This is a genomic window from Nocardioides pinisoli, from assembly GCF_024199985.1.
Classification (GTDB): Bacteria; Actinomycetota; Actinomycetes; order Propionibacteriales; family Nocardioidaceae; genus Nocardioides; species Nocardioides pinisoli.
This window is the reverse complement of sequence record NZ_JANARS010000002.1, coordinates 1-56,446: the sequence shown is the minus strand read 5'-3', so window position 1 is coordinate 56,446 and position 56,446 is coordinate 1. Positions and strand designations below refer to the sequence as shown.

The window sequence follows — 56,446 nt, the reverse complement described above, 5'->3', positions numbered from 1 at the left end:
GTGCTCTTGGTCGCCGTGGACTTGCTGGCGGTGGACTTGCTGGCCGCCTTGGTGGCGGTCTTCTTCGCGGGCGCCTTCTTGGCGGTGCTCGCCGTGCTCGACTTCTTGGCCGTCGACTTCTTGGCCGTGGACGTGCCGGTCGACTTCGCCGCGGTCTTCTTCGCCGGCGCGGCCGACTTCGAGGCCGTGGACTTGGCCGGAGCCGACTTCTTCGCGGTTGCTCCCGTCACTGCTGCTGCAGCGGCCCGGACACCGGGCGGCTTGGGCATCGTGGCGGCGGTCAGCTTGGGCAGCTTCTTCGCACCCGAGATGACGTCCTTGAGCTCCTTGCCGGCGGAGAACTTCGGCACGGCCTTCTTCTTCGACTTCATCCGCTCGCCGGTCTGCGGGTTGCGGACCCAGCGGGCGTTGCGGACGGCCTTCTCGAACGAGCCGAAGCCGGTGATCGCGACCTTCTCGCCCTTGGCCACCTCACGGGTGATGGTGTCGAGCACGGACTCAAGTGCGTGAGCCGCCTGCTTGCGGTTCCCCTCGTAACGCGCGGCGAGCGCGTCGATGAGCTCTGACTTGTTCACTAGCTTCCCTTCCCAATGAACTCGGACGCCGAGCTCGTGCTCGACCCTCTGCAAGGCACGCTAAGCACATGGAAGGGTGAGAACAATCACCAAAGCCCCTGTTTGTAGGGGTTTTTCAGGCAGTGACAGGCTTCCAGGCCGGTCGTCCCGCCTCGAAGGCGGTGATCTCGTCGTCGTGGGACAGCGTGATGCCGATGTCGTCCAGCCCCTCGAGGAGGCGCCAGCGGGTGTAGTCGTCGATGTCGAAGGAGTCCTCGACGGCGTCCTCCCCTGCACCTGCGCGGACCGTCCGGCTCTCCAGGTGGACGGTGATCTCGCCGCCCGGGTGGTCCTCGAGCCAGTCCCACAGGCGCTGCACGACCTTCTCGTCGACCTGCGCCGCGAGCAGCCCCGCCTTGCCGGAGTTGCCGCGGAAGATGTCGGCGAAGCGCGAGGAGATGACGACCTTGAAGCCGTAGTTCTGCAGGGCCCACACGGCGTGCTCGCGCGAGCTGCCGGTGCCGAAGTCCGGACCCGCGACGAGCACGGAGCCACTGGCGTAGGTGGGGTCGTTGAGCACGAAGTCCGGGTCGTTGCGCCAGGCGGCGAACAGGCCGTCCTCGAAGCCGGTGCGGGTCACCCGCTTGAGGTAGACCGCCGGGATGATCTGGTCGGTGTCGACGTTGCTGCGCTTCAGCGGGACGCCGATGCCGGTGTGGGTGGTGAACTTGTCCATGGTCAGACCTCCTGCAGGTCGGCGATCGGCGTGAGGTCGGACGGGGACGAGAGCGTGCCCCGCACGGCCGTGGCGGCGGCGACCGGCACGGACACCAGGTGCGTACGACCGCCCTTGCCCTGCCGGCCCTCGAAGTTGCGGTTGGAGGTGGACGCGCTGCGCTCACCGGGTGCGAGCTGGTCGGGGTTCATGCCCAGGCACATCGAGCAGCCGGCGCCGCGCCACTCCGCACCGGAGGCGATGAAGATCTTGTCGAGGCCCTCGGCCTCGGCCTGCAGGCGTACGCGCACCGACCCGGGCACCACCAGCAGGCGGGTGTCGGGGGCGACGGTCCGACCCTCGAGGATCGACGCCGCCAGGCGCAGGTCCTCGATGCGACCGTTGGTGCAGGAGCCGACGAACACCGTGTCGACCTTGACGTCGCGCAGGGGCGTCCCGGCCTCGAGACCCATGTACTGCAGGGCCTTCTCGGTCGCCACCTTGTCGTTGGGCTCGTCGAAGTCGTCGGGGCTCGGGATCGTCGCGCCGAGCGGCGCGCCCTGTCCGGGGTTGGTGCCCCACGTGACGAACGGCGTCATGGTGGACGCGTCGAGCTCGATCTCCTTGTCGAAGACGGCGTCGTCGTCGGTGCGCAGTGTCTTCCAGTGCGCGACCGCGGCGTCCCAGTCGGCGCCCTTCGGGGCCTCCGGCTTGCCCTCGATGTAGTCGAAGGTGGTCTGGTCGGGCGCGATGAGCCCGGCCTTGGCGCCCCACTCGATCGACATGTTGCAGACCGTCATGCGGCCCTCCATCGAGAGCTCCTCGATGGCCTGCCCGCGGTACTCCACGATGTAGCCCTGGCCACCGCCGGTGCCGGTGTGCGTGATGAGGGTCAGGACCAGGTCCTTGGCGGTGACGCCGTCGGGCAGGCTGCCGTTGACGGTCACCGCCATCGTCTTCGGACGGGCCTGCGTCAGGGTCTGGGTGGCCAGCACGTGCTCGACCTCGGAGGTGCCGATGCCGAAGGCGATCGCGCCGAACGCGCCGTGCGTGGAGGTGTGCGAGTCGCCGCACACGATCGTCATGCCCGGCTGCGTCAGCCCCAGCTGCGGGCCGACGACGTGGACGATGCCCTGCTCGACGTCGCCGAGCGGGTGGAGGCGTACGCCGAAGTCGGCCGCGTTCTTGCGCAGGGTCTCGACCTGCAGGCGGCTCACCGGGTCGGCGATCGGCTTGTCCCAGTCGAGCGTGGGGACGTTGTGATCCTCGGTGGCCAGGGTGAGGTCGGGGCGGCGGACCGGGCGGTTGGCCAGGCGGAGGCCGTCGAAGGCCTGCGGGGAGGTCACCTCGTGGAGCAGGTGGAGGTCGATGAAGAGGAGGTCGGGCTCTCCGGGGGCGCTCCGGACGACGTGCTCGTCCCAGACCTTCTCGGACAGGGTCTTGCCCATGACACAACTCCTTTGACTTTGCCGCGTGCGGTGGGACGACGCTACATCTTGCATCCCACTCCCTGAGATGACAATATCGGTATATGGACAACGGATCTGGCGTCGGCGTACTCGACAAGGCCGCGCTCGTGCTCGCAGCACTGGAGGCCGGACCGGCCACCCTGGCCGGGCTCGTGGCCGGCACCGGACTGGCCCGCCCCACCGCGCACCGCCTCGCGGTCGCCCTCGAGCACCACCGCCTCGTCGCACGTGACATGCAGGGTCGCTTCGTGCTCGGGCCGCGCCTGGCCGAGCTGTCCGCCGCTGCCGGCGAGGACCGTCTGCTCGCGGCAGCCGGTCCCGTCCTGGCCCGCCTGCGTGACATCACCGGCGAGTCCGCGCAGCTGTGGCGCCGCCAGGGCGAGCACCGTGTCTGCGTCGCAGCGGCCGAGCGCCCGTCGGGCCTGCGCGACACGATCCCGGTCGGCTCGCAGCTCACCATGAACGCCGGCTCCGCGGCCCAGATCCTGCTCGCGTGGGAGGACCCCGAGCGGATGCACCGCGGCCTGCAGAACGCCGCCTTCTCCGCCACCGCGCTGTCCGGCATCCGCCGCCGTGGCTGGGCGCAGTCGGTCGGCGAGCGCGAGCAGGGCGTCGCCTCGGTGTCCGCCCCGGTCCGCTCCCCCGGCGGCAAGGTCATCGCCGCGGTGTCCGTCTCCGGACCGCTCGAGCGACTCTCCCGCCAGCCCGGCCGGATGCACGCGCCCGCCGTGCTCGCCGCCGCCGACCGGCTGTCGGAGTCGCTGCGCCGCGCGGCGTCGGAGTAGGCGCTCCACTGCCTCCGAGGGGTGGCGGCACACGACACCCCCGCAGCCCGATCGCATGTCGTACGCCGCCACCCTGGGCGCCGCCGCCGCGAAGGTGGCGGCACGTCGCACGTACCCGCGCTCTGATCTCGCCATCTGCCGCCACCCTGGGCGCCGCCATCGCGAAGGTGGCGGCACATCGCACGTACCCGCGCTCTGATCTCGCCATCTGCCGCCACCCTGGGCGCCGCCGCCGCGAAGGTGGCGGCACACGACACCCCCGCAGCCCGATCGGATGTCGTACGCCGCCACCTTCCCCGCTGTCGGTGGTCTCGGGCAGGCTGGGCGCATGGCAGACCTCGTGGACCTCGGCCCGGCCGGCGAGCGACTCGTCGCCGTCGCCGCCAACGTCACCGACGACCAGCTCGACGGTCCGACCCCGTGCGAGGGGCGCACGGTGGGGCAGCTCGTCCAGCACCTCGTGGGACTGACGCTCGCCTTCCGTGCCGCGGCCGACAAGGACTTCGGCCCCCTCACCGACACCAACCCCGACGACGCCGGGTGGCCCGAGGCGGAGCCCGGATGGCGGGAAGCGCTGGCCGTCCAGGTCCCGGCGCTGGCCGCGGCGTGGCGCGACCCCGAGGCGTGGGAGGGCATGACCCGCGCCGGCGGGGTCGACCTGCCCGCGCAGGTCGGCGGGCTGGTCGCGCTCGACGAGATCGTGCTGCACGGGTGGGACCTGGCGCGGGCGACCGGCCAGGACTACGACTGCGACGACGCGACGGCCGAGGCGTGCATGGCCTTCGTGGGCGGCTTCGACGAGGGCGGGACGCCCGGGCTGTTCGGCCCGGCCGTCGAGGTCGGTCCCGGAGCGTCGGCGTTCGAGCAGGTGCTGGCCCGGTCGGGTCGCGACCCGCAGTGGTCGGCCTGAGCCGGCGAGACCCTTGATCTCGACGCGACCGTCACGGCTTCGTTCCTCAGCCGCGGGCGTGCTCGACCTGGCCACGCCCACGTGACGAGCTCGAGCAGCCACCGCGTGTCTCAGAAGAGCGCGTCCTGCTCGAGCTCGAGCAGCTGCTGCTTGCGCTCGAGCCCGCCGGCGTAGCCGGTCAGCGTGCCGTTGGCGCCGATGACGCGGTGGCACGGCACCACGATGGGGATCGGGTTGCGGCCGTTGGCCAGCCCGACCGCGCGCGAGGCGGCGTTGGTCATGCCGAGCCGGCCGGCGATCTCGCCGTAGGACGCGGTCTCGCCGTAGCCGATGAGCCCGAGCTGGGCCCACACGCGGCGCTGGAAGTCGGTGCCGACGGGCGCGAGCGGCAGGTCGAAGGCGGTCAGGTCCCGGTCGAAGTACGCCGTCAGCTGCCGCACGGCCTCGGCGAGGACGGGGTGGTCGTCGGAGCGCGCCCCGAGCGGGCGACCGTCGGCCGGCTGCCGGAACGGCGAGAACTCGATCGCCACGATCGAGCCGTCGCGCTCGACGATGCGCAGGTCCCCGACGGGCGAGGGCATCACGGTCCACATGTCAGTTCTCCTCATCGCGCGATGGCGCAGGGGTGTCGGGCATCAGGGTGTTCCACAGGTGCATTAGGGCGTACGAGCGCCACGGCCTCCAGTGCTCCGGGTCGGGGTCGCCGTCGCCGGACGCGGCGAGCCCGGCGAGCAGCCGGCGCACCGCGAGGTCGGTGGGCAGGAAGACGTCGGGGTGGCCGAGCGCCCGCATCGCCACGTAGTCGGCGGTCCACGGGCCGATGCCGGGCAGCTCGAGCAGCGCGCGTCGTACGTCGTCGCGGTCGGGGCCGCGGTCGAGCAGCACTCGCCCCTCGGCGAGCGCCGCGGCGAGCCCGACGAGCGCCCGGCCTCGCGCGCGGGGCATCGGCAGGGTCGCGGGGTCGGCGGCCGCCAGCGCCGCGGCGTCGGGGAAGAGGTGGGTGAGCCCCGGCACGTCCGACTCGACGGGTCGCCCGTGCGCGGCCACGAGGCGGCCGGCGACCGTGCGGGCGCCGGTCACGCTGACCTGCTGGCCGATGACCGTGCGGATCGCCGTCTCGTCGCCGTCGACCTGGCCGGGCACCCGGAGGCCGGGGGTCGCGCGGACGAGGTGGGCCAGGACCGGGTCGGCACCGAGGTGCGCGTCCACCGCGCGCGGGTCGCAGTCGGCGTCGAGCAGGCGTCGTACGCGCTCGCTCGCGGCCGCGGTGTCGCGCAGGTCCTCGAGCCGGAACTCCGCGGTGACGAAGCCGGTGCCGCCTGCGGCGAGGTCGGACGTGCCGGGGAGGTCGGCGAGCTCGAGGCGGACGGTGCCGCTGCCGTGGGGGAGGTCGAGGGTGCGGGCGTACCACCCGGGTCCGGCGACCTCGACGCCCGGCACGAGGTGGTAGGCGAGGAAGGCGAGCATCCGGCTCCCGGCGAACGGGGTGCGGACCGGGAGCCGCATCGTGATCACCCCGGCGCTGCGGGGGTTGCTCCGACGACCGCGCAGCTCGCTCGGCGAGGACGCGTAGATCTCGCGCAGCGTCTCGTTGAACTGCCGGACGCTGGCGAAGCCGGCGGCGAAGGCGACGTCGGTCAGCGGCAGGTCGGTGGTCTCGATGAGCACCCGCGCGCTCTGCGCCCGCCGAGCCCGGGCCAGGGCCAGCGGTCCCGCGCCGAGCTCCTGGGTCAGCAGCCGGCCGAGGTGGCGCGGGGTGTAGCCGACCCGACGGGCGAGGCCGTCGACGCCTTCCCGGTCGACGAGGCCGTCGGCGATCAGCCGCATCGCCCGCCCGGCGACGTCGGCGGCGACGTCCCACTCAGGGCTGCCGGGCGTCGCGTCGGGCAGGCAGCGCTTGCAGGCGCGGTAGCCCGCGGCGTGCGCGCTCGCCGCGGTCGGGTGGAAGGTCACGTTGCCGGGCGCGGGCGTCCGCGCCGGGCAGGAGGGTCGGCAGTAGATGCCGGTCGTCCGGACCGCGGTGTAGAACACCCCGTCGAAGCGGCGGTCCCTGCTGCGGACGGCGCGGTAGCAGGCCTCGGTGTCGAGGTGCCCGGTCGGTGTCATGCCCCGAGCCTGTCACCCCCACGGGGCCTGCACCAGCGGAAATCGGACACCGCCGCGGACGAGCCCGCCGCAGCCGAGGACGACGCGTCAGCCCGCGATGCGGTAGCGGCGCTCGGGGCGTCCCGCCCCGCCGTACTGCAGGCGCACGACGGCGGCACCGCGGGCGACGAAGTGCTCGAGGTAGCGGCGCGCAGAGACCCGGGAGATGCCGACGAGGTCGGCGCACTCCCCCGCGGACAGCTCCCCGGCGTCGCGCAGCGCGCCCTGCACGGCCTCGGCGGTCTCCGGGCTGAGTCCCTTCGGCAGGCTCACGGGCACCGACGGCGCGGCGCCGGCCGCCCCGAAGACCGCGTCGATGTCGTCCTGGCCGGGCGCGCCCGATCCGGACAGGGCCAGGTGCGCGGCCCGGAACGACTCGAGGCGCACCTGCAGGTCCTCGTAGTCGAAGGGCTTCACGAGGTAGTGCACCGCGCCGCCGGCCGCCGCCGCGCGGACCGTGTCGGCCTCGCGCGCCGCGGTGACCATCAGCACGCCGACGTCGTCGCCGGCGGCGCGCAACCGGCGGAGCACGTCGATGCCGGTCATGTCGGGCAGGTGGACGTCGAGCAGCAGGAGGTCGGGGCGCAGCCGGGCAGTGTCGTCGAGCGCGGCCTGTCCAGTGCTGGCGACCCCGACCACCTCGAACCCCTCGGTCCGCTCGACGAACTGGGTGTGGATGCGCGCGACCATGAAGTCGTCGTCGACGACGAGCACGCCCAGCGCACCGGCCGCTCCGGTCATGCCTCCACCCCCACTCCCGCACCCGGCAGCCGCGCCTCGAACACCGCGCCCGAGCCGTCCGGGCCGGGGCGGACGGTGACGGCGCCGCCCCGACGCTCGCAGACCACCTGGACCAGCGCCAACCCGACACCCCGGCCCTCCACGGTCGATGCCTTGGTGCTCCACCCCCGACGGAAGATCTCCCCCACCATCTCCGGCCGCACGCCGGGCCCGGTGTCCGCGACGGAGAGGCGTACGACGTCCCCGTCGAGGCGCACGTCGACCTCGACCGTCGCGCCACCGACCGACACGGAGGCGTCGACGGCGTTGTCGACGAGGTTGCCCAGCACCGTGCCGACGTCGGTCGACGCCTCCGGGTCGAGGCGGGGCAGGTCGCTCTCGGCGGCCATGCGCAGGTCGACCCCGCGCTCCGCGGCGAGGCTGGTCTTGGCGATGAGGAGCGCGGCCACGGCGGGGTCCTCGACGTGCGCCGTCACGGCGTCGGAGATGTCCCGGCGGCGCCGGCTCAGGGTGCCGACGAGCCGCGACACCTCGTCGTACTCCCCCAGCTGGACGAGCCCGGAGATCGTGTGCAGCTGGTTGTGGAACTCGTGGGTCTGGGCGCGCAGGGTGTTGGTGATCGACTCGCGCGCGCTGAGCTCGCTCTGGAGCGCGAGCAGCTCGGTGCGGTCGCGCAGCGTGGTCACGGACGCGACCCGCCGACCTCCCTCGACCACCGGGTTGCGGTTGACGACGAGCACGCGCTCGCCCAGGACGACGACGTGGTCACGGATCTCGGCGTCGTCGGCGAGCAGGTCGCGCACGGCCGGGTCGAGCTCGAGGTCGTCGACGCGTCGCCCCTCGACGTCGCCGTCGAGGCCGATGAGCTCGCGGGCACTGTCGCTCACGACGGTGATCGTGCCGTCCACCGAGACCGCGACGACCCCTTCGCGGATCGAGTGGAGGAGCGCCTCGCGCTGGTCGGCCAGCGCGGCGATGGCCGCCGGCTCCAGTCCGCGCGTACGCCGTCGGATCAGGCGCGACAGCAGGAACGAGCCGGCCACCCCGAGCGCCAGGCCCAGCCCCGCGAACGTGAGCAGGTCCGGCAGCACGCTGCGCGCTCGCTCGGACCACGTGGGGTACTCCTCAGCCACCATCGCGATGCCGACGAGCTCGAGCTTGCGGTTGATGATCGGCACCTGCGCCGCGATCGACGGTGTGCCGAAGTCGTCGACGTCACCGGTCCAGGGACGCAGGCGCTCCCCCGGGCTCCCGAGCAGGTCGAGCCGCTCGCCGCGGCCCGCGAAGTCGCTGCTGACCAGGACCGTCCCGTCCGGGGCGGCGAGGTAGACCCCGCTCGCCCGGTCGCTGTCGCGCACCTGCTGGGTGATCGTGGCGAGGGCCCCGCGGTTGTCGGCGACGGTGCCCGTCCGGAAGGACAACCGCACGAACTTGTGGTTGGCGAGGCGCTCCGCCGCGTCGCGCATCTCGGAACCCCGCGTGTCCCGGAAGTCCGCGTCGCTCTGCTGCACCGACACGATGCTCGCCACGGCGACGACCACGAGCAGCACCGTCAGCTGCAGCACCAGGAACTGGCCGGCGAGGGTCGCCGGCCACCACCGCGAGCGTGACCACAAGTTCCACAACCTCCATTGCTTTCCCAAGCGTGACGGGCACCACACGCAGTCTCCACCATCGTCGTGGCGGACCTCGCGGGCCGCTCCAGACAGACGAGAGATCGGAGTGCACATGAGGCGCCGAAGGACGACGCGGGCCATCGCCACGGTGGTGGCCCTCGGCAGCACGCTGGTGCTGGCGACCGGCTGCGGGGTGACCCGCGGCGACGAGAGCCGTGACCTCACCATGCTGATCCCCAACAGCCCCGGCGGCGGCTACGACCAGACCGGGCGCGCCGCAGTGGCGGTGATGGAGAACGGCGACATCACCGGCGGCTCGTTCGAGGTCACCAACGTGATCGGGGCCGGCGGGTCGGTCGCGATGACGCGGCTGATGAACGCCGAGGGCGACGAGCGCACCCTGATGACCGCCGGCCTCGGCGTCGTCGGGTCGCTCTACTCCTTCGGTGCGCCCTACGCGATGGACGACGCGACCCCGCTTGCCCAGCTGATCGAGGACCAGGAGGGCGTCCTCGTCCCCGCCGACTCGCCGTACGAGACGATCGACGACCTCGTGCAGGCGTGGCAGGACGACCCGTCAGCCATCGTCGTCGGCGGGGGGTCCTCCCCGGGCGGCCCCGACCACCTGTTCCCGATGCAGCTCGCCAGCGCCGTGGACATCGACCCGCGCGAGGTGCGCTACGTGCCGTACGACGGCGGCGGTCCGCTGACCAGCGCACTGCTCGGCGACAAGATCGACGTCGGCTTCTCTGGCGTCGGCGAGTTCGCGGGTCAGCTCTCCTCCGGCGAGCTGCGGCTGCTGGCCGTGTCCGGCGAGGAGCGGCTCGAGGGCGAGGGCATCAGCGACGCGCCCACCCTCACGGAGGCGGGCATCGACCTGGTCTTCACCAACTGGCGCGGCGTCTGGGCGCCCCCCGGCATCAGCGAGGAGCGGCGCGACGAGCTCATCGCGATGCTCGAGGAGATGCACGAGACCCCCGAGTGGCAGCAGGCCCTCGAGGACAACGGCTGGATCGACGAGTTCAAGACCGGCGACGACTTCACCCAGTTCCTGCAGGAACAGGACGAGCGCGTCGCCACCACCCTCGAGGAGCTGGAGCTGCTGTGAGCACACCACTCGACACCCACCCGGGCACCCCGGGCGCCCCCGCGGGCCCGGCGGCGCCCCGGCGCGACATGGCGCAGCTCGGCCTGGCGGCCGCGCTCGTCGTGGTCGGCGCCTACACCGTCTACGACGCCACCACGCTGCGCATCGGGTTCGGCGACCCGGTCGGGCCGCGCGTCTTCCCCTACGTCATCGGCGCCGTGACGGTCCTGCTCGGCGGTCTGCTGGTGCTCGCCACCCTGCGCGGCGACGTCCCGGAGGCCGAGGGCGGCGAGGACGTCGACCTGCGCCAGCCGGCCGACTGGATCACCGTCCTCAAGCTCGTCGGCGTCCTGATGTTCACGGTCCTGACGGTCTCGTTCCTCGGCTGGGCCATCAGCGGCGCGGTCCTCTTCGTCGGGTCGGCCTGGTCGCTCGGCAGCCGCACCCTGGTCCGCGACGTCATCGTCGGCCTGGTGCTGTCGGTGACCAGCTGGTACGCCTTCCACGAGGGCCTCGGCGTCATCCTGCCGGCCGGGATCCTGGACGGGGTGCTCTGATGGACAACCTCTCCCTGCTCATGGACGGCTTCGGATCCGTCCTCACCCCGCAGAACCTGCTCTTCGCCTGCATCGGCGTGCTGCTGGGCACCTTCGTCGGTGTGCTGCCCGGCATCGGGCCGGCCATGGCCGTGGCGCTGCTGCTCCCTGTCACCTACGGCCTCGACCCGATCGGCGCCTTCATCATGTTCGCCGGCATCTACTACGGCGGCATGTACGGCGGCTCGACGACGTCGATCCTGCTCAACACCCCGGGCGAGTCCGCCTCGGTGATGACCGCGCTCGAGGGCAACCTGATGGCACGGGCGGGACGGGCGTCGCAGGCACTCGCCACCGCGGCGATCGGCTCCTTCATCGCCGGCACCATCGGCACCCTGCTCGTCGTCTTCTTCGCCCCTGCGCTGGCCTCGGTCGCGGTCGAGATCGGGGCGCCGTCCTACTTCGCCCTCATGGTGCTCGCGATGATCATGGTGACCAGCGTGCTCGGCGGGTCGCCGCTGCGCGGCTTCATCGCGCTCTTCATCGGGCTGACCATCGGCCTCGTCGGCCTCGACCTCAACACCGGCCAGCCGCGGCTCAGCTTCGACCAGCCGCTGCTGGCGGACCGGATCGACGTGGTCGTGGTGGCGGTCGGCATCTTCGCCCTCGGCGAGGCGCTGTGGGTGGCCGCCCACCTGCGCCGCAGTCCCCTGCACGTGATCCCCGTCGGCCGTCCGTGGATGGGCCGGGAGGACCTGCGGCGCTCGTGGGGCCCGTGGCTGCGCGGCACGGCGTACGGCTTCCCGTTCGGTGCGCTGCCCGCCGGCGGTGCGGAGATCCCGACGTTCCTGTCCTACCTGACCGAGAAGCGCATCGCGAAGCGCAAGGGCGTCGACGAGTTCGGCAAGGGCGCCATCGAGGGAGTCGCCGGGCCCGAGGCCGCCAACAACGCCTCGGCCGCCGGCACCTTCGTCCCGCTCCTGGCGCTCGGCCTGCCGGTCACCGCGACCTCCGCGGTCATGCTCGCGGCCCTCCAGGGCTACGGCATCGAGCCCGGCCCGGGCCTGATGACCGACCAGCCCGAGCTGGTGTGGGCGCTGCTGGCCAGCCTGCTGATCGGCAACGCGCTGCTGCTGGTGCTCAACCTGCCGCTCGCCCCCGTGTGGGCCAAGCTGCTGCGGATCCCCCGGCCCCAGCTCTACGCCGGCATCCTCTTCTTCGCCGCCCTCGGGGCCTACGCCGCCAACCTCCAGGCCTTCGACCTGTTCCTGCTGGTGCTGCTCGGCCTGCTCGGCCTGGCCATGCGCCGCTTCGGCCTCCCGGTGCTGCCGCTGATCCTCGGCGTCATCCTCGGTCCGCTGATGGAGTACCGACTCCGCGAGGCGATGGCGATCTCCGGTGGCGAGGTCTCCGGGCTCTGGAGCGAGCCCCTCGCCGTGGTCATCTACGTGGTCGTCGCGATCGCCGTCGTCGTCCCGCTGGCGGTCCGCCGGATCCGCCCGACCCCGGCCGCCGTGGCCGATGGGCTCGACAGCCCCGCCGACGAAGAGGAGAAGGTGCGATGAGCCAGCCGGCAGCAGTGACGATCGTGGTGGGCTGGACGCCCGACGAGTTCGGCGAGGTCGCGCTGCACCGCGGCGTCGAGGAGGCGAGGCTGCGGGGCGGACGCGTCGTGGTGGTCAACGCCACCCGTGGCGACGCGCTGGTCGACGACCGCTACGCAGACGAGGACCAGCTCACCGCGCTCGCGGCCGAGCTGGGCGCGGCGGGCCTCGAGGTCGACGTACGCCGCTCGATGGGCGCCGACGTCGGCGACCAGGTGCTCGCGGTCGCCGACGACGTCTCCGCCGACCTGGTCGTGATCGGCCTGCGGCGCCGCTCGCCGGTGGGCAAGCTGCTCATGGGCAGCGTCGCCCAGCGCATCCTGCTCGGCGCGGACTGCGCCGTGCTGGCGGTGAAGCCGGCCGGCTGACCGACGCGGGCGCATCGAGAACGACGTTCGGCCGGGGTGGTCGCCCACCCCGGCCGAACGATGCTGCTGCGTGCCAGACCTCAGCTGGGTTCAGCTGGCGACGGCCTCGTGGTCGTGGTCGTGCCCGTCGTCACCGCCGAGAGGCCCGGCGAAGGTGTGCTCCGGACCGGCGGGAGCCGGGACGGTGAACCTGCCGGGCACGTTGCGGCCCTCGACCCCGTTGACGCCCTCGGTCGAGTAGGCGTAGGTGAGCACGGCGAACGCCACCGCGTCGGAGTTGACGTCCAGCGCCTCCTGGTTGACGTTGTCGATCGTGTCGCAGGCCAGGTGGTAGCACTGGTCGAACGACTCGCCGGCGACACCACCCCAGATCGCCTGCTGCTGCGGGGTCTTGACGACCTCCGCACCCGTGAAGAGGCCGCCGGACGGGATGCCGTTGTTGATGAAGGCCTGGTAGTCGCTACGGCCGCTGAACGCCGAGTCGTCGTACGGCTCGCTGCGCACGGTGTAGAACGACTCCAGCGTCTCCTCGATGTGCTCCGACCCCTCCGGCACCGGCACGGGCGCCACGAAGCTCGACTCGTCGGCGTCGTAGATGCCGAAGTAGTAGTTCGGCGAGCCGATCATGTCGAAGTTCAGGTAGAGCGCGATCTCGTCCTTCTCGGCCTGGGTGCGCTGCGCGACCCAGGCAGACGAGCCGAGCAGACCGATCTCCTCGGCCCCCCACCAGGCGAAGCGCACGGTGTTGTGGGGCTTGGAGCCGCCCATGGCCTCGACCACGTCGAGCAGGCCGGAGGATCCGCTGCCATTGTCGTTGATGCCCGGGCCCGCCGGCACCGAGTCGAGGTGCGCGCCGGCCATGACGACGTTGTCGTCGACCTCGCCCTTCAGCTCGCCGATCACGTTGTAGTCGGTCACCTCGCGGAACTCGACGGCCACCCGTGCCGTCGAACCGGCCGCGGCAAGGGACTGACCGGCGGCGAAGCTGGTGCCGACCACGGGGATGTCGACGACGGTCGGGTTCTCGGGAGTCGGCGACAACGTCGGGCTGATCACGCCGAAACGGTCTCCAGCGGACGCGTCGCCCTGGTTGAAGATGACGACCCCGGACGCACCCGCCTGCTCGGCGTTGACCGCCTTGACTGCGAACGGGCAGGTGCCGCGCTGCACCAGTGCGATCGCGCCGGCAGGGAAGCCAGCGAAGTCTGCTGCCTCGCAGCCGCTGGTGTTGGCGCGGGTCCCGCTCAGGTTGACGTCGACCGGCACCACGGCAGCGGTCACGTCTCCCTCGCCCGTGCCTGTCGCACCGGCGTGGGGGTGCGCCGCCGACGTCGGCGTGAGCTGCTGGAGCACCGTGTCCGTGGCGTTGTAGGTGAACGGCACGACGTCGGCCGACCAGCCCGACTTCTCGAGCACCTCGACGACGTAGTCGACGCTGGCCTGGTAGCCGGGCGTGTCGGTGGCGCGGGTGCCGCCGTTGGCGTCCGCGATGGCCTGGAAGGCCTCGAGGTGCTTGGTGACACCCTCGGCCGAGACGCACTCGAGGAGCTTCGAGTACGTGTTGTTGTTGCGGCTGTCGCACGCCTTGTCGGCAGGTGCCGCGGCCGAGGACGAGGCCGTCAGCGGCACCGCCGCTCCCGCGGTGGCAACCATCAGACCGGCTGCCGCAACGCCCAGAGATCGTCCAGAACGTCTGCTGACCATAGAGGACTCCTTTGTCGCTCATTCATGAAGCGCAGGCACTCGGGTAGTCGCCCGCGGCGCTCAACCTATGCGCCCGGGCCCGGCATGACTAGGGATGTGTTGGCCCGAACGGGCCATGCCGCGTCCCCCGACCGGATCACCACGCGTCGGACCGGGGAGTGCTGCGGGATGATCAGGCCGGTTCCCGGGCCTCGCGGCGCCGCTGCCGGATGACCAGCGCGGCTGCGCCGGACAGCAGCACGACCGCTGCCGGGACGACGACGCCGCGGAGCGCGTCGTCCGGGGCGGGGTCGGACGACGAGGAGGACGCGCGGGCCGCGGCCTCCTCGTCGCCTGTCACGGGAGTGCCCTCGCCGACCTCGAACCGGATCTCGCCGGCGATCTCGTGACCGTCGGAGGACAGCACGTCGTAGGTGAGGGTGTAGTCGCCGTCGGGCCCCGCCCACAGGTTCTGGCGCACCTCCGCCCCGACGGCGGTCGCCTCGCCGTTGGCGACGCTGCCGTCCGGGCCGGTGACGGTGACCGCGTGGACCTCGGCGACCGCGCCGGTGAAGGTGAGGACGGCGCGCGAGGGCAGCGTCTCCAGCACGCCCGACTCCGAGGGATCGGAGGAGAGCAGCTCCTCGTGGGCCGCGGCCGGCGGCCCCCACGCGACCAGGGCGAGGAGGGCGAGGAGGGCGAGGCCGGCCAGGGCCGGTCGCGGTGAGGCGGTGCTCACGCCCCGAGTCCTGCCCGCCACGCGACGAGGTCGTCCCACTGCTGGGCCAGGCGGTGCTCGGTGGCCCCGACCGGGTCCTTGAAGAAGAAGGCGAGCTCGGGGAGCGGTCCCGAGCGCCCAGCGGCGTGGGCGGCGGCCACCAGGCGCGCGAGGTCGAGGACGAGCGGGGCGGCCAGGGCGGAGTCGCAGCCCTCCCAGGTGAGCTGGAGCGTCATGCGGGTGCCGAGGAACCCGTCGAACCGCACGTGGTCCCACGCGGTCTTCCACTCCCCCAGGTCCTCGACCTGGTCGATGTGCATCGGCCCGGGGACCGCCCGGCCGACGATGGCGTCGAGGCCGCTGCGCTTGGCGACGGTCTTGCTCCGCGCGGCCTCCGGGTCGGCGAGGGTCGCCCCGTCACCGCCGCCGAGCAGGTTGACCGAGGTCCACGACCGCAGGGCGAGCGACCGCATCACGAACATCGGCGCCAGGGCCGACTTGAGCAGCGTCTCGCCGGTCTTGCCGTCGCACCCGGCCCAGGGCAGGCCGCTGCGTCGTGCCGCCTCGACCACGACCGGGAGGCGCAGGCACGGGCTGGGGGTGAACGACACGAAGGGAGCGCCGGCGCGGAAGGCGGCCAGCGCGTAGACCGCTCCGACGGGCAGCGCGTCGTCGACGGTCGTCATCGCGTCGGGGTCGGGGACCGGCGGCTGCGTGCTGGCGACGTCGACCACGACCACCCGGTCCAGGTGGTGCCGGTCGCGGAAGTCGGTGATGTCGGCGGCGAGCCGCTCGACCGCCTCGGCGACGGGCGCAGAGCCCGTGGCGTGCCCCGGGCGCACCTCGGCGTCGACGGCCTCGAGGTGCGCGCGGGTGGCGTCCACGTGGGCGGGCGGCACGACACCGCCCGCCGCGAGCTCCTCGGCCCGCTTGGGCAGGGACTGGGGACTGACGTCGTGGCCGCCGAAGACCAGCTCTGACAGAGGCGGGAGGCCGTCGGGCCGCAGCTCCGGGAGCTCGGTCACGAGAGCGGTGGTCGGTGCGAGGCCATGCGCCACGGCGTGTGCACCGACCACCGCTGTGGTGGCCACCGAGCCCCGCGCCCCCACGAACCACACGCCTGTCCTGGCCGTCACCTCGGGCGTGGTGTTCATGGTCGTCCTCCTTCGGAGGGATGGGCGGGAGCCGCAGTGGACATCAGGGGGCCGTCAGGAGGCCATCAGGGAGCCGTCAGGGAGCCGTCAGGACGAGGTCGAGAAGGCGGCGTCGAAGGCGGCGGTCGGTGCGTCGAAGGCCAGGCGCCGCACGAACTCCAGCGCCTCCGGAGCACCGACGAGGCGGTCCATGCCGGCGTCCTCCCACTCCACCGAGATGGGGCCGTCGTAGCCGATCGTGTTGAGCATCCGGAAGCACGCCTCCCACGGCACGTCGCCGTGGCCGGTCGACACGAAGTCCCACCCGCGGCGGGGGTCGGCCCATGCCAGGTGGGAGCCCATCCGACCGTTGCGGCCGTTGCCGACCTGCTTCTTCGCGTCCTTGCAGTCGACGTGGTAGATCCGGTCCTTGAAGTCCCACAGGAAGCCGACCGGGTCGAGGTCCTGCCAGACGAAGTGCGACGGGTCCCAGTTGAGGCCGAAGGCCTCGCGGTGGTCGATCGCCTCGAGCGCGGCCACGGTGGTCCAGTAGTCGTAGGCGATCTCGGAGGGGTGCACCTCGTGGGCGAATTTCACGCCCTCGCTGTCGAAGACGTCGAGGATCGGGTTCCACCGGTCGGCGAAGTCCTGGTAGCCGGCGTCGACGAGGGCCTGGGAGGCCGGCGGGAACATCGCGACGTACTTCCAGATCGACGACCCGGTGAAGCCGACGACGACGTCGACCCCGAGCTTGCGCGCGGCCCGCGCGGTCATCTTCATCTCCTCCGCGGCGCGCTGGCGCACGCCCTCGGCGTCACCGTCGCCCCAGATGCGGTCCGGGAGGATGTCGCGGTGGCGGGCGTCGATCGGGTCGTCGCAGACCGCCTGGCCCTTGAGGTGGTTGCTGATGGCGAAGACCTGCAGGTCGTACTTCTTCAGCATCTCCAGCTTGGCGGGGACGTAGGACTCGTCCTCGACCGCTGCCCACGGGTCGAAGTGGTCGCCCCAGCAGGCCAGCTCGAGGCCGTCGTAGCCCCAGCCGGAGGCGAGCTTGCACATCTCCTCGAACGGCAGGTCGGCCCACTGGCCGGTGAACAGGGTGACGGGGCGTGGCATGTGTGCTCCTCAGGTGTAGTGGTGGTGCATTTCGGCTGGTGGTGCGGGTGGTGCGGTTCGTCCGGTTGCCTGTCGGCGGCGCGGACCGGTGCCGGGACGGAGCGCCGTGTCCCGGCACCGGCCGCTTGCGGGCGGCGCCTCGCGGCGCCACCCCCGCCCGGCCGGGGGCCCGGCCTCCGGCTCGCACGCAGGGCCGATCCTGCGTACGCGCCGGTTCACCTCACCCGGGGGTGACGTGGTGGCCGAGCCGTCCGACGTCGGACGTCTTGTGCTCGGACCGGCGCCTACAGCTGCGACTTCAGCGTGCGCGACAGGCGCTTGAGTGCGAGCCTCACCTCCTTGTCGTCGACGCGCTTGGCGAGCTTGGAGAAGCGCTTGAGCGACCGCAGGGCCTCTCGCACGTCCTTGCGCTTCTCGGCCTGCTTGGCCGCCTTCAGCTCCTTCTTGAGCTTGGTGGCGAGCCTGGGGCCGACGGCGCCCTCGTCGTCGAGCCGGTCGACGAGCTTGCGGGCCTTGCCGTGGGTCGGCGCGAGCACCCGGAAGCGGACCGTCTGCGAGGCCTGGTTGCCGGCCTCGTCGACGGCGGTGACCTCCAGGAGGTGCCGGCCCGGCCGCAGCGACATCGCGTCGAGGCGTACGGGTGCGTCGACCACCTTGCCGTCGAGCCGGACGACCTCCCGGGCCGCTCCGGACGTCGCGTCCGCGACCGCCACGCGAGCCGTGCGGACCGCGGACACGTCGAGCCCGGCCCCGTCGGCGATGCCGGCGACCGTCACCGTGGGCGCCGTGGCGTCCATCTTGATGGTGGTCGTCTCGATCGCCGAGGTCTTGCCGGCGGCGTCGGTCGCCCGGGCCTGGACCCGGGTGATGCCGTCACCGGTGACCTGGAACGGCGCGGTGTACGCCGTCCAGGGGCCGTTGTCGATGCGGTACTCCACGACCAGCTTCCCCTCACCGCCGGCACCCGCGAGGGTGACCGTGACCGGCGAGGTGAACCAGTTGCTGCGACCGTTGGCGGCAGCCGGCGTCGTGGTCAGGGTGACCGTCGGCTTGGCACCCGGCTCGGGCTCGGGCTCCGGGTCGGGGTCGTCGCCCTTCGGGACCACGACCTCGAAGTCACCGGTCGTCTCGTTGCCCGCAGCGTCGGTCGCCGTGTAGGCCACCACGTGCTCGCCGGGCTCGGAGATCTCGAACGGACCGTCGTAGTCGGTCTCGGCGCCGCCGTCCACCGTGTAGGTGAGCGAGGCGACCTCGACGTCGTCCGAGGCGTCCAGGACCACGGTGCCGGCCCCGGTCAGCTCGAGGTCGATGCACCCGATGATGGCACCGCCCCGGTGCAGGGCCAGGATGCCGCCCTCGATGCGCGGTGCCCACGCGACGGTGGCCTCCGCGTAGGACGTGCCGTCGGCCTCGGCCTCGATCCGGGCGTCGCCCGACTCGGGGTCCCATCCGGGGTTGGTCGGCCACAGCTCGTTGGGCGGGGTCCCCGCACCGTCCGGGTCGTCACGGTAGTGACCCTCGAACCCGCCGCACGTCGTGCCGACGTGCAGGTGGGACTCGTAGTCCTCCTCGGGGTCGAGGCCCGCGAGCTCGAGCTGCACCGTGGTGGTGTAGCCGTCACCGTCGGGCGCCGAGACCATCGTGGCCTCGCCGCTGACGCCGCTGCTGGCCTGGTCGACCAGCTCACCGGCGTAGGAGCCGAGAACCGTGGCACCGACCTCCGGCGCCGTGGTGTCGTCCGGCTCCTCGGCCGGTACGACGACCTCGACCTCGCCGGTCGCGCGGTTGCCCGCCGCGTCGGTGGCGCGGTAGTGCACGACGTAGGTGCCGGGCTCGTCGAAGGTCAGCGGCGCGGTGTAGGTCTCCCACGTCGTGGCGTCGTCGATCCGGTACTCGATGGTCGCCGCACCCGAGTCGTCGGTGGCGGTGATGGTGACCGTCTTGGTCGTGTCGCCGGTGACGGCGGCCTCGACCTCCGGGTCGGTGGTGTCGCCCGGCTCCTCGCCACCCGGCTCGCAGGTGTCGTCCTCACCGAGGGTGAAGAAGTCGAAGCTCGCCGTGATCCCGGCTCCGCCCGACTGGTTGGCGGCGGAGAGGAGGCCGATCTTCGGGTCGGTGATGTCGGCGATGCTGTAGCCACCGGACATGTCCGTCCACGACTCGCCGTCGGTGCTGTAGCTGCCGAGGACCTCGTCGCCGTCCTCGCTGGTCAGCCGCAGCCAGACCGTCGTCGGGAAGCTCGCCCCGAGGCCCGGCGTGTTGGTCTCGACGGCAGTGGCGGCGGTCTCCCGCGCCGTCTGGATGATGTTGGACGCCGCGTTCGGGTCGGCGCTGCGGCCCTGGAACACGTGCTTGAGGTAGTTGTCGTCGTCTCCGTAGATGAGCAGTCCTGCCGACTGGTAGGACCGGTTGATGGGCGCGGTGACCTTGGTGGTCGCCACGAACGGGCCGTCGGGGAGGTCCGTCAGCACCAGGTCACGAGCGGTGTTCGTGGTCTGGTAGAGGTCGGTGGCCTCCATCGGGATCTTCACCGAGCCGCCCGACACCGTGAGGTTGCCGCTGGGGCGGACCGTCGTCCAGTCCGAGTCGAGCGCGTTGCCGTCGAAGTCCTCCGCGAGGCACGGCGGGGTGCAGTCGACAGCGGTGTCGTCGGGGGTGATGGTGAAGTAGTCGAACTCCGCGGTGATGTTGTCAGCCGCGGCCGCAGCCGTGCTGCCGAGGGCGAGCAGGCCGACCTTCGGTGCGGTGATGCCGGTCAGGTCGCGCGGGGCGGCCGTCCCGTTGGCCGTCGTGATCGGGAGCCAGGTGGCCCCGTCGGTGCTGTAGGTGGGAGTGACGACGTTGCCGTCGGTGCTCGTCATCCGCAGCCACACGGTGTCGGGGAAGGTCGCGCCGAGCGCCGTGGAGTTGGACTCCGACGCCGTGCTGTTGACCTCCTTGGCGAACTGGATGACGTTGGCCGCCTTGCTGCCCGCCGCGGCCGTGGAACGACCGGAGTAGACGAGCTTGAGGTAGTTGTTGTCATCGCCGTAGACGATCAGGCCGCCCTGCTGGTAGCCGCGGACGGCAGGCAGCGTGACCTTCGTCGTGACCTCGAACGCCCCCGCCGGCAGGTCCTGCAGGACGATGTTCGGCGCGGTGTTCGTGGTCTGGTAGATGTCGGCGTTGGTGATCGGGATGTTGAGCGTCCCGTCCGCCACGGTGAGCGACTGGTTCACCCGGACGCTCCTGTTCCAGCGCTCGGTGTCGAGGGCGTTGCCCACGAAGTCGTCGGAGCGTCCGCTGAAGCAGATGTCCTTGGCGGCCGTCGCCGTGATCTCCGTCGTGCGGGTGGTCTTGGCCCCCCGCGCGTCGGTGACCGTCAGCGAGACCACGTACTTGCCCGGAGCGGTGTAGGTGTGGCTGGGGTTGGCCTGGGTGGAGGTCGAGGCCTCGCCGTCGCCGAACTTCCAGGCATACGTGACCGGGGTGTCACCGTCCGGGTCCGTCACGGTGCTCGTGAACTGGACCGGCAGGGGCACCTCGCCCGAGGTCGTGCTGGCGTTGATGGCCACCGTGGGCGGCTGGTTGTCGGTGACGCCGCGGCCGTTGAACTCGAGCCAGTTGACGTTGGCGCCACCCGTGGTGGCGACGAAGTACAGCGGCTCGCTGGTCGTCGTCGCACCCGTGAACGTCGTCGAGACGTTCTGGTAGGTCTGCGCGCCACCGGTGTTCGGCACCGCCAGGGTCCCGATCGCGGTGCCCGTGGGCGAGCCCTGACGCACCTCGAAGGTGGCGCCGGCCGTCGTGGAGGCGGCCCGCATGGTCACCCCGGCGATCCCGGTGAGGTTCATGACGTCCCAGGCGAACCAGTCACCGGTCTCGACGCCGGTGACGTTGAGGCCGCCGCCGGTGTCGGTGGTCGTCTGGGTCGTGACGCCGGCCGTGCCGGCACCTGTGCCCACCCGACCGGTCTTGTCGAAGAACTCGGCCTCCTTGTGCTTGGTGTGGAGGACGATGCCGTCGACGCCCGTCAGCGCACCGGCGACGCCGGCGCCCTTGTCGGTGTAGGTCGCCTTGATGGTGCCGAAGATGTTGGCACCCGAGTGGCCGGTGTCACCGGGCAGCGCCAGGGTGCCGGTGCAGCCCTGGTACTGCTCGTAGTCGTGCGAGTGCTGGTCGTGTCCGAGGCCGGGCTGCACGACGACCTTGCTGCAGTCGATCGTCCCGTCCTCGGGGTCGGTGACCTTGACCTCGTACTCCACGTAGTCGCCGAAGTCGAAGAAGCCCCCGTCCTTCGGCAGGACCAGCTCGACGGTCGGTGCGGTGTTGCCCGCGGTGATGTCGATGTTGGTCGAGCCCGTGCGGCCGTCGGCGTCGGTCACCGTCAGCTTGGCGGTGAAGTTGCCCGCCGTCGTGTAGGTGTGGCTGGCCTTCGCCGTCGTGGCGTCGACCGTGCCGTCGCTGTCGAAGTCCCACGCATAGGTGAGGCCCGTGGCGTCACCCGTGTCGGCGTCGAAGGACGTGCTCCCGTCGAACTGCACCGTCAGCGGTGCGGCACCGGACGTCTTGTCGGCGCTCGCCCGCGCGACCGGGGCACGGTTGCCCTCGACGTAGTCGATCCGGTAGACGCCGGAGTCGGAGTTGTTGCCGTTGAAGCCGCTTCCCCACTCGATCATGTAGAGGGCGCCGTCCGGGCCGAACTGGAGCGCGTGCGGACGGACCATCGGCAGCGTCGAGAGGAGCCGGTTGATGTCGGTGTAGTTGGTGCCGTCCTGGTTCACCTGCACCGTGAACAGCCGGCTGTTGTTCCAGTCGGCCCAGATCGCCTTCCGGTCGAAGTACTCCGGCCACTTGCGGTCCGACGCCAGGTCGGGGTCGTAGTCGTAGGTGCCGGAGGTCATCGGCGCGCCGCTGGCCCCGATCTCCGGGGTGCCGGTGATCGAGCCGTTGTTGCTCTGCCAGATGACGGCAGGCTTCGCCGCCGGCAGGTTGGTCAGACCCGTGTTGTTGGGCGAGTCGTTGACCGGCGCGTCACAGTTGAACGCAGCACCCGCGGTGCTGGTCGCGAAGTTGTAGTCGTTGTAGGGCGTGTTGTTGCCGACGCAGTAGGGCCAGCCGTAGTTGCCCGGCTCGTCCAGGATGTTCCACTCGACGCGGCCGTTGGGGCCCCGGGTGGCGCTCACCGAGCCGGCGTCGGGACCGTAGTCGGCGACGAGGATGTTGTTGTTCTGCTCGTCGAGGCCGATGCGGAACGGGTTGCGGAAGCCCATGGCGTAGATCTCGGGCCGCGTCTTCTCCGTACCGGGCGGGAAGAGGTTGCCGGCCGGGACGGTGTAGCCGCCGTCGGCGGAGGGCCGGATGCGCAGCACCTTGCCGTTGAGGCTGTTGGTGTTGCCCGAGGTGCGCTGGGCGTCCCACGCGCTGCGGTCGGGACGCTCGTCGATCGGGGTGTAGCCGCCGGAGTCGAACGGGTTGGTGTTGTCGCCGGTGGCGAGGTAGAGGTTCCCGTCGTTGTCGAACTCCATCGAGCCGCCCGCGTGGCAGCACTGGTCACGCTGTGTCGGGACGTCGAGGATCTTCACCTCGGAGCTCAGCTGCAGCGTGTCGCCCGACATGGTGAAGCGCGAGATGCGGTCCGTCGCCGCGGTGCCCGTCGGGGAGAAGTAGAGGAAGACGTGGTTGTTGGTGGCGAAGTCGGGGTCCAGGGCGATGCCCAGCAGACCGAACTCCTGACCGGTGTAGACCGGGATGGTGCCGGCCGTCACGACCGTGCCGTTGGGCTTGATGATGCGCACGGCGCCGTTGCGGTCGATGTAGAACACCCGGCCGTCCTCGGCGATCGCGAGCTCCATGGGGTTCGAGGTGTTCTCGTCGAGAGCGACCTTCTCGAAGCTGGAGGTCAGGGTTGCCTTGCAGTCGGAGTCCACGACGCCCGCGGCGGTCTGGATGCCACCGAGGATGTGGCCGAGGAACTTGGGGTCGACGAAGGAGGCCTCGGTGTGGCCCATCCCGGTGTACCAGCTGCGGCCGCCGTCGTAGTCCTGGCACCACGCGATCGGGTGCTCGGCCCCCATCGCACCGCCGCCCGGGGCGTACGTCGTCTCGTCCAGCGACGCCAGCACGTGGAGCTTGGTGCGGGGGTTGGCGGCCGGGTTGGTGCGGAAGTTGTACCACTCGTCGGTGCGCTGCCAGCGCGGCTCGATGCCGTGCGTGGAGGCGTGGGCCGGGTCCTCGACCTTGACGGTCGCGGTGGGGGTGCCCGCCGGGTGGTTGTTGAAGTAGGCGCCCACGAGCTGGCCGTACCACGGCCAGTCGTACTCGGTGTCGGAGGCCGCGTGGATGCCCGCGTAGCCGCCACCTGCCTGGATGTAGCGCTCGAAGGCCGCCTGCTCCGTCGCGTTCAGCACGTCACCGGTCGTCGAGAGGAAGATGACGACCTCGTACTGCTCGAGGTTGGCGTCGTTGAAGGCCGAGCTGTCCTCGGTCGCCGTCACCGTGAAGTTGTTGTCGGCAGCCAGCGTCTGGATGGCGGTGGTCGCCTCGTCGATGTTGGAGTGTCGGAACGCGGCGGTCTTGGAGAACAGGAGCGCGTCGAACGACTCCTCGGCCGCGGCGGCGGCGGACGCCTTCGGGTCGGCGGTCCACGGGACCGCGTCACCCAGCGTGCTCTCTGCCTCGGTCTTCTTCTGGTTCTTGCCGGTCCTGTCGGAGGCGGTCCGGTCGTCGGAGGAGGTGGCGGCGGAGAGCTCGGTGCTCGGCGCCGCGGAGGCCGCGGAGGCCAGCCCGATGGTCGCGCCCAGGGGCAGCGACACGATCAAGGCCATGGTGGAGCCGACCGCGACGCGGGAGCGCCTCTGCAGTCGCGTGATGAGTCTGTTCATCACGATCCCTTCTGTGGTGACGGATGTGCGCTCCATCAGGTCCGGGGCGGGTCCCCGGGCGTTCGGCCCTTGTCGTGCGGTCGTGCGGTCGTGCGGTGGTGCGGTCGTGCGGGGAACGGGTGGTCGGGTCGGGGGGTCTGGTCAGGGATCGGTCCGGGTGGACCGGGTGGGCCCGGCGGGTTCGGCGCCCGCCGGGCCTCGGGGTCTCCTCAGCGCACGCCCATCAGGTGCTCGAGGGCGAGCTGGTCGAGCGCCTCCTGGCCGACGCTGCGCGCGCCGAGCCCCTCGACGTCGTACGACGCCGCGCGGAGGTCGGCGAGCGACTCCCCCTCGCCGAGGGTCGGGGTGCGCAGCGTGCCGACCTCGGCCGCCTCGAGCGCCGCGACGACGTCGGGGTCGGCGCGGAAGGCCTGCACCTTGTCGCGCAGGATCAGGTAGTTGCGCATGCACCCACGGGCGGACTCCCAGACGCCGTCCTCGGCCTCGGCGCGCGGGGGCTTGAAGTCGAAGTGCACGTAGCCGTCGTAGGCCTTGCCCGTGCCTGCACCGAGCAGGGCGTCGACGGTCCAGAAGGCGCCGCGCACGTTGCCCGCGCCGAAGCGCAGGTCCTGGTCGAAGCGGGGGCCGTGCTGGCCGTTGAGGTCGACGTGGAAGAGCTTGTCGTGCCACAGCGCCTGGCTGATGCCGTGGGCGAAGTTGAGCCCGGCCATCTCCTCGTGGCCCACCTCGGGGTTGAGCCCCACCATGTCGGGGTCGTCGAGCTCGGCGATCAGCGCCAGCGCGTGGCCGATCGTCGGGAGCAGGATGTCGCCGCGCGGCTCGTTGGGCTTGGGCTCGAGGGCGAACCGCATGTCGTAGCCCTGCTCCTTGACGTAGGCACAGAGCAGGTTGAGCGACTCGCTGTAGCGGTCGAGCGCGGCCTGCACGTCCTTCGCGGCGCCGTGCTCGGCACCCTCGCGGCCGCCCCACAGCACGAAGGTCTTCGCGCCCAGGGACGCGGCCAGGTCGATGTTGCGCAGCGCCTTGGCGAGCGCGTAGCGCCGCACCTCGCGGTTGTTGGCAGTGAGCGCGCCCTCCTTGAAGACCGGGTGGCCGAAGAGGTTGGTGGTCACCATCTCGACGGCGAGGCCGGTGTCGGACAGCGCCTTCTCGAAGCGCTCGAGCACCGCGTCGCGCTGGTCGTCGTCGGGCACGAGGTCGTCGTCGTGGAAGGTCACGGCGGCCGCGCCCAGCTCGGCGAGCTTGTAGGTGGCGTCGACGGGGTCGAGCAGCGCGCGGGAGCTGGGCCCGAACACGTCGGTGCCCTGCCAGCCCACCGTCCAGAGGCCGAACGAGAACTTGTCGTCAGGGGTCGGGGTGTAGTCGTTCATGCGGGGATCTCCTGCCACGAGTCGTTGTCAGAGCTGGTCTCGACCGCGGCCAGGACGCGCTGCACCTGGAGTCCGTCGGCAAAGGATGGGGAGGGGTCGTTGCCTGCCGCGATGTCGCGGACCAGGTCGACCGCCTGGTGGATGAAGCCGTGCTCGTAACCGATGACGTGGCCCGGGGGCCACCACGCGCCCACGTAGGGGTGCTCCGGCTCGGTGACGAGGATCCGTCGGAAGCCGGCGGTGCGGGCGTCCTCGGTGCCGTCGAAGAAGTGGAGGACGTTCATGTCCTCGAAGTCGAAGGCGATGCTGCCCTGCGACCCGTTGACCTCGATGCGGATGGCGTTCTTGCGGCCCGAGGCGAAGCGGGTCGCCTCGAAGACGCCCATCGCTCCCCCGCGGAAGTCGGCGAGGAAGGTGGCGGCGTCGTCGACGGTCACCTTGCCGGTGCCGGAGCCGGCCGTCCCGGACAGGCCGGAGTGCTCGCTGGGCAGCGGGCGCTCGTCGACGAAGGTGCGCAGTCGGCCGGTGACCCGGCTGATCGTGTCGCCGGTGATGTACTGGGTGATGTCGATGATGTGCGCCCCGATGTCGCCGAGGGAGCCCGAGCCGGCCTTGTCCTTCTCCAGGCGCCACGACAGGGGCGCCTGCGGGTCGACGATCCAGTCCTGGAGGTACTGCGCGCGCACGTGGTGCAGCGTGCCGAGGCGGCCCTCGGCGACGAGCTGGCGGGCCAGGGCGATCGCGGGGACGCGGCGGTAGGTGAAGCCGACCATGGCGCGGACGCCTGAGGCCGCGGCCGCCTCGGCGGCACGGGTCATCGCCTCGGCCTCCTCGATGCTGTTGGCCAGCGGCTTCTCGCACAGGACGTGCTTGCCGGCCTCGAGGGCGGCGATGACGATCTCGGCGTGGGTGTGGCCCGGCGTGCAGACGTCGACGAGGTCGATGTCGTCGCGCTCCACGAGCGCCTGCCACGAGGTCTCGGTGGACTCCCACCCGAGACGGTCGGCGGCGGCTCGGACGGCCTGGGCGTCACGGCCGGCGACGGCCCTCATGCGGGGGTGGAGCGGGAGGTCGAAGAACCGGTGGGCGGTGCGCCAGGCGTGCGAGTGCGCGGCGCCCATGAAGGCGTACCCCACCATGCCGACCGACAGGTCGGGCGTGCTGTCGGTGGCGTCGGAGCTGGTGGTCATCGGACCTCCTCGTGTGCGATCTGGTGACGGGGTCGGGGCGCTGTTCGTACGCCCCGGGTGCCGGACGGCGGTGGGCCCGGGCGTGGTGGTGGTCGAGGGTGGTGAGGGTGGTGGTTCGGGGGGCCGCGGCGGCTCCCGGCTCCCGGGAGGGAGCCGCCGCGGACCGCCTCAGGACTCGAAGGCCGAGTCGATGTACTGGTCGACGTTCTCCGAGGTGACGACCGGGGCGAAGAGCTGGACGGTGCGGGGCACCTCGACCTCGACGAGGTCGCTCATCGCCTTGTCCTGCACCAGCAGGCGAGCGAGCTTGACGCCGTCGGCGCCCTGGGTGGACGGGTAGATGACCGTCGCCTTGAGCACGCCGCTGTCCTCCTGGATCGCGCGCATGGCGTTGGCCGAGCCGGCGCCACCGATCATGGTGAACTCGTCACGGCCGGCGTTCTCGATGGCGGCGAGCACGCCGACACCCTGGTCGTCGTCGTGGTTCCAGAGGAAGTCGATCTTCGGCTCGGCCTGGAGCAGGTTGGCCGCGACCTCCTCGCCGCTCTCGACGGTGAACTCCGCAGCCTGGCGGGCGTCGACGTCGAGGCCGCACTCGGACAGCGCGTCCTCGAAGCCCTGGCTGCGGTCCTGGGTCAGCGGCAGCGAGTCGATGCCGGCGATCTCGGCGACGACGGCGTCCTTGTTGCCGCCGGCCTGCTCGCAGACGTACTGACCGGCCGAGACGCCCATGCCGTAGTTGTCGCCGAGCACCGTGACGCGCGCCGCGTTGGGGTCGTCGAACTCGCGGTCGACGTTGATGACCGGGATGCCGGCCTCCATCGCCTTCAGCGCGACGGGCGTCATCGCGGCGCCGTCGAAGGGCAGGAGCACGATCGCGTCGACCTTGTCGTTGATGAAGGTCTCGACCTGGCTGATCTGCAGGTTGACGTCGTTGGTGCCCTCCGCGACCTGGAGGTCGATGTCGGGGTACTCCTCCGCGAGGTCGCGGACGTTGTTGGTGATGGCGGCCATCCAGCCGTGGTCCGCGGCAGGTGCCGAGAAGCCGATGGTGACCTGGTCGCCTTCCTCGTCGTTGCTGCCCGCGGCGGCGGCCGGCGCCGAGTCGGAGCCGCCGTCGTCGTCCTCGGCGGCGTCCTGGGCGCTGCCGGTGCAGGCGGCGAGGGACAGGACGGCGACCGCGCCGACCACGAGGCCGGAGTAGCGGCGGCTCTGGTGCCGTCGGAAGGGAGTGCGCAGTCGCATGGGTCGTGCTCCTTGTGTGTGTTCTCGATGGGTGCGGTGCTGCGGCCGGCGCTCCGAGTCGTGCCGGCGTGGTGGTGCGGTGGTTCCGAGTGCAGGGTGTGCGTGCGGGCTGGTGCCTGTCCGCTACGTCGAGTTCGCGTTGCGTGCCAGTCGCTGCTGGAGCAGCACGGCGACGACGATGATGAGGCCCTTCGCGACCGCCTGGGTCGAGGTGTCCTGGTTGTTGAGGGTGAAGACGTTGCCCAGCGTGGCGAAGATCAGGACGCCGACGACGGTGCCGACGATCGTGCCGCGCCCGCCGGTCAGCAGGGTGCCGCCGATGACGACGGCCGCGATGGCATCGAGCTCCCACAACGTGCCGTGGGTCGAGCTGCCGGTCGTCGTGCGGCTCACCAGCATCAGCGCGGCGAGGCCGCAGCAGAGACCGACGAGGACGTAGAGCATGACCGTGTGCCGGTTGACGTTGATGCCGGCCAGACGGGCGGCCTCCGGGTTGCCACCGACCGCGAGCGTGCGCCGTCCGAACGTCGTGCGGTTGAGGAGGACCCACCCGCCGATCGAGACGAGCACGAAGATGATGACCAGGAGCGGCACCCCGAGGATGTCGGCGGCGAAGAAGTCCTTGAAGCCGTCGACGGTCACGATCTGCGTACGCCGCTCGGAGATGATCTCGGCGAGACCGCGGGCGGCGGCGAGCATCGCCAGCGTCGTGATGAACGGGACCACCTTGCCGTAGGCGATCACCACCCCGTTGACGAGTCCGCAGCCGGCTCCCACCGCCAGGGCGGCGAACACCATGACGATCCAGTGGGAGTCCGTGGCCATCGTCTGGGTGGCGAACGTCGTGGCCCACACCGAGCACAGCGCGACGATGGCGCCGACCGAGAGGTCGATGCCGCCACCGGTGATGACGAAGGTCATCCCGATGGCCACCACGCCCAGCGCGGAGGCGAAGCGGAGGACCGTGAGCAGGTTGTCGACGCTGGCGAACCGGTCGCCGGCGGTGACGACGCCGGCGGCGCAGATCAGCAGCAGCGCCACGACGAGGCCGAGGTTGCGGCCGAACGAGCCGCTCATCAGTCCTCCCCCGCCCCTGCCCGACTCGGCGGCGGCGCGCTCCACCGTGACCGTGTCCTTCGAGGGGGCGACGGTGTTCTCCACCGACCCCCTGTCCCGGCTCGTGCTCTGCTCGCTCATGCGACCTTTCCTTCCATGACCAGGTCGAGGACCCGGGACTCGTCGATCTCCCCCGCGGGACCTTCGTGCACGACACGGCCCTCACGGACCACGAGGACCCGGTCCGAGAGCCCGAGCACCTCCTCCACCTCGCTCGACACGACCACCACGGCGACGCCGGAGTCGGCCAGTGAGCGGACGAGGGTGTAGATCTCGGCGCGGGCGCCGACGTCGACCCCTCGAGTCGGCTCGTCCAGGAGCAGCACGCGGCACTCGCGCAGCAGCCACCTGGCCAGGACGACCTTCTGCTGGTTGCCGCCCGACAGGAGGCGCACGAGGCGATCGACCCCTGCCGGACGGACGTCGAGGGACTCCGTGAGCTCGGCGGAGCGCTTGCGCTCGGCCCGGCTGTCGAGCAGCCCGAACCGGCTGAAGCGGCCCATCGTGGACACGGTGATGTTGCTGTAGATGGCCTGGTCGAGCAGCAGTCCCTGGCTCTTGCGCTCCTCCGGGGCGAGGCCGACGCCGGCCTTGACCGCGGCGGGCACGGAGCCGCGACGCAGCTCCTTGCCGGCGACCCGCACCGTCCCCGCCGACGGACGCCGCGCGCCGTACAGGGTCTCGAGGATCTCCGAACGTCCCGCGCCGACGAGACCGGCGAGGCCGACGATCTCCCCCGCCCGCACGCTCAGGTCGACGCCGGTGAAGACGCCCGGCAGCTCGAGGCCGATCACCTCGAGGATCGGCTCGCCGGTCGGCGGCCCGGCGTCGCCGCGCGGCGGGAAGACGTACTCGATGGAGCGGCCCGTCATCAGCTTGATCAGGTCGCTGGTGGGCGTCTGGTCGACGGCGAGGCCGGTGGCGACGGTGCTGCCGTCCTTGAGGACGGTGATCCGGTCGCCGATCTGGCGGATCTCCTCGAGGCGGTGGGAGATGTAGACGACGGCGACACCCTCGGCCGTGAGGTCGCGGATGACGCGGAAGAGGTTGTCGACCTCACCCTGGTCGAGCACGGCGGACGGCTCGTCGAGGATCAGCAGCCGGGTGTCCTGCGACAGGGCGCGCGCCATGCTGACGATCTGCTGCGCGGCGGGCGAGAGCCGTCCGACGGAGCGCGTGGGCTGGATCTCGGAGTGGCCGAGCCGGGCGAGCAGCTCACGCGTGCGACGGATCGTCTCCCCGCGCTGGCTGAAGCCGGCGGTGCTCAGCTCGTGGCCGAGGAAGATGTTCTCGGCGACGCTCAAGTCGGGGACGAGGTCGAGCTCCTGGTAGATCGTGGAGATCCCGAGGTCCATCGACGCCTGGGGGGTGGACAGCACGACCGGCTTGCCCTCCCAGAGGATCTCGCCCTCGTCGGGCTGGTAGCTCGCGGAGAGCACCTTGATCAGGGTCGACTTGCCGGCGCCGTTCTGGCCCAGCAGGCAGTGCACCTCCCCGGCGCGGACCTCGAGCTCGACCCCGCCGAGGGCGAGGACTCCGGGGAACCGCTTGACGATGCCGCGCATCGTCAGGAGCGGGGCGTCGTTCATGACATCACCTCCAGGGTGGGAACCACCCGAGGCACCAGCGTCGGGTCGTCGTAGACGTGGTCGATTGCGACGGCGGCGGCGCCGTGCACCGCGGCGGAGAAGCCCAGTGCGGAGAGGGCGATGCGCGTGCCGCCCGCGTCGGGCGCGAGGACCCCGGCCGCGAGCTCGGCCTCGACCTCGTCGCGGATCCACTCGCCGATCTCGCCGAGGTAGCCCGAGAGCACGATCATGCCCGGGTTGAGCACGTTGGTGAGGACGGCCGCACCGGTGCCGATCCAGCGGCCGACCTCGCTCAGTGCGGCGAGGGTGCGCTCGTCGCCCGCAGCGGCGCGCCGGCTGATCTCCTCGACCTTGGCCTCGAGGTCGAGGAGGGGCGAGCGCAGCGGGTCGTCGTCGCCGTCGGCGGCGAGGTCGATGAGGTGGCTGAGGCCGATGACGGTCTCCCAGCAGCCGGTGCGGCCGCAGCCGCACACGGCGCCGCCGGGGTCGACGAGGATGTGGCCGAACTCGCCGGCGTAGCCGCGGCGTCCGGGGAACGGCCGGCCGTCGGCGACGATGCCGCCACCGATGCCGACCTCACCGTGGATGACCAGGATGTCGCGGCGCTCGGGGTCGCCCGGGGTGGCCTCGGCGACAGCGGCCAGGTTGGCCTCGTTGTCCACCTCGAGGAGGTAGTCGGGGTCACCGAGCTTGGCACGCAGGAGCCCGGCGAGGTCGACGCCCTGCCACCCCAGGTTGGCGGCGACGGCGACGTTGCCGCGGTCGCGGTCGACCAGGCCGGCGACCCCGACGACCGCCGACACCGGAGCCGTTCCGAGCGCGGCCAGGTCGGCCAGCGTGCCCTGCAGCAGCTCGACCAGCCGGTCGACCACCTCGTCGGGCTCGAGGCCGCGGGTGTCGACCGACGTACGCCGCTCGCTCACGACGGCGCCGGTCAGGTCGACCGCGCGGGTCGAGACGTGGTTGACGTTGATCTCCGCGCCCACGCCGTAGGCGCCGGCGCCGTCGACCTCGACGATCGTGCCGGGGCGCCCGACGGCGCCGCGCTCGGCGCTGCCCTCGCGGACCAGGCCGCGCTCGCGCAGCTCGGTGACGAGGCTGGACACGGTGGCCTTGTTGAGCCCGAGGTCGGCCGCAAGCCGGGCCCGCGACCGGGCGCCGCCCTCGCGGAGGCTGCGGAGGACGAGCGACAGGTTCGCGCGGCGGACGGTGCCCTGGTCGGCACCTCCGGTGGCGGTCGTCGACCAGCCGTCCCGCACCTGCGACATCGCGTCCTCGATCCCTGATGTGACCTCGGTCACTCCGTTAGTTTGACGGACCGCCAAACTAAGTCCGTGACCGTGGTCACGTCAAGGGTCGAGGCGCAATGACCTCAGGTGGTCCGGTCCAGGTGCCGCGGCCGGCCCTCGGCGTATCGCTCCCGCACGGCCGGGACGGGGTCGGCGGCATAGCGACGCGTCCCCTCGCGGACCCACTCCGGCGGTGCGTCCGCGCCCGACAGGGCCCAGGCCGCCTGCCGCGCGGCGCCGTCGGCGACGTACTCCCCCGGCGGCGGCACGTCGACGGGGACGCCGAGCACCTCGGCGGCCACCGTGCGCACCGCCTCCGACGCGGCGGCCCCGCCGACGAGCAGGACGCGCTCGGGCGTGACCCCGGTGGACACCACCGCGTCGAGGCCGTCGGCGAGGCTGCACACCAGGCCCTCGACGCTGGCCCGGGCGAGGGCCGGCCGGGTGGCAGTCGCGAGCGTGAGCCCGTGCAGCGACCCTGTCGCGTGGGGCAGGTTGGGGGTGCGCTCGCCCTCGAGGTAGGGCACCAGCACCAGGCCGCCGGCACCCGAGGGAGCCTCGAGCGCGAGCCGCGAGAGCGTGTCGTGGTCGACGTCGAGCAGGCGGGCGGCCGCGTCGAGCACCCGCGCGCCGTTGAGGGTCGCGACGAGCGGCAGGAAGAGGCCGGTGGCGTCGGCGAAGCCCGCCACCGAGCCGGTGGGGTCGATGGCCGGGGTGCCGGTGACCGCTGTGACGACCCCGGAGGTGCCGATCGACACGACGACGTCACCCTCCCCCGCTCCCAGCCCGAGCGCCGCGGCGGCGTTGTCACCGGCGCCGGCGCCGAGGACCGCGCCGCCCGCGGTCCCGGCGACCTCTCCGGGCGCGACCACGCGGGGCAGGTGGGGCACCACCCCGAAGGCGCGCTCGAGGAGGTCGGTGCGGTAGTCCCCGGTCGCGGCCGACCAGTAGCCCGTTCCGCTGGCGTCGCTCCGGTCGGTCGTGAGGTCGTGGAGGTCGGTGCTCCCCGACAGCTTCCAGGTCAGCCAGTCGTGCGGCAGGCATACCGCGGCGGTACGACGGGCGTGCTCGGGCTCGTGCTCGGCAAGCCACCGCAGCTTGGTCACGGTGAACGACGCCACGGGGACGACACCGACCGCCTCGGCCCAGGCGCGACCACCGTCCTCCGGCCCCCCGAGCTCGTCTACGAGGTCGCGGGCAGCCCCGGCCGAGCGCGTGTCGTTCCACAGCAGCGCCGGGCGCACGACGGCGCCGTCCTCGTCGAGGCAGACCATGCCGTGCTGCTGGCCGCCGACGCTGATCGCCGCCACGTCGTCGAGCCCACCGGCCTCGGCGACGGCCTCCTGGAGGGCCGCCCACCAGTGGTCGGGATGGACCTCGGTGCCGTCCGGGTGGCCGGCACGACCCTGCCGCACGAGCGCGCCCGTGGCGGCGTCGCGGACGACGACCTTGCAGGACTGGGTGGAGGAGTCGATGCCGGCGACGAGCCGGGGTCCGTCAGTCATGGGCGCGGATGCTAGCCGACAGGCCACGGGTGCCACCGGTCACCGAGGGCGGCGTGGTCGCGGGCGTCGCCCTCGGCGCGGGGGCCAACCTCCTCGACGCGGCCCGCCGGCGCCCGCCGCGGCTCATCCTGGTGCTGGGTGGGTTCTTCGTGCTGACCGTGGGCAGCTGGGCGTGCGCGGCATCACGGCGATGTTCGGCGGCGACCCCGTGTCGGGCGTCCACGACCTCGCCGACTTCGGCCTGCAGGTGCCCACCGTGGCCCTGGCGATCGCGCTGGGCGTCGTCCTGAGCGACACCTGGCGCACGAGGCACGGGACGTCCGATGGATGACGCACCTGGATGCGCGAACGGCCCCTCCCGGCATTTCTGCTGGGAGGGGCCGCTCGCCTGTGCTGTACCCCCGACCGGATTCGAACCGGCGCTACCGCCTTGAGAGGGCGACGTGCTAGGCCGCTACACAACGGGGGCTTGCAGATGCTGCTCCGGAGAGCAACGGAGCGAAACTCTAGCGGGGCCGGAGTGTCGCACCAAATCCTGACCCGAGGGCCAGGACCTTGCTGGGGTACTAGGACTCGAACCTAGAACAACTGAACCAGAATCAGCCGTGTTGCCAATTACACCATACCCCATGGGGGTATCGGATCGTCTCCGACCACCCACGTGGTCCGGCCGTTGATCTCTGCCGAACCGACCCCGAACGTTACACGCGGGGTGGCGGGCCGGCCAAAACGGGGTCGTCCCCGCCGGGCGGCAGCGGCGCTCCCCCGACGGGTGGTCCCGCGTCGACGAGGCCCATCGCCTTGGCCACCCACGTCGCCAGGCCGAGGTAGACGAGCGACTGGGTCAGGGTGGACAGGATCGTCCACCAGCTGCTGCCACCCTCCGCGTTGAGCGCGGTGGTCAGGTCGCCGAAGGCCAGGGCGAGCCCGAAGGCCAGGAAGTTGTTGAGGACGTGCATCGCGATCGGCGCCTCGAGACCGCCCGTGCGGATGACGAGGATGCCGGCGACGACCCCGAAGGCGAACCGGTCGAAGAAGACCGGCCAGTCCTGCGACAGCCCGTGGAACAGCGCGAAGATCAGCGCCGGGCCCAGCACCGCGAGCGTCTCCGAGGCCCGCCGGGCCCACACCAGCGAGCCGAACGCCTGGGTCAGGTAGCCGCGGAAGAGGTACTCCTCACCGGCGGCCTGGAGCGGCGTCAGCAGCAGGATGACGAGGAGGAAGTCGCGCGTCTGCGTGGTGAAGTCGTTGACCGAGCCGGCCGGCATGTCACCGGCCTGGACCGGCAGCAGGAGCGCGACGCCGAGCGAGGCGAGCAAGGCCACTACCGACAGGCCGAGGCACACCAGCAGGTAGCCCCAGCGCAACCGGGGCGCGACCGAGGAGACCCAGCGCGGCTTGAGGCGGTGCAGCCACCACGTCACCAGGAACGTCAGCGGGATCGCGGCGGCGATGATGACGTTGAGCAGCGCGAGCCCGGCCGGCGTCGCCTCCTCGGTCACGTCGAGGACCGCGGACGCCTCCTGCGCGCTGCTGCCCGTCGCCAGCAGCGCGACGAACGCGAGGCCGCCGACGAGCAGCGGCACCACGGCGAAGACCAGGACGAGGAGCAGCACGGCCCCCACCACGGATCGCCACGCGCCGGGGCGGCCGACCCGGTGGAGCTGGTGGTAGCGGGGCCGGAAGTCCGGGGCCAGCGGTGCGGGCACGGCGTCAGGCCAGGGCCGACTGCAGCCGCGCGAGGCTGCGCTCGCGGCCGAGCAGCTCCATCGACTCGAACAGCGGCGGGCTCACCCGCCGACCGGTCACGGCGACGCGGACGGGGCCGAAGGCCACGCGAGGCTTGAGCTCCATGCCCTCGATCAGCGCCACGCGCAGCGCCTCCTCGATGGCCGCGGTCGACCACTCGTGCAGGCCCGCGAGGGCGTCGTACGCCGCCTGCACGACGCTGCGGCCCGTCTCGTCGAGCAGCTTGGCGACGTCGGCCTCGTCGCGGGTGAAGTCGGCCTCGTCGACGAAGAGGAAGCCCAGCATCTCCGGCGCCTCGGCGAGCTTGTTGATGCGCTCGGCGATCAGCGGCATCGCCAGCTCGAGCAGCTGGGCGTCGGCGTCGCTGACGGGGTCGCTGACGACACCCGCCTCCTTGAGGAAGGGCAGCACCCGGTGGGTGATCTCCTCGACGGAGAGCAGCCGGAGCTGCGCGGTGTTGATGGCCTCGGCCTTCTTGAGGTCGAAGCGCGCCGGGTTGGGGTTGACGTCCTTGATGTCGAACGCCTCGACCATCTCGGCCATGGAGAACACGTCGCGGTCGCCGGAGATGGCCCAGCCGAGCAGCGCGAGGTAGTTGAGCAGGCCCTCGGGCACGAAGCCCTGCTCGCGGTAGGCCAGGGCGTGTGCCTCGGGGTCGCGCTTGGAGAGCTTCTTGTTGCCCTGCCCCATGACGTAGGGCAGGTGGCCGTAGGCCGGCACCTCCTTGGCGATGCCCAGCTCGACGAGCGCCGCGAAGAGCGCGAGCTGGCGGGGCGTGCTGGAGAGCAGGTCCTCGCCGCGCAGGACGTGGGTGATCTCCATCATCGCGTCGTCGATGGGGTTGACCAGGGTGTAGAGCGGGTCGCCGTTGGCACGCGAGAGCGCGTAGTCGGGCACGTTCTCGGCCTCGAAGGTGATGTCGCCGCGCACCAGGTCGTTCCAGGTGATCGACCCGTCGGGCATGCGGAAGCGCACGATCGGCGCGCGACCCTCGGCCTCGAAGGCGGCGCGCTGCTCGGCCGAGAGGTCGCGGCAGAAGCCGTCGTAGCCCTGCATCTTCGACCCCGACGCCTTGCGCCGCGCGTCGACCTCGTCGTTGCGGCAGAAGCAGTCGTAGGTGTAGGACGACTCGCTCAGGCGGGCGAGCACGTCGCGGTAGATGTCACCGCGCTCGCTCTGCTTGTAGGGGCCGTGCGGGCCGCCGACCTCGATGCCCTCGTCCCAGTCGAGCCCGAGCCAGCGCCACAGCTCGAGGATCGCGTCGTAGGACTCCTGCGTGCTGCGCTCCTTGTCGGTGTCCTCCATCCGGAAGACGATCTGGCCGCCGTGGTGGCGCGCGAAGGCCCAGTTGAACAGGGCGGTGCGCACCAGGCCCACGTGCGGCGAGCCCGTGGGCGAGGGACAGAAGCGGACGCGTACGGGGGTGCTCATGGGCTCGTGGGTTCCTAGCTGCGGAGGGCGACGGGGTTGGTCAGGGCGCCGATGCCGGCGATCGAGATCTCGACCTCGTCACCGACCTGCATCGGGCCGACACCCTCGGGGGTGCCGGTGAGGATGACGTCGCCGGGCAGGAGCGTCATCACGGACGAGACGTGGGCGACCAGGGTCGGCACGTCGAAGATCATGTCGGCGGTCGAGCCGTCCTGCACGACGTCGCCGTTCAGGTAGGTCTGCAATTCGCGGCCGTCGGCGAACGCCTGCGGGTCGAGGTCGGTCTCGATCCACGGCCCGATGGGGCAGAAGGAGTCGAACCCCTTGGAGCGGGTGAACTGGACGTCGGAGCGCTGCAGGTCGCGGGCGGTCACGTCGTTGGCGATGGTGTAGCCGAAGATCACGTCGGTGGCCTGCTCGGCCGGGACGTCGCGGCAGATGCGCCCGATGACGACGGCGAGCTCGCCCTCGTAGTGCAGATCGCTGGTCTGCGGCGGGTAGAAGATCGGGTCGCCCGGGCCGACGACCGCCGTGTTGGGCTTGAGGAACATCAGCGGCTCCGAGGGCAGGTCGTGGCCCATCTCGGCGGCGTGGGCGGCGTAGTTGCGGCCGATGCCGACGACCTTGCTGCGCGGGATGATCGGCGCCAGGAGGCGGACGTCGCTGAGCCTGTGCTGCTCGTCGAGCAGCTTGACGCCGACGTAGAGCGGGTCGCCGGCGAGGCTGACCACGACCGAGTCCTCGGCGGGCTGGCCGAACTGGTCGACCTCACCCGTGACGACGCCGAAGCGGGGCTCCTCGCCCGTGCTGAACCGACAGATGCGCATGCGCCGAGGCTATCCAACGGCCAGCAGCGGGGACGACGTCGGGAGCGGCTAGTGACCGGCCGCGCGGTGCAGCGCGGCGAGGCTCGAGGCGACGTCGTCGACGGTGGTGGACCAGTTGCTCACGCTGACCCGCAGCACCGCCTGGCCGTGCCACCGCGAGCCGGTCATCCAGGCGGTGCCCTCCGCGAGCATCGCCTCGACCACGGCCCGGGTGCGGTCGTCGTCGCCGAAGGAGGCGCACACCTGGGTGAAGTCCACGTCGTTGAGCACCTCGGCACCCTCGATCGCCGCGATCCCCTCCGCGAAGGCGGCCGCGTGGTCGCAGAACCCGTCGACCAGGTCGGCCACGCCGTCGCGGCCCAGGGCACGGAGCACGGCCCACACGGGGAACGCGCGACCGCGCCGGCTGATCTCGGGCACCTTGTCGAACGGCTCGCCGGCCGCGTCGAGGATGAGGTAGTCGCCGTGCATGCCCATCGCGGCCCGCAGCGCAGAGCGGTCGCGGACGATCGCCAGCCCGCAGTCGTAGGGGACGTTGAGGGTCTTGTGCGCGTCGGTAGCCCAGGAGTCAGCCCGGTCGACGCCGGCCACGAGGTGGCGGCGACGGGGCGACGCCCCCGCGAAGAGGCCGAAGGCGCCGTCGACGTGCACCCACGCCCCCGCGTCGTGGGCGGCGGCGATGGCCGCGTCGAAGGGGTCGAAGGCGCCGGAGTGCACGTTGCCGGCCTGCAGGCAGACCATGGTGGGACGCCCGTCCCCGGCATCGAGGGCCGCTGCGAGCGCGGCCGCCTCGATGCGTCCCTGGTCGTCGACCGCCACCGGCTCGGGCGCGCCGAGCCCGAGGTAGCGCAGGCTGAGGTCGATGGTGTCGTGCCGCTCCGCGCCGACCAGGACGCGTACGCCCGGGGACCCGACCAGCCCGCGCTCGGCGACGTCCCAGCCCGCCCGCCGCAGCACCTCGTCGCGTCCGGCGGCGAGGCAGGTGAAGTTGGCCATCGTCCCGCCGGTGACGAAGCCGACGGCACTGCCCGCCGGGAGGCCGAGCAGGTCGACCACCCAGGCCTCGGCCACGTCCTCGACCGCCGAGTGCGCCGGCGTGAGCACCCGCAGGCCGGAGTTCTGGTCCCACGCGCTGACCAGCCAGTCCACCGCAAGCGCAGCCGGGTGCGTGCCGCCGATGACCATGCCGAAGAACCGTCCCCCGGGCATCGCGGTCAGCCCGGGCTCGCACGCGGCGACCAGCTCGTCGACGACCGCTCCCGGGTCGGTCGGCCCGTCCTGCAGGCGCCGGTCGAGCCGGGCGTGCACCTGCTCGACGGTCAGCCGTGGTGGGACGGAACGCCCCTCGAGCGAGTCGAGCCATCCCTGGGCGTGCTCGTAGGCGCGGTCGAGCCCGGCGCTGCGGTCCATGTCGGCAGTGTCCTCCCGGCGCAACCGCACGTCGAGAGTCCTCGAAGCGGTCCGGACCGCTCCCCCGCACTAGCCTTGGCGTGGTGCGCGTGCTGTCGACCTCCGAGTGGCGTCCCCTCGCCGAGGCGCACGCGGCCCGGGTCGACGACTTCGTGCAGCCGCACCTCGCTCGTCGCGCCGACCAGGTGAAGCACCCGGTGCACGACTTCCTTTTCACCTACTACTCCCAGCGGCCGGCCCAGCTGCGGCGCTGGCACCCCGGCTTCGGGGTCGCGCTCGAGGACGCCGAGGACCACGCGGGCCTCAAGGGCTACGAGCGGGTCGAGTGCGCTCGCGGTAGCAGTCGCCACGGGGCTGCGCACTCGACACGGGTCACCGAGGCGTACGTCGCCTCGCAGCGCCCGCTGCTCACCCAGCTGCACACGCTGCTGACCGCGACGGCGGCCCGGGCCCCGCAGCTCGGCTGCTTCGGCCTGCACGAGTGGGCGATGGTGCACCGGTCGGCGGAGTTCGGCACCCGTCACGACTGGCCGCTGCGGCTCGGCCAGGAGGGCACCGACGCCGTCGTGGAGTCGCACCGCATCGCGTGCTCGCACTTCGACGCCTTCCGCTTCTTCACCCCGTCCTCCCGTCCGCTCAACATCCTGCAGCCGGGTCGCGACGACCGCCCCGACTTCGAGCAGCCCGGCTGCCTGCACGCCGGGATGGACCTCTACAAGCACGCCTTCCGGCTCACGCCGATGGTCGCCAGCGACCTGGTGGCCGACTGCTTCGAGCTGGCCCGCGACATCCGGGTGCTCGACATGCGTGCGGCGCCCTACGACCTCGCAGACCTCGGCTTCGAGCCGGTGCGGATCGAGACGGTGGAGGGCAAGGCTGCCTACGTCGAGCAGCAGCGCAGGTTCGCCGAGCGCGGGGCTCCGCTCCGGGCGCGGCTGGTCGAGGAGTGCGAGCGCCTGCTGGCAGCCGTGGCGTCAGCTGCCTGAGGCCGCGGGGTCGACGACCTCGGGGTCGGGGTCGACCGGCGGGTCGTCGAGGTCGAGGCACGCCCACTCCGAGACGTCGCCGTGGTCGTTGCCCACCCGCACGCACGGGCGGTCGGCGTCCTCGACGACCACCTCGACGACCACCCCGGCGGAGGGCGTGAACTCCTCGCCGGCGACCACGGCCGACTCGCCGTCACGGAGGTCGAGGGCCTGGCCCTGGCCGGTGGTGACCACGCTCTGGTACTGCAGCCACTCCATCTGGTCGCGGTCGTCGTACATCGGCCGGGTGCGGTCGATCCGCCAGTCCAGCTCGAGCACGACCGGGGTGGCCACGACGAAGGCAGCGACGACGCCCAGGACCACGGCGTTGGTGCTGGTGGCCCACCGGGGCCTGTCGGTCGACGTCACGACGCGATCCTCAGAACTCATAGCCGAAGGCCTCGATGGTGTCGGCGAACACCGTCGCGACGCGCTGCTTGGACGCGGGCGTGTAGAGCTCGCGGTAATGCCCGGCGGGACGGGCGTTGCCCTTGGCGCGCGGGAGGTCGGGCTCGCCCGGCAGGCCGAGCTGGTCCCAGACCTCGCGGAGCTCGACGTCGAGGTTCTCGTAGCGCAGCACGCGGTCGAGCGCCATCGCGCCGCGGATGCGGTAGAGGCGGCGGTTGTTGGCGAGCTGCTCGATCCAGATCTCCTGGACGTAGGCCTCGAAGTCCGGGAGCTCGGGCCGGTCCTTGTACTTCCAGAAGTAGAGGGAGACGACCGCGTCCCACGGGTTGCGCTCGATCGCGAAGGTGAAGTAGGCGTCGAACACGTCGGCGCCGACGAGGTCGCGGGTCGCCTTCGCGCCCATGTGGTTGTAGGCCTTGCGCGGGAGCGGCGGCGACTGGAAGTTCTGCGGCGGGCGGCCCCCGGCAGCCTGCCGGAGCTTCTCGTCCTCGGGGCTGATCTCGGTGATGATGTCGTCGGGTCCGCACACCTTGGACAACGCGATCTCCACGCTGGTGCCCGCCGTCTTGCGGGTCTTGAGGAAGATGAAGCGGTGCTGGTGGGACGCGATCACGGGGACGACCCTATCCGCCCCGCCCCGCGGGTCCCACGGCTACGGTGGCCGCCGTGACCGAGCCCCGCGCAGCCACCGGCCAGCACGTCCGCGGCGAGGACTGGTACGGCGACGACCTCGGCGCGGCGCGCTTCGTCGGGTGCACCTTCACCGACGTCGACCTCTCCGAGACCACCTCGTCCGGCGCCACGTTCGAGCGCTGCACCTTTCACGGCGGCCGCTTCAACGCGTCGACCCACACGGCGACGGCGTTCGTCGGGTGCGACTTCCGGCGTACGTCGTTCTTCGACGCGACGCTCGACGGGTGCAAGCTCGTCGGGTCGGTCTTCGCCGAGTGCACGCTGCGACCGCTGACGGTCGTCGGCGGGTCGTGGCTCGGCGTGACGATCCGCGGTGCCAACCTCTCCCGCCTCGACCTCGCCGGCGTCGACCTGCGGGAGGCCGACCTGTCGATGTCGGACCTCACGCTGACCTCGCTGGCCCGGGCCCGGCTGGACCGGGCCGTGCTGCGGCAGGCGAAGCTGGACCGCACCGACCTCCGCGGGGCGAGCCTCGACGGCGTCGACCTGGCGGCCGCCGAGCTGCGGCGGACGCGGCTCGACCTCGCCGGGGCCGTGCTGCTCGCCGAGCTCCAGGGCGCGGACGTCGACACGTCGGCCTAGGTGGTCAGCCGGGCCCTCAGCCCGTCGATGACCAGGTCGAGCCCCAGGTCGAAGTCGGGCAGCGAGTCGAGCGAGCGCTCCACGGCGCCGAGGCCCACGGCCTGGCGGGCGGTCTGCTCCTCGAAGGCGTGGCCGAAGACGTAGTGCACGAGGGTGCGCGACGCCACGGCGACGAGCTCCGCGGGCACCTCCGCGTCGGTGAGGACCTTCTCCATCTCGGCCACCGGCGCGGCGGCACCCAGGCCGAAGGCCCACACGGTCGCGACGACGTCGGCGCCGTCGGTGCAGGCGAGCATCGCGTGGCGCAGCTCCGAGCAGACCTCGCGCAGCCGGTCGGGCCAATCCGACGCCGTCCGCGGTCGCGCACCGCGGGCCAGGATCTCGTCGGCGACGGCCGCGAGCAGCGCCTGCTTGCTCGGGAAGTGGTGGTAGATCGCGCTCGGCTGCACCTCGAGCTCCGCGCCGAGCCGCCGCATGGTGAGCGCGGCGAGCCCGTGGGCGTCGAGGAGTGCGACGGCGTGGGCCAGCACGTCGCTGCGCCTGTGGGTCACGCGCACCCCTCCGGTCCGTGGACGTCGTTGACGCGGTCGTCGGGACCACCCTAACCTGAACACCGTTCAGGTCAACCGCAGCGCTCCTCAGCAAGGATCCCGATGTCAGCCACCCTCAAGCCCGAGACCACGCCTGTCACGTCGGGCTCCGCATCCCCTGCTCGCGACGTCGCGCTGGTCGCCGCCTTCGCCGCCCTGATCAGTGCCAGCGCCTACGTCGGCGCGATCCCCGTCGGCAGCGCCGGTGTCCCGATCACCCTGCAGACCCTGACCGTCATGCTGGCCGGCTGCATCCTCGGCCCGCTGCGCGGTTTCTCCGCCGTCACCCTCTACCTCGCCCTCGGCGCCGTCGGCCTGCCGGTCTTCGCCGAGCACTCCTCGGGCATCGGCGTCTTCGCCGGCCCGAGCGGCGGCTACCTGCTCGCCTTCCCCCTCGCGGCGGCCCTCGGCGGGTTCCTCGTGAAGTACGTCGCCGGCGAGCGGCGGACGCGCGCCTTGGTGGTCTTCGCGTGCTCGATCACCGCGAGCATCTTCGTCATCCACCTGCTCGGGATCGTCGGGATGATGCTCCACTTCGACGTCTCGTTCCGCCAGGCCGCGGCGTGGGACATGCCCTTCTGGATCGGCGACGTGGTCAAGACGTCGCTGGTGGCGATGATCGCGGCCGAGGTGCACCGCGCCTTCCCGCAGCTGCTGCACCGCGACTGACGCCTCCTTGCCCACCATCGAGCTCGACGCCGCCGCGGTCCGGGTCCCGCTGCCCGGCCGCGGCGAGCGCGAGATCCTCGCACCCACGACGCTGACCCTCACCGAGCGCCGCATCGGCGTCATCGGCGCCAACGGGTCGGGCAAGTCGACCCTCGCCCGGCTCCTCAACGGCCTGGTCCGGCCCTCGTCCGGCCGCGTGACGGTGGAGGACCGCGACGTCGTGCGCGACGGCGCCGCCGTACGTCGGCTGGTGGGCTTCTGCTTCACCGACCCGGCCGCGCAGCTCGTCATGCCGACCTGCGTCGAGGACATCGAGCTGTCCCTGCGCCGGACCGTCAAGGACGGCGCGACCCGGCGCGAGCGGGCGCTGGCGGTGCTGGCCGCCAACGGCCTGGCCGACCACGCGCACGACTCGGTGCACTCGCTCTCCGGTGGCCAGCGCCAGCTGCTGGCGCTGTCGGGCGTGCTCGCGCTCGAGCCCGCGATCGTGGTCGCCGACGAGCCGACGACGTTGCTCGACCGGGCCAACACCCGTCGCGTCGGCGACACCCTGCTCGGGCTCGAGCAGCAGCTCGTGCTCGTCACCCACGATCTCGACCTCGCGGCCCGGTGCGACCGGGTGATCGTGGTGGACGACGCGCGGGTCGTCGCCGACGGGACGCCCGCCGACTCGATCGCCCACTACACCGGGCTCGTCGACCGATGAGCGACCTGATGGCCGGGCTGCACCAGCCCGGCGACACCGTCCTCCACCGGCTCCCCGTCGGCGCCAAGGTGCTCGGCCTGGCCCTGCTCAGCCTGGCGATCGTGCTGGTCCGCGACGTCCGCGCCGCCCCCGTCTTCCTGGCGGTGACGCTGCTGCTGGCAGCGCTCGCCCGGGTGCCGCTGCGCTCGGTGTGGCGCGCGGCCCGCGGGGTGCTGCTCGTCGCGGTGGTCGCGAGCGTCTTCCAGTGGTGGTGGTACGGCGCTGAGAAGGCGGTCGAGACCTTCCTCGACCTGCTGAGCCTCGGGCTGGCCGCGCTCGCGCTGACCGCGACGACGTCGGTCAACGAGATGGTCGACGCGCTGTCGCGGTGGGCGCGCCCGCTGCGCGTCCTCGGGGTCGACCCGGACCGCGTGGCGCTCACCGTCGCCCTGACGATCGGCGCGCTGCCCGGCACCATCGCGATCGCCCGCGAGACGCGTGACGCGGCCCGCGCACGGGGCCTCGACCGCAACCCCAGGGCCTACCTGTCCCCCTTCGTGATCCGGGTCGTCGCCCGGGCGCACGAGTCCGGCGACGCGCTGCAGGCGCGCGGGATCGGCGACTGACCGCGCTCCGTCGTCACCAGCCGGGCGGGCGCCGGTCGGCCCACGGGGCCGCCTGCTCGACCTGGGCGGCGACGGAGAGCAGCAGCTCCTCCTCCGCCGGCCGGGCGGCGAGCATGACGCCCACAGGAAGCCCGTCGTCGGTCCAGTGGAGCGGCAGCGACACCGCCGGCATGCCGGTGACGTTCCAGGCGCTGGTCCACGGCGTGAACGCCTTCTGCTCGGCGAAGTCGCGGGCCGGGTCGGCGTCGTCGCGCAGGGCCCCGACCAGGACCGGGGGCCGCGCAAGGGTCGGGGTGAGGACGACGTCGTACGCCGCCAGGGCCGCCAGCGCGGCTGCGGCGTGTCGGCGCATCCGGACGATGGCCAGCCCGAAGTCGGGACCGCTGACCTCCCGGCCGAGGCCGCCCAGCCAGCGGGTCAGGGGACGGAGCTGGTGCTCCCGGCCGGGCGGCGCCGGCGAGAGCGCGGTGAGCACCGACCAGCAGGTCTCGAAGTCCGCGACGGCCTCGCGCGGGATCGGCACCGGCACGTCCTCGACGTCGTGGCCGAGGGACGCGAGCAGCCGGGACGCGTCCTCCCACGCCGCGACCGAGGACGGGTGCACGTCCACCTCGGCGATCACGGGGGCGATGAAGCGGGCGACGCGCAGCCGTCCGGGCTCGCGGTCGCAGGCGTCGAGGAAGCTGCCCGCGGGCTCCGGCGCCCAGAACGGGTCGCCGACGCGGCGGCCGGCCAGGACGTCGAGCAGCGCGGCCGCGTCGCGGACCGTGCGAGCGAGCGTGCCGGCGGTGGCGAGCCCGGTGGGGTCGCCGTACATCGGGGCGGCGCTGATGCGTCCACGGGTGGGCTTGAGGCCGACGAGGCCGCAGCAGGACGCCGGGATCCGGATGGAGCCGCCGCCGTCGGACCCGGGCGCGACCGGGAGCAGCCCGGCGGCGACCGCCGCCGCGGCGCCACCGGACGAGCCGCCGGCGGTGCGCGAGGTGTCCCACGGCGTGACGGCCGGCGGCGCGACGTCGGGCTCGGTGTAGCAGGGCGAGCCGAACTCCGGCGTGTTGGTCTTGCCCAGGCTCGGCATGCCGGCGGCCTCGACGGTCAAGACCAGGTCGTCGGAGGCGTCCGGCACGAAGTCGTCGTACGCCGCCGAGCCGAAGGTGGTGCGGACCCCCGCCGTCGGGTGCAGGTCCTTGATCCCGGTCGGGACGCCCCAGAGCGGACCGGCGTCGGCGGGGCGGCCCTCCTCGGCGAGCCGCGCCGTCAGCCAGCGCGCGTGGTCGAGCGCCGCTTCGTGGGTCGGCGTGACGAAGGCGCCCACCCGGTCGACGCGGCCGGCGTAGTGCTCGACCAGCTCGAGCGGGGACACCTCGCCGCGGCGTACGGCGTCACCCTGCTCGAGCGCGGTCAGGTCGTGGAGCACGTGGGCGAACCTACCCGCCGCTCGACCGGCGGACAGGTCAGGCCGCGGCCTCGACCTCGTGCGCGACGAGGGCGTCGAGCGCGCCGAGGAAGCGCTGCACGGCGGCCTCGTTCTCCAGCGGGTCCCCCTCGTGGGCGGGCTCGTCGACGACGATGCCCTCCACCACGACGGCGCCTGCGATGGTGGCCGAGTGGCGGGCGTGCTCGTGCGACCACTTGCCGCCGTAGGGCGTGGGGGTGGCGCCGATGGCCGCGAAGGGCTTGCCGACGATGGCGCCCCGGCCGTAGGGCCGCGACAGCCAGTCGATGGCGTTGTTGAGGACGGCCGGCATGGTGCCGTTGTACTCCGGCGTCACCGCCAGCACGCGGTCGGCGCCGGCGACGGCCTCGCGGAGGGCGGTGGCGGCCGCCGGTGCGGTGTCGCCGTCGATCTCCTCGTTGTAGAACGGGACCGCGTCGAGGCCCTCGACGACGTCGACGCTCACGCCTGCGGGGGCGTGGTCGCGCAGGTGCTCGGCGATCCGGCGGTTGAGCGAGCCGGCGCGGTAGGAGCCGAGGAGGACTGCGACACGGGTCTGCTTCTGAGTGGTCATGCCCGGCTAAACGGACCACGGTCCGCTTATATTCCGGTGCGACCGCACTTCCTCGCGACCTAGGCTGGCGTCGTGCCCCACCTCCTGCCGCTGGCCGACGAGCCCGCGCCGGAGCGGGCCGACGCGGCGCGCAACCGGGAGGCGATCCTCGCAGCGGCGCTGCGCCTCGTCCGGACCCAGGGGGTCGGGTGCGTGACGATGGACACCGTCGCCGCTGAGGCCGGCGTCGGCAAGGGCACCCTCTTCCGGCGCTTCGAGAATCGCGAGGGCCTGATGGCCGCGGTGCTCAACGAGTCGGAGACCGCGTGGCAGGCGAGCGTCATCTCAGGACCGCCGCCCCTGGGGCCGGGCGCCCCGCCGCTCGAGCGGCTGCTCGCGTTCGGTCACTCTCGCCTGCGGACCAACCTGACCCACGCCGAGCTCATCGCCGCCGCCGGTCACCCCGGAGCCCGATCGGCCGCCGCCCTGTCGTTCGCCAACATGCACGTCCGCTACCTCCTGGGAGAGCTCGGCGTCCACGGCGACCTGCTGATGCTCGCCACCGCGCTGCTCGCACCGTTGGAGATGGTGGTGCTGGACCAGCAGGTCAACGCCGAGCACATCACCCTCGAGCGGATCGAGGCAGGCTGGGACGACCTCGTACGCCGCGTGGTGCGCGCCTGACCCGCCTGACCCGCCCGATCCGACGGACCAGCCCGGACCTGTCAGCCGGCGAGCTCGGCGAGCTTGCGCTTCATGGCCGCGATCTCCACCTGCTGGTCGGAGCCGATGTGACCGGCGAGCTGGAAGACTTCGGACTCCTGCCCGCCCTCACCCTCGGTCAGCAGCGACTCCACCATCAGCACCGCGCCCTCGTGGTGACGGATCATGCCCAGCAGGAAGAGCCGATCGAAGCGCGGGCCGGAGGCCCGCTCGAGCCGGTCCATCTCCTGCGGGGTGAGCATCCCGGGCATCCCGTGCTCACCGTCGCCGTGACCGGCGTGCATGCCCGACACGCTCTCGCCGCGGGCGGTCAGCCAGCCCTCGAGCTGGTCCATCTCGGCGACCTGGGAGACCTCGATCCGCTCCGCGATGGCCTTCAGGTCGGGGTCGTCGGCGCGGTCGCCGACCAGAGCCGTCATCTCCAGCGCCTGCTGGTGGTGCGGGATCATCCCCTGCACGAAGGCGACGTCGGCGTCGGTGTAGGCCGGGTCGTCGATGGACTCGGCTTCCTCGGGCGACAGGGTGGTGTTGGACTCACCCGGGGCGCCGAGCTGCACCACCGGCGCGGCCGCCTCCTCCTCGGGCTCGGACTCGGACGTGCACCCCGCGAGCGCGAGCACCAGCACTGCGAGCGCGGCGGCGGTGCCGCCCGGACGGCGGGCTCGGACTGTCGGCATGCGGTCTCCGTTCACGGCGGCGTTGCCACCATCTTGGGTCTAGCGGTCGCGGTGTGATCATCGCTACGTTGACACGTCATAGTAGGTCGACCACGACGCGGACCTCCCGGACCGATCATCACGTGACGACCAGAGCATGGGAGGGTCTCCGCGATGTCTCGTCAACCCCGTCGAAGTCGGACCGTTGTGGGCGCTGCGGGGGTGATGGTCCTGGCCGCCGGGCTCCTGCCGGCGGTGGCGTTCGCCGCCGAGGACGACACGCGCATCGGCCTGGCCCCCGGCTACATCCCGTGGTCCGAGGCGAGCAGCAACATCGAGCTGCTCGACAACGACCCGCGCGTGGCGCCGTTCGACGCCGCGCCGGGCAACTTCGGCTTCGTGAACTCCGACCTGGCATTCGCCGGCGACACGGCGGTCGTGGGCAACTTCAACGGCTTCCAGTTCTACGACATCTCCGACCCGACCGACCCGACGCTGGCGTCGTCGTTCGTGTGTCCTGGCGGACAGGGCGACGTGTCGGTCTACGGCGACCTGCTGTTCATGTCGGTCGAGGAGACCCGCGGGCGCATCGACTGCGGCAGCCAGGGGGCACCCGGCAGCGTCAACCCGGAGCGCTTCCGCGGAGTGCGCATCTTCGACATCAGCGACCAGAGCAACCCGGTGCAGCTGCCGGGCGTGCAGACCTGTCGCGGGTCCCACACGCACACGATCGTGAGCGACCCCGACGACCCGGCCAACATCTACATCTACAACTCCGGCACGTCCGGCGTGCGCCCGGCGGCTGAGCTGGCCGGCTGCGAGAACGTCAACCCCAACAACCCGGCGCCGGTCACCTCCGGCAACCCGACGCAGTGGCGCATCGACGTCATCAAGGTGCCGCTCGCCGCACCCGAGACCGCCGCCATCGTGAGCCAGCCGCGGATCTTCACCGACCCCGCGACCGGTGCCTACAACGGGCTGCAGAACACCACGCCCGGCACCTTGCACCCGGCCGGCACGCCGTACTCCCCGCTGCCCAACACCAACACCTGCCACGACGTCACGGCCTTCCCGGCCCGTGAGCTGGTCGCCGGCGCCTGCCAGGGCAACGGCATCCTGCTCGACACCTCGGACCCGGTGAACCCGGTCCGGCTCGACGCGGTCTCCGACCCCAACTTCTCCTACTGGCACTCCGCGTCGTTCAACAACGACGGCACCAAGGTGATCTTCACCGACGAGTGGGGCGGCGGCACGAGCGCCCGCTGCCGCGAGACCGACAAGCCCGAGTGGGGCGCCGACGCGCTGTTCGACCTCGAGGGCGACCAGATGGAGTTCGCGAGCTACTACAAGATGCCGGCCCCCCAGACCACGCAGGAGAACTGCGTGGCCCACAACTCCTCGCTGGTGCCGGTGCCGGGTCGCGACATCCTCGTCCAGGCGTGGTATCAGGGCGGCCTGTCGGTGATCGACTTCAGCGACACCGCCAACCCCGTCGAGATCGCCTACTTCGACCGCGGGCCGATCAACACCCCCAGCCCGACCGGGCTCAACCTCGGCGGGCTCTGGTCGACCTACTGGTACAACGGCCAGGTCTACGGCAGCGAGCTCGCGCGCGGCTTCGACACCTTCGGCCTGAAGACCAGCGACCTGCTGAGCGACAACGAGCTCGACGCGGCTCGTGAGGTGCAGCTCGACGAGTTCAACGCCCAGCACCAGGAGCAGATCGTCTGGACGCCGAGCTTCAACGTCGCCGGCGCCTACTTCGACCAGGCCGTCAGGTCCGGCGAGCTCGCCGGTGCGACGCTGGCGAAGGTGTCCAAGCACCTCGAGAAGGCGGAGGAGCTCGACGGCAAGGACGCCGGCGCCTCGGCGAAGGCCCAGCTGGCCAACGCGATCCGGGTGCTCGACGACTCCGGTGACCAGGGCGAGCTCAAGCAGGCGATGAAGGACCTGCGCGACAGCCTCTGAGCACCAGCCTCTGAACGCTGGCGACGGCGCCACCACCCGGTCCCCGGTGGTGGCGCCGTCGTCGTCAGCGGTGGTGGCGCCGCAGGCCGAAGGTGAGCCCGTCGACGAGCGCGCCCCACGACGCCTCGATCACGTTGGCACCCACGCCGACGGTGACCCACGACGACTCGCCGTCCGTGGTCTCGATGAGCACCCGGGTGATGGCGTCGGTGCCGTGACCCTGGTCGAGGATGCGCACCTTGTAGTCGATCAGCTCGAACTTCGCGACCTCCGGGAAGGCCTGGCCGATGGCCTCGCGCAGCGCGGCGTCGAGGGCGTTGACCGGGCCGTTGCCCTCGCCCGTGACGACGTAGCGCACCCCCTCGGCACGCAGCTTCACCGTCGCCTCCGAGATCGCCTCCCCGTCGGTGCGGGTTTCGGTGATCACCCGCCAGGACTCGACGTCGAAGTACGACGGCCGCGATCCCTCGACCTCCTCGGCGAGCAGCAGCTCGAAGGAGGCGTCGGCGGCCTCGAAGGTGTAGCCGCGCTGCTCCATGGCCTTGACGCGCTCGGTGACGCGGGTGACCAGCTCCCTCATCTCGGGCGAGCCGTCCGACAGGTCGTAGCCGAGCTCGCGGCCCTTGAGCTCGATCGAGGCCCGCCCGGCCATGTCGGAGACGAGCAGCCGCATGTCGTTGCCGACGACCAGCGGGTCGAGGTGCTGGTAGAGGTCGGGGTCGACCTTGATCGCGCTGGCGTGCAGCCCCGCCTTGTGCGCGAACGCCGACGTGCCGACATAGGGCTGGCGCGAGGCGGGCGGCACGTTGGTGACCTCCGCGACCGCGTGCGCGATGCGCGTCGCCTCGCGCAGCAGGCCCTGCGGGAGCACGGCCCGGTCGAGCTTGGTCTCGAGGTTGGCGACGACCGTGACGAGGTCGGCGTTGCCGGTGCGCTCCCCGTAGCCGTTGATGCAGCCCTGGACGTGGGACGCCCCGGCGGCGACGGCGGCCAGGGAGTTGGCGACCGCGCAGCCGGAGTCGTTGTGGGCGTGGATGCCGACGCGGGCACCGGTCGTCTCGATGACGTCGAGGACCACGTCGGAGACCCAGTCGGGCAGCATACCGCCGTTCGTGTCGCAGAGCGCGACCACCTCGGCGCCGGCCTCGGCGGCGGTGCGCAGCACCTCCAGTGCGTACGCCCGGTTGGCGCGGTAGCCGTCGAAGAAGTGCTCCGCGTCGAGGAACACCGTCTGGCCCTCCTCGCGCAGGTGGGTGACGGTGTCGCGCACCATCGCGAGGTTCTCCTCGAGCGTGGTGCGCAGGGCGAGCTCGACGTGGCGGTCGTGCGACTTCGCCACGAGGGTGACCACGCCTGCCCCGGAGTCGCGGAGGGCGGCCACGAGCGGGTCGTCCGCGGCGCGTACGCCGGCCCGGCGGGTGGCGCCGAAGGCCGCGAGCCGCGCGTGGCGCAGGTCGAGCTCCGCAGCCGCGCGGCGGAAGAACTCGGTGTCCTTGGGGTTGGAGCCCGGCCAGCCGCCCTCGATGTAGCCCACGCCCAGGCCGTCGAGCTGCTTGGCGATGCTCAGCTTGTCGGCGACCGAGAGGTTGAGGCCCTCCTGCTGGGCGCCGTCGCGCAGGGTGGTGTCGTAGACGTGGAACGAGCCGTGGAGGTCCATCGGAGGTCTCTCGGTGTCAGGAGGCGGGGCATGAAAAAACCTCCTGGGGTGCAGGAGGTCGGCGCGGCGGGGAGTCCCGTCGCGCTAGGCAATGATGATGGTGCTGGTGCTCACGCACCCATGGTGACACCGATCCCGCGACCCTGAGACGTGCGTCTCGCCATCCGGTCGCCGTGCACGCACGTGCCCCGGGTGCCACCCCCCACGAGCGGCACCCGGGGCACGGACGTCCCCCCAGACCTGCGGCCGGTTCAGCAGTCGTAGGCGTCTGCCCCGGCGACGTAGGTGGCCACCATCTCCCCCGGCAGCGGCGAGCCCTCGGCGAAGTACTCCAGGCCCTTGCCGTCGGCCCCGTTGGGGTTGGTGCGGCCGGTGTGCTTCGGGTCGCCGATGGTCATCTTCTCGAAGACCTTGAGCGCGACCGGCAGGCCCGCGTCGCGCAGCGCGGCGTAACCGGCGTCGCGCGCGCCGGCGCAGGCCGCGGTGTAGCCCTCGAAGCCCGCCCCCATCTCGGCCGAGACGACGAACCAGTTCGACGAGGACGGCCCGTCGAGCGAGTACATCGGGATGAAGCAGTGGTGCGCGCTGGCGCTCGCCGCGGTCACGGCGATCGCGGCCGCTGCGCCGGCGGTGACGACGCCGAGGCGTCGGACGGTGGTGATGCCCATGTGTGTCCCTCCCCCGGACCCCCTGTGGGTCACGGCAGGAGAAGTCCACCGCCTCGCCCGGGCACCGGCCACGAACAGCGACCCGCACAGTTCTCGTACAGTTCGCGGATCACGCTCCAGTGGGTTCCGCCCGGGTGAGGTCGGGGCCACGTGTCACCCGATGGCGCGGTACTCCGTCCACGCCATCTGCATGCGGGCCTCTTGACCCTTGGTGAACTCGGTCATGCAGGAGTCGTAGGTGTAGTCCATGAAGTTGGTGATCGGGTCGACGCCGCCACCGGCGCACGTGTCCCGGCCCACCGGGCACTGGAAGGCCGGCGAGGCCTCGGGTGCGGTGTCGGCGACGTAGTCGCCCGGCTCGGAGCAGCCGCCCTGGAACGTGTGGTAGAGCTCGAGCCAGTGCCCGACCTCGTGGGTGGCGGTGTCGCCCTCGCCGTAGACCGAGTAGACGCTGGTGTCACCGGTGTCCCGCGGGACGCTCGGAAGGCTGCGGTAGTCGACGACGACGCCGTCGCGGTACTGCGGGAGCGGGTTGCCCCCGGTGGCCTCGGCGTCGAAGTCGGACGGGAAGTAGGCCCAGCCGAGGAGCGACTGGCCGAGGGAGGCGGAGTAGATGTTGAGCGTCTCCGACGTGCTGTCGCCGTAGAGCGCCTTCTTCATCGCGACCTCCTTGCCACCGCCGCGGTAGAAGCGGGGCTCGGCGCCGTTGGAGGAGATCAGGTTGAACCACTGAGGCTCGTAGGTGCGGGTGATCTTCTCGAGCTCGAAGGAGAACCCGTGCGGTGCGTAGGCCTTGTCGAGCACTCGGATCTGCTCGGCGATGCGGGCGTCGGAGACGTCGCCGCCCTCCTGGCCGCGGTCCTTGGCGATCACGTGGAAGCGCACCGGGATGGTCACCGGCTCGAAGGCTGCGGCGGTCGTCCCCGCACCGGGCTTGCCTTTCGCCGAGGTGCGGGCGGCCGCCTTGGCCGCCTGCGCCAGCGGGTCCTTGTAAACGGTGTGGAGGTCGTCGCGCGGGATCGTGCCGGCGGGTCCGGTCGTGACCTCGCCGTAGTCGATGCAGTCGGTGGCCTTGTCCTTGGCCGGCGCGCCGAACGACGGCGTCGACATGCCCATCCCGAGGGCGAGTGCAGTGACCGCGACGCCGATGCGACGTGCGGCAAGGGTGCGGTGGTGCATGGGGGGTCCCCTCACGTGAGTCGGTAGAGGGACCGTAGACCTGCAGGATGCGTCGGGAGAAGACCCACCTTGGGGTGGATCGCCGGTCGCCCGCCCGGGGGCCGGGGACGACGAGAGCCCCCGACCGTCGGTCGAGGGCTCTCGTCGGTCGATCACTCGCGCCCTGTGGGCTCCTCGTCCACGACCTCCGCGTCGAGCAGAACGGGGTCTGCGACCTCCGGGTCGTCGACGACGTGGACGGCCGCCTCCTCCGCGCCCGCCGCGGCACCGTCGATGCCGACGTCCTCGGCGACGAGGTCCTTCTCGGTGTCGGTCCGCACGCCTTCGTCGGCGGCCACGAGGCGTCCCGCGCGCTCGCCACCGGCGGCCTCCAGCTCGGCCTGCACGGCCTCGCCATCCGAGGAGTCCTCGGCCACCATCGCCGCGAGGTCGCCGCGTGCGGCCTCCTCGCCCGCGACCTCGTACGGGTCGGGCTCGGGGACCTCCTGCTCGACCCGCTGGTCGAGCGACTCGCCCTGGCTCTCCTCGAGCGGGGTGTTGCCGAAGCCCTGCGCCGCCGACCACTTCTCCGGCGGCGAGTAGCCCTCGTCGAGCGGCTCGGCCAGGCCGCGGTCGTCGACGAGGCTGTCGCCCTCGCCCTGGGGCTGGTTCTCGTCGTCGACGCTGTAGCCGTGGTAGCTCTCGTTGTCGGTGCTGTCCCCGGTGACGTCGACGGCGGGATCCGTGCCGATCTCGCTGCTGATGTCGGGCTGGTCCGAGCTCATCGGTCCTCCTGCTGTCGGGTGCGTGAACCCGCTAGGTACCCCGCTCCGGCCCGCCTGAACGGCGAGGTCCGTCACAACCAGCGTCACAACCAGCTGGGCAGCCGTACGTCGGAGAAGGGCGCGGCGTCGTAGGGGGTCCAGCTGGTGCCCTGCGCGGACGCCGCCGCCCCGAGGCCGGACCCGGCGGCGGCGACCAGCAGCGTGACGAGCAGCCACGGCACGCCGCGGCGGGCGAGCGGGTCGACGAGGCGGCGGACGGGTGAGCGCAGCCGCTCCGAGCCCGGCCCCCACCAGGTGGAGAGGGCGAACATCGCGCCGATGACGGCGAGCGAGGTCGTCAGTGACAGCGACGCCGCGAAGCAGAGGAGCGCGACCGCGCACGCGATGCCGGCGCTCCAGAGGAAGAGCACGAGGGAGCCGCCGAGACCGGCCACCGCGTGCCACGGCGCGGCCAGCAGCACCTGGATGCCGTCGTACCACCTCGCCCCGCGACGGTCGCGGCGGTTGCCCGCGGACGACGCGGCCAGCGAGCCGCTGCGCAGCAGCCAGACCAGGACGAGGAGGACGGCGAGCGCGACGTAGGGGGCGAGGGTGATGGCGCCCGCGACGACGCCGCCGACGGCGAGGAGCGTGAGCGTACGACGCAGCCGCTGGCCGGCCGGCACGTGCGGGCGGGTGGGCGGCCCGTAGTCGGCGACGTACTCGGTCGAGCCGTCCGGCAGCAGGCGCGTCTGGCGGTGCGGCGCGGTGCCGGCCTCGCCCCACCCGACGGTGTCGTCGTGGCGGTCGTCGCCCGGCCGGTCCCAGTCGTGGGACCAGTGGACGGGCTCAGCGACGGACTCCGCGACGGGCGGCGCGTCGGGTCCGCCGTAGGGCTCGGCGAGCGCGGCCGCGCTTCCGACGCGGGTCGGGGCCTCGAGGTCCTGGCGGACGCCGGCGACGTAGGGCAGCGTGACCGGGCTCGCCATGCGGGAGGCGGACGCGTGGTCGCGGTGGTCGGACCCGGGCGTGCCGAGGTCCTCGAGCCAGTCGCGCACCTCCTCGAGCGAGGGCCGGTCGGCGGGCTCGGGCGCGAGCGCCTCCTCGACCAGCTCGAGCACGTCGGGGTCGAGGCCGGTGAGGTCGTGCTCGCTGCGGCGGACGCGGTCCATCACCGCGACCGACGGCCCGCGGCCGTAGGGCGCGCGGCCGGTGCCGGCGTAGGCCACGGTGGCCGCCCAGGCGTGCACGTCGGAGGCGGCGGTGGCGTCGTCGCCGTAGAGGATCTCGGGGGCGAGGTAGCCGGGCGTGCCGAGCAGCCAGCCGTTCATCGTGATGCGGGAGTCCTCCGCGACGCGCGCCAGGCCGAAGTCGATGAGGATCGGCGTGCGGCCCTCCATGATCACGTTGGACGGCTTCACGTCGCGGTGCAGCACCCCGACGGAGTGCACCGCCTCGAGCGCCTCGGCGAGGCAGTCGGCGAACCACAGGAGGTCCGCACCCTCCAGCGCCCCCTCCTCCTGCACGTGGTCGTGCAGGGAGAGCCCGGGCACGTAGCGCGTCGCGACGAAGGGGATCTCGCCGAACGGGTCGGCGTCGACGATCTCGGCGATGCGACGGCTGCGGATCCGGCTCAGCGAGCTCACCTCGCGCGCCAGCCGGCGCCGGGCCTCGTCGTCGCCGACGACGTGCGGGCGCAGGACCTTGATCGCCACCGGGCGCTCCCCCGGCCTCTGCCCGAGGTGCACCACGCCCATGCCGCCCTCACCCAGGCGGGCACGCAGTGCGTAGCCGCCGACGGTCAGCCCGGGCGGCGGCGCCTTCGGGGACGTCGTCACGGCACGAGGATACGGCCGGAGCACGGCGCACGCCCGATCACGGCACGCGCGGCGGGGCGCTGTCGGACTCGTGGGGCACCATGGGTGGGTGGACGATCCCCGGTCGCGGTTGCAGCGTGAGCGCGAGCAGACGCTCGAGCGCCTGGCGAGCCTGACCGGCGACTACGACTCGGTCGTCGCGGCGTCGCTCGACACCAACGCCGACGACGAGCACGACCCCGAGGGCACGACCATCGCCTTCGAGAGGTCGCAGATCGGCGCCCTCGTGCGCCAGGTGCGCCACCACCTCGCCGAGCTCGACGCCGCGCTGGCGCGCGTCGACGACGCCACCTACGGCGTCTGCGAAGTCTGCGGCGCTGCGATCGGCGACGCCCGGCTCGAGGCGCTCCCCGCCGCGCGCACCTGCATCACCTGCGCCTCCCGGCGGTCCTGAGGCGCGCCCGCTGGTTCCCCGCTGGTCGAGCAACCCACGCACCTCGCTGGTCGAGTAGCCCGCGAGGGACGAGCGGGCGTATCGAGACCCAGCACCCGCCGCCCCCGCTGGTCGAGTAGCCCGCGAGGAACGAGCGGGCGTATCGAGACCCCGGCCCTCAGTTCGAGGAGGGACGAAGTCCCGTCTGGGAACCAGCCGCCAAACCCCAGCGAGCAACCGTCCACGGCCGCGTCTGCTGTCGGGGGTCGTTGTCGGTGGTCGAGCGTAAGATCGAACACATGATCGAAGCGCTGGTGACATCCGGAGCAGGCGAGGTGGAGGACCTCACCGCCCGTGACCTGCTCGCGCTCGCCCGCGACCGCAAGGCGACCGAGGACCGGGCTGCGGCCGACCTTCTCACGATCGCTGCGCAGTGGGCGGACCTGCATCCGCCGGAGTCGATCCACGACGCGGCCGTGTTCTCGCTGGCCGCCGGCGGTCGTGAGCATGAGGAGCCCATCGCGGGTGAGGGGTGCCCGCTGGTGGCGGAGTTCTGCGTCGCCGAGCTCGGC

General features: G+C 72.2%; 49 protein-coding genes, 2 tRNA genes and 1 pseudogene (1 of these 52 cut by a window edge). 16 read left to right on the top strand and 36 right to left on the bottom strand.

Annotated features, from left to right (window positions below; all coding sequences use genetic code 11):
- The 3 genes from NCI01_RS04265 to leuC form a co-directional block, all read right to left on the bottom strand.
- On the bottom strand, window positions 1–575 hold the 5' portion of the coding sequence (locus NCI01_RS04265; protein ID WP_254180243.1) for an HU family DNA-binding protein. The gene continues 106 nt to the left of window position 1, outside the view; 575 of the gene's 681 nt are visible here — the first part of the coding sequence; its start codon is at window positions 573–575; its stop codon lies off the left edge, out of view.
- 115 nt (window positions 576–690) lie between these two features.
- Window positions 691–1,290 carry a 3-isopropylmalate dehydratase small subunit gene (gene leuD / locus NCI01_RS04260; RefSeq protein WP_254180242.1) on the bottom strand — a complete coding sequence of 200 codons (600 nt, stop codon included), beginning with the start codon at window positions 1,288–1,290 and terminating at the stop codon, window positions 691–693.
- Between the two features lie 2 nt (window positions 1,291–1,292).
- On the bottom strand, window positions 1,293–2,717 hold the full coding sequence (gene leuC, locus NCI01_RS04255; RefSeq protein WP_254180241.1) for a 3-isopropylmalate dehydratase large subunit: 1,425 nt from the start codon (window positions 2,715–2,717) through the stop codon (window positions 1,293–1,295).
- Between the two features lie 83 nt (window positions 2,718–2,800).
- On the opposite strand from leuC, the gene NCI01_RS04250 reads away from it, so the two are divergent.
- Together NCI01_RS04250 and NCI01_RS04245 are read left to right on the top strand one after the other, a co-directional pair.
- Window positions 2,801–3,523 carry an IclR family transcriptional regulator gene (locus NCI01_RS04250; RefSeq protein WP_254180240.1) on the top strand — a complete coding sequence of 241 codons (723 nt, stop codon included), beginning with the start codon at window positions 2,801–2,803 and terminating at the stop codon, window positions 3,521–3,523.
- A gap of 328 nt (window positions 3,524–3,851) precedes the next feature.
- The gene (locus NCI01_RS04245) at window positions 3,852–4,433 is read left to right on the top strand and encodes a TIGR03086 family metal-binding protein (protein ID WP_254180239.1); all 582 of its coding nucleotides are present in this window, start codon (window positions 3,852–3,854) and stop codon (window positions 4,431–4,433) included.
- Between the two features lie 110 nt (window positions 4,434–4,543).
- Here NCI01_RS04245 and NCI01_RS04240 read toward each other — a convergent pair whose 3' ends face one another.
- From NCI01_RS04240 to NCI01_RS04225, 4 genes are all read right to left on the bottom strand, one after another.
- Window positions 4,544–5,026 carry a methylated-DNA--[protein]-cysteine S-methyltransferase gene (locus tag NCI01_RS04240; RefSeq protein ID WP_254180238.1) on the bottom strand — a complete coding sequence of 161 codons (483 nt, stop codon included), beginning with the start codon at window positions 5,024–5,026 and terminating at the stop codon, window positions 4,544–4,546.
- A gap of 1 nt (window position 5,027) precedes the next feature.
- On the bottom strand, window positions 5,028–6,539 hold the full coding sequence (locus tag NCI01_RS04235) for a DNA-3-methyladenine glycosylase 2 family protein (protein WP_254180237.1): 1,512 nt from the start codon (window positions 6,537–6,539) through the stop codon (window positions 5,028–5,030).
- Window positions 6,540–6,626: 87 nt separating this feature from the next.
- Entirely contained in the window at window positions 6,627–7,319 is a 693-nt protein-coding gene (locus NCI01_RS04230; protein ID WP_254180236.1) for a response regulator, read from the bottom strand.
- Window positions 7,316–8,935, bottom strand: a complete 1,620-nt coding sequence (locus NCI01_RS04225; RefSeq protein WP_254180235.1) for a sensor histidine kinase — start codon at window positions 8,933–8,935, stop codon at window positions 7,316–7,318. The genes NCI01_RS04230 and NCI01_RS04225 overlap by 4 nt, the downstream gene beginning before the upstream one ends.
- A 112-nt stretch (window positions 8,936–9,047) precedes the next feature.
- Between NCI01_RS04225 and NCI01_RS04220 the strand changes: the two genes are divergently transcribed.
- The 4 genes from NCI01_RS04220 to NCI01_RS04205 are packed head-to-tail and all read left to right on the top strand — an operon-like array spanning window position 9,048 to window position 12,530.
- A complete protein-coding gene (locus NCI01_RS04220; RefSeq protein WP_254180234.1) occupies window positions 9,048–10,043 on the top strand; it encodes a Bug family tripartite tricarboxylate transporter substrate binding protein in 996 nt (331 codons plus the stop codon).
- Window positions 10,040–10,579 carry a tripartite tricarboxylate transporter TctB family protein gene (locus NCI01_RS04215; protein WP_254180233.1) on the top strand — a complete coding sequence of 180 codons (540 nt, stop codon included), beginning with the start codon at window positions 10,040–10,042 and terminating at the stop codon, window positions 10,577–10,579. Before NCI01_RS04220 ends, NCI01_RS04215 begins: the two co-directional genes overlap by 4 nt.
- Window positions 10,579–12,123, top strand: a complete 1,545-nt coding sequence (locus NCI01_RS04210) for a tripartite tricarboxylate transporter permease (RefSeq protein ID WP_254180232.1) — start codon at window positions 10,579–10,581, stop codon at window positions 12,121–12,123. Before NCI01_RS04215 ends, NCI01_RS04210 begins: the two co-directional genes overlap by 1 nt.
- On the top strand, window positions 12,120–12,530 hold the full coding sequence (locus NCI01_RS04205) for a universal stress protein (protein ID WP_254180231.1): 411 nt from the start codon (window positions 12,120–12,122) through the stop codon (window positions 12,528–12,530). Before NCI01_RS04210 ends, NCI01_RS04205 begins: the two co-directional genes overlap by 4 nt.
- A gap of 90 nt (window positions 12,531–12,620) precedes the next feature.
- Here NCI01_RS04205 and NCI01_RS04200 read toward each other — a convergent pair whose 3' ends face one another.
- The 12 genes from NCI01_RS04200 to xylB all read right to left on the bottom strand — a co-directional run bounded on the left by NCI01_RS04200 (window position 12,621) and on the right by xylB (window position 33,347).
- Entirely contained in the window at window positions 12,621–14,183 is a 1,563-nt protein-coding gene (locus NCI01_RS04200) for a M20/M25/M40 family metallo-hydrolase (protein WP_254180230.1), read from the bottom strand.
- A 223-nt stretch (window positions 14,184–14,406) separates the two neighbouring features.
- Complete coding sequence (locus tag NCI01_RS04195; protein WP_254180229.1) at window positions 14,407–14,952, bottom strand: copper resistance CopC family protein; 546 nt, start codon at window positions 14,950–14,952, stop codon at window positions 14,407–14,409.
- Window positions 14,949–16,085, bottom strand: a complete 1,137-nt coding sequence (locus tag NCI01_RS04190; RefSeq protein ID WP_254180228.1) for an inositol-3-phosphate synthase — start codon at window positions 16,083–16,085, stop codon at window positions 14,949–14,951. The genes NCI01_RS04195 and NCI01_RS04190 overlap by 4 nt, the downstream gene beginning before the upstream one ends.
- Window positions 16,086–16,172: 87 nt before the next feature.
- A complete protein-coding gene (locus tag NCI01_RS04185) occupies window positions 16,173–17,180 on the bottom strand; it encodes a sugar phosphate isomerase/epimerase family protein (protein WP_254180227.1) in 1,008 nt (335 codons plus the stop codon).
- 284 nt (window positions 17,181–17,464) lie between these two features.
- Window positions 17,465–24,043: a ThuA domain-containing protein gene (locus tag NCI01_RS04180; RefSeq protein WP_254180226.1), complete on the bottom strand. Its 6,579-nt coding sequence runs from the start codon at window positions 24,041–24,043 to the stop codon at window positions 17,465–17,467.
- 209 nt (window positions 24,044–24,252) lie between these two features.
- A complete protein-coding gene (gene xylA, locus NCI01_RS04175; protein ID WP_254180225.1) occupies window positions 24,253–25,413 on the bottom strand; it encodes a xylose isomerase in 1,161 nt (386 codons plus the stop codon).
- Window positions 25,410–26,603 carry a Gfo/Idh/MocA family protein gene (locus NCI01_RS04170; protein ID WP_254180224.1) on the bottom strand — a complete coding sequence of 398 codons (1,194 nt, stop codon included), beginning with the start codon at window positions 26,601–26,603 and terminating at the stop codon, window positions 25,410–25,412. The genes xylA and NCI01_RS04170 overlap by 4 nt, the downstream gene beginning before the upstream one ends.
- 168 nt (window positions 26,604–26,771) lie before the next feature.
- Window positions 26,772–27,848, bottom strand: a complete 1,077-nt coding sequence (locus tag NCI01_RS04165; protein WP_254180223.1) for a substrate-binding domain-containing protein — start codon at window positions 27,846–27,848, stop codon at window positions 26,772–26,774.
- Window positions 27,849–27,971: 123 nt separating this feature from the next.
- Window positions 27,972–29,045 carry an ABC transporter permease gene (locus NCI01_RS04160; RefSeq protein WP_254180222.1) on the bottom strand — a complete coding sequence of 358 codons (1,074 nt, stop codon included), beginning with the start codon at window positions 29,043–29,045 and terminating at the stop codon, window positions 27,972–27,974.
- The gene (locus NCI01_RS04155; RefSeq protein WP_254180221.1) at window positions 29,042–30,553 is read right to left on the bottom strand and encodes a sugar ABC transporter ATP-binding protein; all 1,512 of its coding nucleotides are present in this window, start codon (window positions 30,551–30,553) and stop codon (window positions 29,042–29,044) included. The genes NCI01_RS04160 and NCI01_RS04155 overlap by 4 nt, the downstream gene beginning before the upstream one ends.
- On the bottom strand, window positions 30,550–31,854 hold the full coding sequence (locus NCI01_RS04150; RefSeq protein ID WP_254180220.1) for an ROK family protein: 1,305 nt from the start codon (window positions 31,852–31,854) through the stop codon (window positions 30,550–30,552). Before NCI01_RS04150 ends, NCI01_RS04155 begins: the two co-directional genes overlap by 4 nt.
- A gap of 71 nt (window positions 31,855–31,925) precedes the next feature.
- Entirely contained in the window at window positions 31,926–33,347 is a 1,422-nt protein-coding gene (gene xylB / locus NCI01_RS04145) for a xylulokinase (protein ID WP_254180219.1), read from the bottom strand.
- A gap of 172 nt (window positions 33,348–33,519) precedes the next feature.
- Here xylB and NCI01_RS04140 point away from each other — a divergent pair, with 172 nt between their 5' ends.
- Complete coding sequence (locus NCI01_RS04140; protein WP_254180218.1) at window positions 33,520–33,678, top strand: hypothetical protein; 159 nt, start codon at window positions 33,520–33,522, stop codon at window positions 33,676–33,678.
- A 65-nt stretch (window positions 33,679–33,743) separates the two neighbouring features.
- On the opposite strand, the gene NCI01_RS04135 is transcribed toward NCI01_RS04140, so the two are convergent.
- The 6 genes from NCI01_RS04135 to NCI01_RS04110 all read right to left on the bottom strand — a co-directional run bounded on the left by NCI01_RS04135 (window position 33,744) and on the right by NCI01_RS04110 (window position 38,764).
- Window positions 33,744–33,816 (bottom strand) — tRNA-Glu (locus NCI01_RS04135).
- Window positions 33,817–33,905: 89 nt separating this feature from the next.
- Window positions 33,906–33,977, bottom strand: a tRNA-Gln gene (locus NCI01_RS04130).
- 71 nt (window positions 33,978–34,048) lie between these two features.
- The gene (locus NCI01_RS04125) at window positions 34,049–35,056 is read right to left on the bottom strand and encodes a CPBP family intramembrane glutamic endopeptidase (RefSeq protein ID WP_254180217.1); all 1,008 of its coding nucleotides are present in this window, start codon (window positions 35,054–35,056) and stop codon (window positions 34,049–34,051) included.
- Window positions 35,057–35,060: 4 nt separating this feature from the next.
- Complete coding sequence (gene gltX, locus NCI01_RS04120; protein ID WP_254180216.1) at window positions 35,061–36,527, bottom strand: glutamate--tRNA ligase; 1,467 nt, start codon at window positions 36,525–36,527, stop codon at window positions 35,061–35,063.
- Between the two features lie 14 nt (window positions 36,528–36,541).
- Complete coding sequence (locus tag NCI01_RS04115) at window positions 36,542–37,354, bottom strand: fumarylacetoacetate hydrolase family protein (RefSeq protein ID WP_254180215.1); 813 nt, start codon at window positions 37,352–37,354, stop codon at window positions 36,542–36,544.
- A gap of 48 nt (window positions 37,355–37,402) precedes the next feature.
- Window positions 37,403–38,764: a pyridoxal phosphate-dependent decarboxylase family protein gene (locus NCI01_RS04110; RefSeq protein WP_254180214.1), complete on the bottom strand. Its 1,362-nt coding sequence runs from the start codon at window positions 38,762–38,764 to the stop codon at window positions 37,403–37,405.
- An 83-nt stretch (window positions 38,765–38,847) separates the two neighbouring features.
- Here NCI01_RS04110 and NCI01_RS04105 point away from each other — a divergent pair, with 83 nt between their 5' ends.
- The gene (locus NCI01_RS04105) at window positions 38,848–39,750 is read left to right on the top strand and encodes a 3-methyladenine DNA glycosylase (protein WP_254180213.1); all 903 of its coding nucleotides are present in this window, start codon (window positions 38,848–38,850) and stop codon (window positions 39,748–39,750) included.
- Here NCI01_RS04105 and NCI01_RS04100 read toward each other — a convergent pair.
- Window positions 39,739–40,158, bottom strand: coding sequence for a hypothetical protein (locus tag NCI01_RS04100; RefSeq protein WP_254180212.1), 420 nt, complete (start codon window positions 40,156–40,158; stop codon window positions 39,739–39,741). The genes NCI01_RS04105 and NCI01_RS04100 overlap by 12 nt on opposite strands.
- A 10-nt stretch (window positions 40,159–40,168) precedes the next feature.
- Window positions 40,169–40,810, bottom strand: a complete 642-nt coding sequence (locus tag NCI01_RS04095; RefSeq protein ID WP_254180211.1) for a sulfotransferase family protein — start codon at window positions 40,808–40,810, stop codon at window positions 40,169–40,171.
- A 53-nt stretch (window positions 40,811–40,863) separates the two neighbouring features.
- Here NCI01_RS04095 and NCI01_RS22565 point away from each other — a divergent pair, with 53 nt between their 5' ends.
- Window positions 40,864–41,472, top strand: coding sequence for a pentapeptide repeat-containing protein (locus NCI01_RS22565; RefSeq protein ID WP_254180210.1), 609 nt, complete (start codon window positions 40,864–40,866; stop codon window positions 41,470–41,472).
- Here NCI01_RS22565 and NCI01_RS04085 read toward each other — a convergent pair.
- Window positions 41,469–42,023, bottom strand: coding sequence for a TetR family transcriptional regulator (locus NCI01_RS04085; RefSeq protein ID WP_254180209.1), 555 nt, complete (start codon window positions 42,021–42,023; stop codon window positions 41,469–41,471). The two genes, NCI01_RS22565 and NCI01_RS04085, sit on opposite strands and share 4 nt — an antisense overlap.
- 102 nt (window positions 42,024–42,125) lie before the next feature.
- Here NCI01_RS04085 and NCI01_RS04080 point away from each other — a divergent pair, with 102 nt between their 5' ends.
- Genes NCI01_RS04080 through NCI01_RS04070 form a run of 3 tightly spaced genes read left to right on the top strand, consistent with a single transcriptional unit; the run spans window position 42,126 to window position 44,042 of the window.
- On the top strand, window positions 42,126–42,731 hold the full coding sequence (locus NCI01_RS04080) for a biotin transporter BioY (RefSeq protein ID WP_254180208.1): 606 nt from the start codon (window positions 42,126–42,128) through the stop codon (window positions 42,729–42,731).
- A 7-nt stretch (window positions 42,732–42,738) separates the two neighbouring features.
- Complete coding sequence (locus NCI01_RS04075) at window positions 42,739–43,437, top strand: energy-coupling factor ABC transporter ATP-binding protein (RefSeq protein ID WP_254180207.1); 699 nt, start codon at window positions 42,739–42,741, stop codon at window positions 43,435–43,437.
- Window positions 43,434–44,042 carry a CbiQ family ECF transporter T component gene (locus NCI01_RS04070; RefSeq protein ID WP_254180206.1) on the top strand — a complete coding sequence of 203 codons (609 nt, stop codon included), beginning with the start codon at window positions 43,434–43,436 and terminating at the stop codon, window positions 44,040–44,042. Before NCI01_RS04075 ends, NCI01_RS04070 begins: the two co-directional genes overlap by 4 nt.
- 13 nt (window positions 44,043–44,055) lie before the next feature.
- Here NCI01_RS04070 and NCI01_RS04065 read toward each other — a convergent pair whose 3' ends face one another.
- Both NCI01_RS04065 and NCI01_RS04060 read right to left on the bottom strand, forming a co-directional pair.
- Window positions 44,056–45,459 carry an amidase gene (locus NCI01_RS04065; RefSeq protein WP_254180205.1) on the bottom strand — a complete coding sequence of 468 codons (1,404 nt, stop codon included), beginning with the start codon at window positions 45,457–45,459 and terminating at the stop codon, window positions 44,056–44,058.
- A gap of 37 nt (window positions 45,460–45,496) precedes the next feature.
- Window positions 45,497–46,051 carry an NADPH-dependent FMN reductase gene (locus NCI01_RS04060; RefSeq protein ID WP_254180204.1) on the bottom strand — a complete coding sequence of 185 codons (555 nt, stop codon included), beginning with the start codon at window positions 46,049–46,051 and terminating at the stop codon, window positions 45,497–45,499.
- Window positions 46,052–46,123: 72 nt separating this feature from the next.
- On the opposite strand from NCI01_RS04060, the gene NCI01_RS04055 reads away from it, so the two are divergent.
- Complete coding sequence (locus tag NCI01_RS04055) at window positions 46,124–46,714, top strand: TetR/AcrR family transcriptional regulator (protein WP_254180203.1); 591 nt, start codon at window positions 46,124–46,126, stop codon at window positions 46,712–46,714.
- A 41-nt stretch (window positions 46,715–46,755) separates the two neighbouring features.
- Here NCI01_RS04055 and NCI01_RS04050 read toward each other — a convergent pair whose 3' ends face one another.
- A complete protein-coding gene (locus NCI01_RS04050; RefSeq protein WP_254180202.1) occupies window positions 46,756–47,430 on the bottom strand; it encodes a DUF305 domain-containing protein in 675 nt (224 codons plus the stop codon).
- Window positions 47,431–47,616: 186 nt separating this feature from the next.
- Between NCI01_RS04050 and NCI01_RS04045 the strand changes: the two genes are divergently transcribed.
- Window positions 47,617–49,377: an LVIVD repeat-containing protein gene (locus tag NCI01_RS04045; RefSeq protein ID WP_254180201.1), complete on the top strand. Its 1,761-nt coding sequence runs from the start codon at window positions 47,617–47,619 to the stop codon at window positions 49,375–49,377.
- 64 nt (window positions 49,378–49,441) lie between these two features.
- Here the strand turns inward: NCI01_RS04045 and cimA are convergent, their stop codons facing one another.
- The 5 genes from cimA to NCI01_RS04020 all read right to left on the bottom strand — a co-directional run bounded on the left by cimA (window position 49,442) and on the right by NCI01_RS04020 (window position 55,462).
- Window positions 49,442–51,034, bottom strand: coding sequence for a citramalate synthase (gene cimA, locus NCI01_RS04040; protein ID WP_254180200.1), 1,593 nt, complete (start codon window positions 51,032–51,034; stop codon window positions 49,442–49,444).
- A gap of 251 nt (window positions 51,035–51,285) precedes the next feature.
- Complete coding sequence (locus NCI01_RS04035; protein ID WP_254180199.1) at window positions 51,286–51,702, bottom strand: hypothetical protein; 417 nt, start codon at window positions 51,700–51,702, stop codon at window positions 51,286–51,288.
- A 153-nt stretch (window positions 51,703–51,855) separates the two neighbouring features.
- Window positions 51,856–52,881, bottom strand: a complete 1,026-nt coding sequence (locus tag NCI01_RS04030) for a zinc metalloprotease (RefSeq protein WP_254180198.1) — start codon at window positions 52,879–52,881, stop codon at window positions 51,856–51,858.
- 152 nt (window positions 52,882–53,033) lie between these two features.
- Window positions 53,034–53,645, bottom strand: coding sequence for a DUF5709 domain-containing protein (locus NCI01_RS04025; protein ID WP_254180197.1), 612 nt, complete (start codon window positions 53,643–53,645; stop codon window positions 53,034–53,036).
- Between the two features lie 83 nt (window positions 53,646–53,728).
- Window positions 53,729–55,462, bottom strand: a complete 1,734-nt coding sequence (locus NCI01_RS04020; protein ID WP_254180196.1) for a serine/threonine protein kinase — start codon at window positions 55,460–55,462, stop codon at window positions 53,729–53,731.
- A gap of 88 nt (window positions 55,463–55,550) precedes the next feature.
- Between NCI01_RS04020 and NCI01_RS04015 the strand changes: the two genes are divergently transcribed.
- A complete protein-coding gene (locus NCI01_RS04015; RefSeq protein ID WP_254180195.1) occupies window positions 55,551–55,895 on the top strand; it encodes a TraR/DksA family transcriptional regulator in 345 nt (114 codons plus the stop codon).
- A gap of 278 nt (window positions 55,896–56,173) precedes the next feature.
- Window positions 56,174–56,446 (top strand): annotated as a pseudogene (locus NCI01_RS04010) (hypothetical protein); the annotation flags it as partial.

Bases quoted from the DNA above. Each gene is read 5' to 3' on its own strand.
- leuD (WP_254180242.1), bottom strand. From the start codon at position 1,290: ATGGACAAGTTCACCACCCACACCGGCATCGGCGTCCCGCTGAAGCGC.
- leuC (WP_254180241.1), bottom strand. From the start codon at position 2,717: ATGGGCAAGACCCTGTCCGAGAAGGTCTGGGACGAGCACGTCGTCCGG.
- NCI01_RS04250 (WP_254180240.1), top strand. From the start codon at position 2,801: ATGGACAACGGATCTGGCGTCGGCGTACTCGACAAGGCCGCGCTCGTG.
- NCI01_RS04245 (WP_254180239.1), top strand. From the start codon at position 3,852: ATGGCAGACCTCGTGGACCTCGGCCCGGCCGGCGAGCGACTCGTCGCC.
- NCI01_RS04240 (WP_254180238.1), bottom strand. From the start codon at position 5,026: ATGTGGACCGTGATGCCCTCGCCCGTCGGGGACCTGCGCATCGTCGAG.
- NCI01_RS04235 (WP_254180237.1), bottom strand. From the start codon at position 6,539: ATGACACCGACCGGGCACCTCGACACCGAGGCCTGCTACCGCGCCGTC.
- NCI01_RS04230 (WP_254180236.1), bottom strand. From the start codon at position 7,319: ATGACCGGAGCGGCCGGTGCGCTGGGCGTGCTCGTCGTCGACGACGAC.
- NCI01_RS04220 (WP_254180234.1), top strand. From the start codon at position 9,048: ATGAGGCGCCGAAGGACGACGCGGGCCATCGCCACGGTGGTGGCCCTC.
- NCI01_RS04210 (WP_254180232.1), top strand. From the start codon at position 10,579: ATGGACAACCTCTCCCTGCTCATGGACGGCTTCGGATCCGTCCTCACC.
- NCI01_RS04205 (WP_254180231.1), top strand. From the start codon at position 12,120: ATGAGCCAGCCGGCAGCAGTGACGATCGTGGTGGGCTGGACGCCCGAC.
- NCI01_RS04200 (WP_254180230.1), bottom strand. From the start codon at position 14,183: ATGGTTGCCACCGCGGGAGCGGCGGTGCCGCTGACGGCCTCGTCCTCG.
- NCI01_RS04190 (WP_254180228.1), bottom strand. From the start codon at position 16,085: ATGAACACCACGCCCGAGGTGACGGCCAGGACAGGCGTGTGGTTCGTG.
- NCI01_RS04185 (WP_254180227.1), bottom strand. From the start codon at position 17,180: ATGCCACGCCCCGTCACCCTGTTCACCGGCCAGTGGGCCGACCTGCCG.
- NCI01_RS04180 (WP_254180226.1), bottom strand. From the start codon at position 24,043: ATGAACAGACTCATCACGCGACTGCAGAGGCGCTCCCGCGTCGCGGTC.
- xylA (WP_254180225.1), bottom strand. From the start codon at position 25,413: ATGAACGACTACACCCCGACCCCTGACGACAAGTTCTCGTTCGGCCTC.
- NCI01_RS04170 (WP_254180224.1), bottom strand. From the start codon at position 26,603: ATGACCACCAGCTCCGACGCCACCGACAGCACGCCCGACCTGTCGGTC.
- NCI01_RS04165 (WP_254180223.1), bottom strand. From the start codon at position 27,848: ATGCGACTGCGCACTCCCTTCCGACGGCACCAGAGCCGCCGCTACTCC.
- NCI01_RS04160 (WP_254180222.1), bottom strand. From the start codon at position 29,045: ATGAGCGAGCAGAGCACGAGCCGGGACAGGGGGTCGGTGGAGAACACC.
- NCI01_RS04155 (WP_254180221.1), bottom strand. From the start codon at position 30,553: ATGAACGACGCCCCGCTCCTGACGATGCGCGGCATCGTCAAGCGGTTC.
- xylB (WP_254180219.1), bottom strand. From the start codon at position 33,347: ATGACTGACGGACCCCGGCTCGTCGCCGGCATCGACTCCTCCACCCAG.
- gltX (WP_254180216.1), bottom strand. From the start codon at position 36,527: ATGAGCACCCCCGTACGCGTCCGCTTCTGTCCCTCGCCCACGGGCTCG.
- NCI01_RS04115 (WP_254180215.1), bottom strand. From the start codon at position 37,354: ATGCGCATCTGTCGGTTCAGCACGGGCGAGGAGCCCCGCTTCGGCGTC.
- NCI01_RS04110 (WP_254180214.1), bottom strand. From the start codon at position 38,764: ATGGACCGCAGCGCCGGGCTCGACCGCGCCTACGAGCACGCCCAGGGA.
- NCI01_RS04080 (WP_254180208.1), top strand. From the start codon at position 42,126: ATGTCAGCCACCCTCAAGCCCGAGACCACGCCTGTCACGTCGGGCTCC.
- NCI01_RS04070 (WP_254180206.1), top strand. From the start codon at position 43,434: ATGAGCGACCTGATGGCCGGGCTGCACCAGCCCGGCGACACCGTCCTC.
- NCI01_RS04060 (WP_254180204.1), bottom strand. From the start codon at position 46,051: ATGACCACTCAGAAGCAGACCCGTGTCGCAGTCCTCCTCGGCTCCTAC.
- NCI01_RS04050 (WP_254180202.1), bottom strand. From the start codon at position 47,430: ATGCCGACAGTCCGAGCCCGCCGTCCGGGCGGCACCGCCGCCGCGCTC.
- cimA (WP_254180200.1), bottom strand. From the start codon at position 51,034: ATGGACCTCCACGGCTCGTTCCACGTCTACGACACCACCCTGCGCGAC.
- NCI01_RS04035 (WP_254180199.1), bottom strand. From the start codon at position 51,702: ATGGGCATCACCACCGTCCGACGCCTCGGCGTCGTCACCGCCGGCGCA.
- NCI01_RS04030 (WP_254180198.1), bottom strand. From the start codon at position 52,881: ATGCACCACCGCACCCTTGCCGCACGTCGCATCGGCGTCGCGGTCACT.
- NCI01_RS04025 (WP_254180197.1), bottom strand. From the start codon at position 53,645: ATGAGCTCGGACCAGCCCGACATCAGCAGCGAGATCGGCACGGATCCC.